General features: G+C 61.6%; 54 protein-coding genes (1 of these 54 running past the window's edge). 36 read left to right on the top strand and 18 right to left on the bottom strand.

The genetic code is table 11. The features are described 5' to 3' along the window. The first annotated feature begins 132 nt into the window (after positions 1-132). From CVS30_RS10360 to CVS30_RS17800, 3 genes are all read left to right on the top strand, one after another. Positions 133-1,506, top strand: a complete 1,374-nt coding sequence (locus CVS30_RS10360) for an IS256 family transposase (protein WP_110485258.1) — start codon at positions 133-135, stop codon at positions 1,504-1,506. A 34-nt stretch (positions 1,507-1,540) separates the two neighbouring features. Next, complete coding sequence (locus CVS30_RS10355; protein WP_220033907.1) at positions 1,541-1,891, top strand: hypothetical protein; 351 nt, start codon at positions 1,541-1,543, stop codon at positions 1,889-1,891. A gap of 152 nt (positions 1,892-2,043) precedes the next feature. Next, positions 2,044-2,310 (top strand): hypothetical protein, encoded by a 267-nt coding sequence (locus CVS30_RS17800; protein WP_146233384.1) that lies wholly within the window; start codon positions 2,044-2,046, stop codon positions 2,308-2,310. 25 nt (positions 2,311-2,335) lie between these two features. Here CVS30_RS17800 and CVS30_RS10350 read toward each other — a convergent pair whose 3' ends face one another. Beyond that, positions 2,336-2,758: a pyridoxamine 5'-phosphate oxidase family protein gene (locus CVS30_RS10350; RefSeq protein WP_110485257.1), complete on the bottom strand. Its 423-nt coding sequence runs from the start codon at positions 2,756-2,758 to the stop codon at positions 2,336-2,338. A 14-nt stretch (positions 2,759-2,772) separates the two neighbouring features. Then, positions 2,773-3,849: a LacI family DNA-binding transcriptional regulator gene (locus CVS30_RS10345; protein WP_110485256.1), complete on the bottom strand. Its 1,077-nt coding sequence runs from the start codon at positions 3,847-3,849 to the stop codon at positions 2,773-2,775. Positions 3,850-4,108: 259 nt separating this feature from the next. Between CVS30_RS10345 and CVS30_RS10340 the strand changes: the two genes are divergently transcribed. The 3 genes from CVS30_RS10340 to CVS30_RS10330 are packed head-to-tail and all read left to right on the top strand — an operon-like array spanning position 4,109 to position 7,379. After that, entirely contained in the window at positions 4,109-5,242 is a 1,134-nt protein-coding gene (locus tag CVS30_RS10340; RefSeq protein WP_110485271.1) for a Gfo/Idh/MocA family protein, read from the top strand. 2 nt (positions 5,243-5,244) lie between these two features. Then, entirely contained in the window at positions 5,245-6,474 is a 1,230-nt protein-coding gene (locus CVS30_RS10335; RefSeq protein WP_110485255.1) for a dihydrodipicolinate synthase family protein, read from the top strand. Continuing rightward, positions 6,471-7,379 (top strand): sugar phosphate isomerase/epimerase family protein, encoded by a 909-nt coding sequence (locus CVS30_RS10330; protein WP_110485254.1) that lies wholly within the window; start codon positions 6,471-6,473, stop codon positions 7,377-7,379. The genes CVS30_RS10335 and CVS30_RS10330 overlap by 4 nt, the downstream gene beginning before the upstream one ends. Here the strand turns inward: CVS30_RS10330 and CVS30_RS10325 are convergent. From CVS30_RS10325 to CVS30_RS10315, 3 genes are all read right to left on the bottom strand, one after another. Next, positions 7,369-8,475, bottom strand: a complete 1,107-nt coding sequence (locus CVS30_RS10325; RefSeq protein WP_110485253.1) for a PQQ-dependent sugar dehydrogenase — start codon at positions 8,473-8,475, stop codon at positions 7,369-7,371. The genes CVS30_RS10330 and CVS30_RS10325 overlap by 11 nt on opposite strands. A 125-nt stretch (positions 8,476-8,600) precedes the next feature. Further along, positions 8,601-9,236: a uracil-DNA glycosylase family protein gene (locus tag CVS30_RS10320; RefSeq protein WP_110485252.1), complete on the bottom strand. Its 636-nt coding sequence runs from the start codon at positions 9,234-9,236 to the stop codon at positions 8,601-8,603. Positions 9,237-9,417: 181 nt separating this feature from the next. Continuing rightward, entirely contained in the window at positions 9,418-10,935 is a 1,518-nt protein-coding gene (locus CVS30_RS10315; RefSeq protein ID WP_110485251.1) for a SulP family inorganic anion transporter, read from the bottom strand. A gap of 178 nt (positions 10,936-11,113) precedes the next feature. Between CVS30_RS10315 and CVS30_RS10310 the strand changes: the two genes are divergently transcribed. From CVS30_RS10310 to CVS30_RS10300, 3 genes are all read left to right on the top strand, one after another. Continuing rightward, complete coding sequence (locus CVS30_RS10310; protein WP_110485270.1) at positions 11,114-12,832, top strand: long-chain-fatty-acid--CoA ligase; 1,719 nt, start codon at positions 11,114-11,116, stop codon at positions 12,830-12,832. Between the two features lie 86 nt (positions 12,833-12,918). Next, a complete protein-coding gene (locus CVS30_RS10305) occupies positions 12,919-14,163 on the top strand; it encodes a pyridoxal phosphate-dependent aminotransferase (protein WP_110485250.1) in 1,245 nt (414 codons plus the stop codon). A gap of 61 nt (positions 14,164-14,224) precedes the next feature. Then, positions 14,225-15,274: an LLM class flavin-dependent oxidoreductase gene (locus tag CVS30_RS10300; protein ID WP_370800801.1), complete on the top strand. Its 1,050-nt coding sequence runs from the start codon at positions 14,225-14,227 to the stop codon at positions 15,272-15,274. On the opposite strand, the gene CVS30_RS10295 is transcribed toward CVS30_RS10300, so the two are convergent. Further along, positions 15,261-16,259, bottom strand: coding sequence for a pirin family protein (locus CVS30_RS10295; protein WP_110485248.1), 999 nt, complete (start codon positions 16,257-16,259; stop codon positions 15,261-15,263). The genes CVS30_RS10300 and CVS30_RS10295 overlap by 14 nt on opposite strands. 299 nt (positions 16,260-16,558) lie before the next feature. On the opposite strand from CVS30_RS10295, the gene CVS30_RS10290 reads away from it, so the two are divergent. Together CVS30_RS10290 and CVS30_RS10285 are read left to right on the top strand one after the other, a co-directional pair. Further along, positions 16,559-17,998 (top strand): inorganic phosphate transporter, encoded by a 1,440-nt coding sequence (locus tag CVS30_RS10290; RefSeq protein WP_110485247.1) that lies wholly within the window; start codon positions 16,559-16,561, stop codon positions 17,996-17,998. Then, positions 17,995-18,249 carry a hypothetical protein gene (locus CVS30_RS10285; RefSeq protein ID WP_245934546.1) on the top strand — a complete coding sequence of 85 codons (255 nt, stop codon included), beginning with the start codon at positions 17,995-17,997 and terminating at the stop codon, positions 18,247-18,249. The genes CVS30_RS10290 and CVS30_RS10285 overlap by 4 nt, the downstream gene beginning before the upstream one ends. Positions 18,250-18,341: 92 nt before the next feature. Here the strand turns inward: CVS30_RS10285 and CVS30_RS10280 are convergent, their stop codons facing one another. After that, positions 18,342-18,800 carry a hotdog fold thioesterase gene (locus tag CVS30_RS10280; protein ID WP_110485246.1) on the bottom strand — a complete coding sequence of 153 codons (459 nt, stop codon included), beginning with the start codon at positions 18,798-18,800 and terminating at the stop codon, positions 18,342-18,344. Between the two features lies 1 nt (position 18,801). Here CVS30_RS10280 and polA point away from each other — a divergent pair, with 1 nt between their 5' ends. Next, a complete protein-coding gene (gene polA / locus CVS30_RS10275; protein ID WP_442319999.1) occupies positions 18,802-21,567 on the top strand; it encodes a DNA polymerase I in 2,766 nt (921 codons plus the stop codon). Positions 21,568-21,595: 28 nt separating this feature from the next. Continuing rightward, a complete protein-coding gene (locus CVS30_RS10270) occupies positions 21,596-22,933 on the top strand; it encodes a GNAT family N-acetyltransferase (RefSeq protein WP_110485244.1) in 1,338 nt (445 codons plus the stop codon). Between the two features lie 482 nt (positions 22,934-23,415). On the opposite strand, the gene CVS30_RS10265 is transcribed toward CVS30_RS10270, so the two are convergent. After that, positions 23,416-23,589, bottom strand: a complete 174-nt coding sequence (locus CVS30_RS10265; protein WP_220033906.1) for an ABC transporter permease — start codon at positions 23,587-23,589, stop codon at positions 23,416-23,418. A gap of 123 nt (positions 23,590-23,712) precedes the next feature. Then, entirely contained in the window at positions 23,713-24,126 is a 414-nt protein-coding gene (locus tag CVS30_RS10260; protein ID WP_181419767.1) for an ABC transporter permease, read from the bottom strand. Between the two features lie 248 nt (positions 24,127-24,374). On the opposite strand from CVS30_RS10260, the gene rpsA reads away from it, so the two are divergent. Next, positions 24,375-25,853 (top strand): 30S ribosomal protein S1, encoded by a 1,479-nt coding sequence (rpsA, locus tag CVS30_RS10255; protein ID WP_110485242.1) that lies wholly within the window; start codon positions 24,375-24,377, stop codon positions 25,851-25,853. Positions 25,854-26,005: 152 nt separating this feature from the next. Continuing rightward, on the top strand, positions 26,006-26,536 hold the full coding sequence (locus CVS30_RS10250; RefSeq protein WP_110485241.1) for a DUF805 domain-containing protein: 531 nt from the start codon (positions 26,006-26,008) through the stop codon (positions 26,534-26,536). Positions 26,537-26,555: 19 nt separating this feature from the next. On the opposite strand, the gene CVS30_RS10245 is transcribed toward CVS30_RS10250, so the two are convergent. The 4 genes from CVS30_RS10245 to CVS30_RS10230 all read right to left on the bottom strand — a co-directional run bounded on the left by CVS30_RS10245 (position 26,556) and on the right by CVS30_RS10230 (position 28,636). Beyond that, a complete protein-coding gene (locus CVS30_RS10245) occupies positions 26,556-27,263 on the bottom strand; it encodes an IMPACT family protein (protein WP_370800799.1) in 708 nt (235 codons plus the stop codon). A gap of 49 nt (positions 27,264-27,312) precedes the next feature. Further along, positions 27,313-27,915 (bottom strand): GNAT family N-acetyltransferase, encoded by a 603-nt coding sequence (locus CVS30_RS10240; protein WP_110485240.1) that lies wholly within the window; start codon positions 27,913-27,915, stop codon positions 27,313-27,315. Positions 27,916-27,979: 64 nt separating this feature from the next. Then, complete coding sequence (locus CVS30_RS10235) at positions 27,980-28,231, bottom strand: hypothetical protein (protein ID WP_110485239.1); 252 nt, start codon at positions 28,229-28,231, stop codon at positions 27,980-27,982. A gap of 9 nt (positions 28,232-28,240) precedes the next feature. Next, a complete protein-coding gene (locus tag CVS30_RS10230; RefSeq protein WP_110485238.1) occupies positions 28,241-28,636 on the bottom strand; it encodes a hypothetical protein in 396 nt (131 codons plus the stop codon). A 126-nt stretch (positions 28,637-28,762) separates the two neighbouring features. Here CVS30_RS10230 and CVS30_RS10225 point away from each other — a divergent pair, with 126 nt between their 5' ends. From CVS30_RS10225 to coaE, 3 genes are all read left to right on the top strand, one after another. Continuing rightward, on the top strand, positions 28,763-29,734 hold the full coding sequence (locus tag CVS30_RS10225; protein ID WP_110485237.1) for an alpha/beta fold hydrolase: 972 nt from the start codon (positions 28,763-28,765) through the stop codon (positions 29,732-29,734). Between the two features lie 50 nt (positions 29,735-29,784). Next, positions 29,785-30,027: a hypothetical protein gene (locus CVS30_RS10220; RefSeq protein ID WP_146233383.1), complete on the top strand. Its 243-nt coding sequence runs from the start codon at positions 29,785-29,787 to the stop codon at positions 30,025-30,027. Between the two features lie 90 nt (positions 30,028-30,117). Beyond that, a complete protein-coding gene (coaE, locus tag CVS30_RS10215) occupies positions 30,118-31,032 on the top strand; it encodes a dephospho-CoA kinase (protein WP_110485235.1) in 915 nt (304 codons plus the stop codon). Here the strand turns inward: coaE and CVS30_RS10210 are convergent. Then, on the bottom strand, positions 31,018-31,338 hold the full coding sequence (locus tag CVS30_RS10210) for a DUF4190 domain-containing protein (protein WP_110485234.1): 321 nt from the start codon (positions 31,336-31,338) through the stop codon (positions 31,018-31,020). The two genes, coaE and CVS30_RS10210, sit on opposite strands and share 15 nt — an antisense overlap. Positions 31,339-31,497: 159 nt before the next feature. On the opposite strand from CVS30_RS10210, the gene uvrB reads away from it, so the two are divergent. Next, the gene (uvrB, locus tag CVS30_RS10205; RefSeq protein WP_110485233.1) at positions 31,498-33,582 is read left to right on the top strand and encodes an excinuclease ABC subunit UvrB; all 2,085 of its coding nucleotides are present in this window, start codon (positions 31,498-31,500) and stop codon (positions 33,580-33,582) included. Between the two features lie 204 nt (positions 33,583-33,786). Here the strand turns inward: uvrB and CVS30_RS10200 are convergent, their stop codons facing one another. Genes CVS30_RS10200 through CVS30_RS10190 form a run of 3 tightly spaced genes read right to left on the bottom strand, consistent with a single transcriptional unit; the run spans position 33,787 to position 38,126 of the window. Then, a complete protein-coding gene (locus CVS30_RS10200; RefSeq protein ID WP_110485232.1) occupies positions 33,787-35,064 on the bottom strand; it encodes an alpha/beta fold hydrolase in 1,278 nt (425 codons plus the stop codon). After that, positions 35,061-35,567 (bottom strand): GNAT family N-acetyltransferase, encoded by a 507-nt coding sequence (locus CVS30_RS10195; RefSeq protein WP_110485231.1) that lies wholly within the window; start codon positions 35,565-35,567, stop codon positions 35,061-35,063. Before CVS30_RS10195 ends, CVS30_RS10200 begins: the two co-directional genes overlap by 4 nt. 21 nt (positions 35,568-35,588) lie before the next feature. After that, a complete protein-coding gene (locus tag CVS30_RS10190; protein ID WP_110485230.1) occupies positions 35,589-38,126 on the bottom strand; it encodes a DEAD/DEAH box helicase in 2,538 nt (845 codons plus the stop codon). A gap of 62 nt (positions 38,127-38,188) precedes the next feature. Here CVS30_RS10190 and CVS30_RS10185 point away from each other — a divergent pair, with 62 nt between their 5' ends. From CVS30_RS10185 to CVS30_RS10165, 5 genes are all read left to right on the top strand, one after another. After that, positions 38,189-38,968 (top strand): trans-aconitate 2-methyltransferase, encoded by a 780-nt coding sequence (locus CVS30_RS10185; protein ID WP_110485266.1) that lies wholly within the window; start codon positions 38,189-38,191, stop codon positions 38,966-38,968. Further along, on the top strand, positions 38,965-39,663 hold the full coding sequence (locus CVS30_RS10180; RefSeq protein ID WP_110485229.1) for a PIG-L deacetylase family protein: 699 nt from the start codon (positions 38,965-38,967) through the stop codon (positions 39,661-39,663). The genes CVS30_RS10185 and CVS30_RS10180 overlap by 4 nt, the downstream gene beginning before the upstream one ends. An 83-nt stretch (positions 39,664-39,746) precedes the next feature. Next, complete coding sequence (locus tag CVS30_RS10175; protein ID WP_110485228.1) at positions 39,747-40,943, top strand: Fic family protein; 1,197 nt, start codon at positions 39,747-39,749, stop codon at positions 40,941-40,943. A 60-nt stretch (positions 40,944-41,003) separates the two neighbouring features. Then, positions 41,004-41,384, top strand: coding sequence for a hypothetical protein (locus CVS30_RS10170; RefSeq protein WP_110485227.1), 381 nt, complete (start codon positions 41,004-41,006; stop codon positions 41,382-41,384). A 25-nt stretch (positions 41,385-41,409) separates the two neighbouring features. After that, positions 41,410-42,489 carry an NADH:flavin oxidoreductase gene (locus tag CVS30_RS10165; protein ID WP_110485226.1) on the top strand — a complete coding sequence of 360 codons (1,080 nt, stop codon included), beginning with the start codon at positions 41,410-41,412 and terminating at the stop codon, positions 42,487-42,489. 8 nt (positions 42,490-42,497) lie between these two features. Here CVS30_RS10165 and CVS30_RS10160 read toward each other — a convergent pair whose 3' ends face one another. Further along, positions 42,498-42,917, bottom strand: coding sequence for a VOC family protein (locus CVS30_RS10160; protein ID WP_110485225.1), 420 nt, complete (start codon positions 42,915-42,917; stop codon positions 42,498-42,500). Positions 42,918-43,052: 135 nt separating this feature from the next. Between CVS30_RS10160 and CVS30_RS10155 the strand changes: the two genes are divergently transcribed. From CVS30_RS10155 to tpiA, 12 genes are all read left to right on the top strand, one after another. Further along, a complete protein-coding gene (locus CVS30_RS10155) occupies positions 43,053-43,436 on the top strand; it encodes a GntR family transcriptional regulator (protein ID WP_245934544.1) in 384 nt (127 codons plus the stop codon). 132 nt (positions 43,437-43,568) lie between these two features. Next, complete coding sequence (gene uvrA / locus CVS30_RS10150; protein WP_110485224.1) at positions 43,569-46,457, top strand: excinuclease ABC subunit UvrA; 2,889 nt, start codon at positions 43,569-43,571, stop codon at positions 46,455-46,457. Positions 46,458-46,553: 96 nt separating this feature from the next. Continuing rightward, positions 46,554-47,351: an HAD hydrolase-like protein gene (locus CVS30_RS10145; RefSeq protein WP_245934543.1), complete on the top strand. Its 798-nt coding sequence runs from the start codon at positions 46,554-46,556 to the stop codon at positions 47,349-47,351. Next, the gene (locus CVS30_RS10140) at positions 47,338-48,006 is read left to right on the top strand and encodes a lysophospholipid acyltransferase family protein (protein ID WP_110485222.1); all 669 of its coding nucleotides are present in this window, start codon (positions 47,338-47,340) and stop codon (positions 48,004-48,006) included. Before CVS30_RS10145 ends, CVS30_RS10140 begins: the two co-directional genes overlap by 14 nt. 3 nt (positions 48,007-48,009) lie before the next feature. Continuing rightward, entirely contained in the window at positions 48,010-49,995 is a 1,986-nt protein-coding gene (uvrC, locus tag CVS30_RS10135; protein ID WP_110485221.1) for an excinuclease ABC subunit UvrC, read from the top strand. Between the two features lie 87 nt (positions 49,996-50,082). Next, positions 50,083-51,024: an RNase adapter RapZ gene (gene rapZ / locus CVS30_RS10130; protein ID WP_110485220.1), complete on the top strand. Its 942-nt coding sequence runs from the start codon at positions 50,083-50,085 to the stop codon at positions 51,022-51,024. Between the two features lie 2 nt (positions 51,025-51,026). Further along, complete coding sequence (locus tag CVS30_RS10125; protein WP_110485219.1) at positions 51,027-52,031, top strand: gluconeogenesis factor YvcK family protein; 1,005 nt, start codon at positions 51,027-51,029, stop codon at positions 52,029-52,031. 16 nt (positions 52,032-52,047) lie between these two features. After that, the gene (gene whiA, locus CVS30_RS10120; protein WP_110485218.1) at positions 52,048-53,028 is read left to right on the top strand and encodes a DNA-binding protein WhiA; all 981 of its coding nucleotides are present in this window, start codon (positions 52,048-52,050) and stop codon (positions 53,026-53,028) included. 124 nt (positions 53,029-53,152) lie between these two features. Continuing rightward, the gene (locus CVS30_RS10115; RefSeq protein WP_110485217.1) at positions 53,153-53,776 is read left to right on the top strand and encodes a superoxide dismutase; all 624 of its coding nucleotides are present in this window, start codon (positions 53,153-53,155) and stop codon (positions 53,774-53,776) included. 232 nt (positions 53,777-54,008) lie between these two features. Beyond that, positions 54,009-55,016, top strand: a complete 1,008-nt coding sequence (gene gap / locus CVS30_RS10110) for a type I glyceraldehyde-3-phosphate dehydrogenase (protein WP_110485216.1) — start codon at positions 54,009-54,011, stop codon at positions 55,014-55,016. 12 nt (positions 55,017-55,028) lie between these two features. Beyond that, positions 55,029-56,267, top strand: a complete 1,239-nt coding sequence (locus tag CVS30_RS10105) for a phosphoglycerate kinase (protein ID WP_110485215.1) — start codon at positions 55,029-55,031, stop codon at positions 56,265-56,267. 122 nt (positions 56,268-56,389) lie between these two features. Continuing rightward, a protein-coding gene (tpiA, locus tag CVS30_RS10100) for a triose-phosphate isomerase (RefSeq protein ID WP_110485264.1) crosses the window boundary here: on the top strand, positions 56,390-56,580 show its 5' portion. Its footprint extends 625 nt past the window's final position; only the first 191 of its 816 coding nucleotides appear in the window; its start codon is at positions 56,390-56,392; the stop codon falls past the right edge of the window.

The raw sequence follows: 56,580 nt of genomic DNA, 5'->3' as shown, positions 1-56,580 counted from the left end.
TCATGTGCAGGCGTTCGCTCAGGGTGGTTGGAGTGTGTTCGATAACCTGGAGCATCTGTGTCATCGCCACCACGTGTGGGGGTGTCTAATTAACTGTGTATTGGGGTTCCTGATTTGAGATGAGGAATTGTGATGACAACGCTGAAAGGACATGAGCAGGCCGGGGCTTCCTTTGGGGTTCCAGAGCCGGAACCGGAGTCTGCCCGATCGGTGATCAACGAGATGGTTGATGCCGGTTTGTTTGATGATTTGATGGCCCGGATTGATAAGGGCACGCTGCAGCTTACGGGCGAGGGCGGATTCTTGCCGGAGATGGTCAAGGCCGTTTTGGAACGTGGATTGCAGGCCGAAATGGCCGGCCATCTGGGCTACGAGAAAGGCGAACGCTCGGCGGCGTCGCCGAACAATTCCCGTAACGGTTCCACGCCGAAAACGGTCGCTTCGGAGATTGGTGACATCGCTTTGGTGACGCCTAGGGACAGGGATGGGTCCTTCCAACCGGCGCTGGTGCCCAAGGGTTCCCGTCGTATCGGCGGGCTTGATGAGATGATCATTTCCCTCTACGCCGGTGGGATGACGGTCCGTGATATCCAGCATCACCTGGCCCGGACTCTGGGCACGGAGCTGTCCCACGAGACGATCGCCAATGTCACCGACGCCGTGTTGGAGGAGGTCCTGGCGTGGCAGAACCGGCCGTTGGAGGAGATCTATCCGGTTCTCTACCTCGATGCTTTGGTGGTGAAGGTCCTGGATGGGCATCATGTGATGAACCGTTCCGCCTACATTGCTGTGGGTATTGATCTGGAGGGTATCAAGCATGTGCTGGGGATTTGGGTGCAGGCCAGCGAAGGGGCGAAGTTCTGGGCCGGGGTCTGCGCCGAGCTCGCCAACCGCGGCGTGAAGGACGTGTTGATCGTGTGCTGTGACGGGCTCACCGGTTTCCCCGAGGCGATCGAGGCGACTTGGCCCCACACCACGGTGCAAACCTGTGTAGTTCACTTGATCCGCAATGCCATGAAGTTCGTGGCCTACGGTGACCGGAAGAAGGTCGCCGCTGCGATGCGTCCGGTCTACACCGCTCCGAGCGCCGACGCCGCCCGGGTGGAGTTGGATGCCTTTACTGGCTCCGAGTTGGGCCGTAAGTATCCGGCCGCGGTCAGTGTGTGGGAACGTTCCTGGGAGCGGTTCATCCCCTTCCTTGCCTTCCCGGCGGCTGTTCGGCGGATCATCTACACCACGAACGCGATCGAGTCGTTGAACTACCAGCTGCGCAAAATCATCAAGAACCGCGGTCATTTCCCCAACGATGCCGCGGTCGTGAAGCTGCTCTGGTTGGCGATCCGCGATATCGAGGACAAGCGCGCTAGGGAACGCGCCAAGGACCGCAAAACCGACCGCGCTTCCGACGGTAACCACCTCATTGAGGGGGCTGCCAGCCTGGGCTGGAACGGCGCGCTGGGAGCCCTGGCCCTGGCCTACCCGGACCGGATCAACGGCTACCTGTAAGGGTGCCGGGATGCTTTGATGAGGAGATCAGGACATGGATGAGCGCAATGACCCCGACAGCTACCAAGACAGCGGCGGCGCCCTCCAAGACGGTCTGAACCCGGCAAGTGACGATGACAGTTACGCCGTCATCGACGACGCCCTGGCAGCCCTTGCCGCCCGCCGACACAGTAATCTCGGCGACGACATCGAGACTATCGGCCTGCTCGCTTCCTTGATTGACCAGGCAGAACGTTTCTTGCCCGAACTCGTCACCAACTCCCGCGAGAACGGGGCCTCCTGGCGCCGCATCGCCCAGACTCTGGGCACCAGCCCCGACGAAGCCCGGCTGCGCTTCGCACCCGATTCACCCATCGCTGATACCCGATGGCCCTACAACTTCTAAAAACCAACAAAAGAAAACGAACTACTTACACAGAAATATTGACAAGCTCCCACGTGTTGAAGCATTTCAAAGACGATAGGACGAAACAGGGTGAGTTTCGTACGGATCAAAGCCCGGACCGGGAACAAGTACGACTTCGGGGCTGGACGCCCTTGAAGACAGAAACTGGTATTGCCTGGACGTCACCGACCGGCAGGTATTACCCGCCTGAACCTCCCGATACCCAGCCACCGGTCTATCCGCAATGGCTCAAAGACAGCATTACCGGGGATGCTGATGATTCCTTCGACAGGCCACACACTATGACCGAACCGGCCTACCTCGCTGAAGAAGACCAGGAACTCAAGAACAACCACGACTACCAAGAAACACTCGACCGCGAATACGAGCACTACGCCCTCACCCACCCCAACGAATAACCCCCAGTCTCGGGGCTAGGAATTGTCAATAGCGTTCGGGTTCCGTTCCTAGCTTGAACCGAAGGCCACGCACACTGTTAGGGGTAATTTCTACAAAGGTGTACTTGAGAGTTTGCAGCCACGGAAATAGCGGCAACTCGCTGAGTTGTTCAATCTCCGTCTGAGATTCAACAACCCGAGCAGTTCCCCTGAGCACGACGCTCCACGCCTCGTTTTCCGTTAGGCCATCAATTTCAAAGGCCACGGATGAGTTGACGGTCAGGCTCGCGAGTTTGGTTCCGGGGTTCGTGCGAATCAACACCCTGCCATGGTGCGCCAGATAGTTGATCGGGAAAATATCTGGTGCATTGGCCACGCTGAGGGCCAGACGACCAAAGTGTGTGTGCTCGAGGAACTTCCATGCGTCGTCCTCGGACATGGCAATACCGGGCTGCTGATCACCGTTCATACTGTGATTATGCCCTAGTCAGCGGAAACCGTTGAGTGCCCAGCGCTTTCTCGCAAGACCACCGAGCCCGTGACGCTTGGTGGAGCTTTGGTCAGCGGCGTCAGGGCCAAGTGAGCGGCCATTCGACCAATGTCCTCGAGCGGGAGGCGGTAGGTTGTGAGCCCCGGGAAGTGGTCCCGCAGGGTGGGAATATCGTCAAAACCAGCAACCTGGGCGTCCTCCGGGATGCGTAGCCCACGGGAGCGCAGCGCCGTCATGGCACCGAGAGCCATGACGTCATTGGCGGCCAAGAAGCAGAGCGGGGAGTCGCCGTCGGCCGTCAAGGGAGACACGCCCGATGCGCCAGCTGTGCCCAGCGAGTCGAGAAATTCTAGTGTCGAGTCGAAGCCACCCTGGCTGTTGAAGGAACCCTGAACGACAGCGATCGGTTCCAGTTCATCTTGACGCAAACGCTCGAGGAAGCCCTCCACACGCACCCGGGCCGTGTTGCGCTCGTGAGGGCCGGCCAAGATGACGAAACGCTTGAGGCCCCGCCCGAGCAAGGTGCCCACGAGTTCGGCGGCCCCGTCGTGGTTCGCGACCGTCACGACGTGAGCCTCAGGGATGGAGGAAGTGCCAAGGGTGACGACCCGGCCACCGTTGTTGGTGTATTGCGTGAGGGCCTTGATGAGGCGAGGGTCTTCCTCGATGAGGCGTGAGGCCGCCAAGATTATGGCATCGGTCCGGTAAGAGATGAAGGCATTGACGGCTGCAAGTTCGGCATCTGCGGAGGTTCCGCCGTCGCCGGTCAGGTCCGTTCCGGCCAGAAGCACCTGATGGCGAGCGTCGAGTGCTACCTGCTGCACGCCGTGGGCGATGGCAGAAAAGTACGGATCGGCGATGTCGTGCACCACGAGGCCCATGAGCCCCGTGGTTGAGCGGGCCAGGGCCTGCGCTTGGGCGTTCGCCACGTAGCCAAGTTCCTCCGCCGCAGCCCTGACCCGGTCGGCAATAGCTGCTGCAGGCGTACGGCTGGAGCCGTTCAGCACACGGGAAGCAGTCGCCAACGACACGCCAGCTTGCCTAGCAACTTCGGTGAGTTTGACGGGCACGGAGGGCTCCTTTTGTAGAAATGAGTCCTAGCTAACATTTTGCTCTTGACCCGGTGGATACTTCAGCATATATTGGAAAGCGCTTTCCAAACTTCAGGCCACGCCGGTTTTTCTGGCATGTGCTTACTACTACCTCCGGGAGAACCCAGTGACTCTTACCGCCACCACCGAGCAGGCCACTGCAACAAGTGCAGAAACTGCTCCCGCCGTCAGCGCCGCCGGCACCCAGGCAAACGAACCCCGCGTGATTCGTATTGCCATGAACGGCATCACCGGACGTATGGGCTACCGCCAGCACCTGCTCCGCTCGATCTTGCCGTTACGGGATAGTGGCCTGACACTGGAAGACGGCACCAAGGTTGCCATCGAGCCCATCCTGATTGGCCGCAACGCCAAGAAGGTCCGCGAGCTGGCTGAGCTACACAACGTTGAGCACTGGTCCACCGACCTCGATGCCGTGATTGCAGATCCCACGGTCGACGTCGTCTTCGATGCCTCCATGACGAGCCTGCGGGCCGCCACCTTGAAGAAGGCCATGGCCAACGGCAAGCACATCTTCACCGAAAAGCCCACGGCTGAGACTCTGGAAGAAGCCATCGAGCTGGCTCAGATTGGCAAGGACGCCGGCATTACCGCAGGCGTCGTGCACGACAAGCTGTACCTGCCGGGCCTGGTCAAGCTTCGTCGCCTCGTGGACGAAGGCTTCTTCGGCCGCATCCTCTCGATCCGCGGCGAGTTTGGCTACTGGGTCTTCGAGGGTGAACACCAGGCAGCCCAGCGCCCCTCGTGGAACTACCGCAAGGAAGACGGCGGCGGCATGACCACCGACATGTTCTGCCACTGGAACTACGTGCTTGAGGGCATCATCGGCAAGGTCAAGAGTGTCAACGCCAAGACCGCCACGCACATCCCGGCCCGCTGGGACGAGCAGGGCAAGGAGTACAAGGCCACGGCAGACGATGCAGCATACGGCATCTTCGAATTGGAAACCCCGCAGGGCGACGCCGTGATCGGCCAGATCAACTCTTCCTGGGCCGTGCGCGTTTACCGTGATGAGCTCGTGGAATTCCAGATCGACGGAACCCATGGTTCGGCTGTTGCCGGCCTGAACAAATGTGTTGCTCAGCAGCGCGCCCACACGCCCAAGCCGGTCTGGAACCCGGACCTGCCCGTGACCGAATCCTTCCGCGCCCAGTGGCAGGAAGTCCCGGCCAACGCCGATCTGGACAATGGCTTCAAGTTGCAATGGGAAGAATTCCTACGCGACGCCATCGCCGGCCGCGAACACCGCTTCGGCCTGTTGTCGGCAGCTCGCGGCGTGCAGCTGGCTGAATTGGGCCTGCAGTCCTCGGCCGAGCGCCGCACCCTGGACATCCCGGAAATCGAGCTCTAACCATGACCACCTCAATCACTCTGCCCCTGCCGGACGGCAGCCTTGAGACCCTGGCACTGAACCCGACGGGGCCCTGGCGCAAGCCCACGGAACTGCTCCGCTCACGCAAGGTGTACGCGGCAGCGCACGTCACGCCCAAGGTTTTGGGTAACAACACCCCGGGTGCCCCGGCCGACATCGACTGGGATTCCACCTTGGCGTTCCGTCGCGAATTGTGGAGCTGGGGCGTGGGCATCGCCGACGCCATGGACACCGCCCAGCGCGGCATGGGCCTGGACTGGGCCGCGACCCAGGAACTCATCAGCCGCAGCGCCGCCGAAGCTGCCAATATTGCGACGCCGGAACGTACTGTCCGGGATCTTCTCGCCTGTGGTGCCGGAACTGACCAGCTGGATCCTGCCACGGTTGAGGCCGGTGAGGCTGGTCTGGCCGCTGTGTTGGCTGCCTACCGGGAGCAGATTGCCGCGGTTGAAGCCTCCGGGGCCAAGGTCATCATCATGGCATCGCGCGCCCTCGCCAAGGTCGCCGCGGGTCCCGAGGACTACCTGGCGCTCTACGGAACGCTGCTGAGCGAGGTCAAGGAGCCCGTGGTGCTGCATTGGCTCGGTACCATGTTCGATCCAGCACTGGCAGGCTACTGGGGAAGCGATGACGTGGCAGCCGCGACGGCAACGTTCCAGCAGCTCATCGCCACGCACGCCGCAAAGGTCGACGGCGTGAAGGTGTCCCTGCTCGACGCCGGACACGAAGTAGCGCTGCGAGCCAGCCTCCCAGCCGGCGTGCGTTTGTACACGGGCGATGACTTTAACTATCCCGAGCTCATCGACGGAGACGGCGAAAACTACTCCGACGCCTTGCTTGGCATCTTTGCCGCCATCGCCCCCGCCGCGTCGGCTGCATTGCAGGAGTACGACGCGGGCCGCCCCGCCGAGGCACGCGCCATCCTGGATTCCACCCGGGATCTGGGATTGCACATCTTCGAAGCGCCCACGTACTACTACAAGACCGGTGTGGCGTTCCTGGCCTGGCTCAATGGTTTCCAGCCCGGTTTCCAGATGATTGGTGGCCTGCACTCGGGGCGCGACATCAACCACCTCGTCAAGCTCTTCCGTCTGGCCAACACAGCCGGGCTGTTGCTGCAGCCTGAGCTGGCGGCCTCGCGCATGGCTGGTTTCTTGAACGCTGCCGGCATTCCCTCCCGCATCTCGAGTCTGGAAGAGGTCAGCGCATGAGCGCCTTTGACAAGCTGTCGATCAACACGGCCACGATTAAGAAAGCCACCCTCGCCGAGGCGCTCGAGCTCAGTGTCGCCGCTGGCCTTTCCCACATTGGCCTGTGGCGTGACAAGGTGGCCGAGGTTGGCCTGGACACGGCCGTCGAGATGGTGCGGGCCTCCGGCTTGCAGGTCTCGAGTCTGTGCCGAGGCGGCTTCCTGACGGCAGCCGATCCGGCCGGTCAGGCCGCCGCGCTGGAGGATAACAAGGCGGCGATCCTGGAAGCGAAGGCCTTGGGGACCACCGAGATCGTCATGGTGGTTGGTGGCCTGCCCGATTTCAGTGTCTCGCCCGGCGCCGTTGACGGGGGAGGTGCGGCAAGCGCCGTCGTGGGTGGCAAGGATCTGGTCCTAGCCCGGCAGCGGGTGGCCGACCGCCTGGCCGAGCTCGTGCCGTTCGCCTTAGAACATGGCGTCCGACTCGTTCTCGAGGCGCTGCATCCCATGTACGCTGCGGATCGTGCCGTGCTCTCGACCCTGGGCCAGGCCCTTGATCTGGCGGCACCGCACCCCATTGAGGCGGTGGGGGTGGTCGTTGACACCTTCCATGTGTGGTGGGATCCGGCGCTGCGGGAGCAGATTGCCCGGGCCGGCGCCGAGGGGCGGATCGCGGGCTACCAGGTCTGCGATTTCAACCTTCCCATCGCCGCCGACGCGCTGCTGTCGCGCGGCTTTATGGGCGACGGCGTGATCGACTTTGCCTCGATCGGCCAGTGGGTTGCCGAGGCCGGATATGACGGCGTTGTTGAGGTGGAAATCTTCAACGAGGACATCTGGAACCAGCCGTTTGCGCAGGTCATCGACACCGTCAAGGCCCGTTACGCCGAGCTGGTGGCCCCGCACCTGGCCACGGTCAGCGTGTAATCTCCACGACTCGATCATCGCCCGGTTTCGGGCTGCCACGGCCGTCTGTGTTGTTCGTGAGAACAAGCAGGCGGCCGTTGGGCGTTAAGGCCACATCGCGCAATCGGCCCAGTTGACCCACAAGGCTCGCCTCGGCCGATGGTGTGTCGGAGAGTTCGACGTGCCACAGCCGTTCGCCGCGCAGCGACGCCATGTAGAGGGTGGTGCCGGCAATGGCGATGCCGCTGGGGCTAGCCTCGGAGGTGGGCCACGTCAGCACGGGGTTCGTGAATCCGGCAGCCGCGTCCGTGTCGGCATCCTTGCCTTCCATGAGCGGCCAGCCGTAGTTGTGGCCGGGCTGGATCTGGTTTAGCTCATCCCAGGTATTTTGCCCAAATTCGGAGGCCCACAGGCGGCCGCTGGCATCCCAGGCGAGTCCCTGAACATTGCGATGGCCCAGACTCCAGACGTAGCTGTTGGGGAAGGGATTGCTCGGGGGTACTTCGCCCTCGGGTGTCATACGCAGGATCTTGCCGCCCAAGGAGGCGGTGTCCTGGGCATTGCCGCGATCACCCGCATCGCCTGTCCCAATGTAGAGCATACTGTCGGGACCAAAGGCGATCCGACCGCCATTGTGGTTGCTGCCCCGCGGGATGCCCGTGATGATGGCGCTGGCCCGGCCGAGGGTCCGAGCGCCAGATTCGCCCAGCAACGGCATCCGCACCACACGGTTGTCCTCGGCCGTGCTCAGGTAGGCGTAGACGCTCAGGCAGCCCGTCGCGGGATCTGGTGTGGGATGTTCGCTGCAGCCGCCCCGTCGCGTGGCTAGTCCCAGCAATCCGCCCTCGCCCTGATGCACTGCGCCGGGCACCTCGCCCACCTGATGGTCAATGCCCGACGGCGAGACCTCCACGATCTGCCCCGAGTCCCTTTCGCTCAACAATAGGGAGTCATCGGCCAGCGGGATGAGCGACCACGGTGCCTCGAGGTTCGTGGCCAGATCCTGGGTGGGGAGTGGGCTGGATATCGGATCCGGCGTGCTGGCCTGACAGGCGGAGAGCATCACGCCAAGGCCTACAAGTGCCACCGTCGTGCGCCACCGCCCGTCTCTACTCATAAGCCCAGCGTAAGCGACGAGGGGCGCGGAGGGGAGGGTCGGCGTCGTTCTTCAAAGAAGAAGAGTTAAACAGTTGTGGCGCATCAGTTTCCTGATGCGCCACAACGAATGAACAGAAAGGGTGGTTACCGGCCCTTGACCGGGATACCGTTGCGGGTCATCGACTCGGCGTAGGCCTTAGCCGATTCCAGCAGCCACTGCTCCTGGCGCTCGGGGGAGCCGGCGAAGCTGCGGCCCGAGAGTGAACGGACCTTGTAAATGCCAAAGCCGCGCTTGTAGAGCATGGGGCCCTGAGCCTTGAGGAGCTGATCGGCCAGGCGGTGAGCCTCGGTGCCGTGAGCCACCAGGGCGGAGGCGCGGGGGACCGCGTTCACGAACTTCACGAGGGGACGCAAACCCTGCTCGATCTGCGGGGCGGTCAGGCGGCCGTTGGGCTGACCCGGGGTGAACCACGGGTGGACGTTCCAGGGCATGACGTAGCTGGGGCGCAGGCCAATCTGCCAGTGAATGCCCAGCAGGCGGGTGGCAGCCTGATCGTCACCGGCGGTGATGAAGCCCGAGGGATCCATCTCGCCAACGTTGGAGAACAAGCTGATGATCCTGCACTCATCTACATCGTGAACGGGGTCCACGTAGGCCACCTGCTGCTCGGGCCGGGCTTCCGCCAGGGAGTCGCACAACTCGGTGATGGGAGCAATGTTCTCGTCGTAACGGCGATTCCAAAGCTGGTCACGCAGTGATTCAGTGGCCACGGATGTCATTGAGGGCTGATGCTCCTTAGAGGGAATAAGAATAGGGATTGGCGTTCTTCCCGACGAAGGGAATTGCCCAGCTCTCTAGCTTAGCAATCTTCCTCGGTCTTGGGGTCTTCCGAGGTTGTGCTAAGGGAGTGCGGAAAGTTGTATTTGTGAGAAACACAACAGGGAAAAAAGGGGAGTGAGACTAGCCGCCGAGCTTACCCGCCAGGCGGGTGTGCATTTCTGCGCTAGCCTCATTGAGCCCCGTGATGCTCACGTTTTTCCCGAGTCGGCGGTACTTTTCCTGCACGGCGTCGAGGGTGGCAATCGTGGAGGCGTCCCACAGATGCGAGCGGTGCATATCGATGACAATGTGGGCCGGATCGAGCGTGTAGTCAAACTGGGTGTAGAGATCGTTGGACGAGGCGAAGAACAATTCGCCGTCCACGAGATAGCTGGCCGTCTCCTGTCCGTCGATCTCGCTGACGGAGCGCTCCACCGTGACAAAGTGCGCCACACGGCGCGCGAAGAGCGCCATGGCCACCAAGACGCCGGCAGCCACACCGATCGCCAGGTTGTGGGTTGCCACCACCACGATGACCGTGGCAACCATGACGAAGGTTTCACTCTTGGGCAGCATCTTCAACGTGGAGGGTCGGATGCTGTGCCATTCAAAGGTGGTCAGTGACACGAAGATCATGACGGCCACGAGGGCCGCCATGGGGATCAGGGCAACGATGTCGCCCAGTACCACGACGAAGATCACGAGGAAAACCCCCGCTAGGAAGGTGGAGATGCGGGTGCGGGCTCCCGAGGACCTCACATTGATCATGGTCTGGCCAATCATGGCGCAGCCACCCATGCCGCCAAAGAAGCCCGTGACGATGTTGGCAATGCCCTGGCCCATCGCCTCGCGGGTCTTGGAGGAACGGGTATCGGTGATGTCGTCCACCAATTTTGCCGTCATGAGCGATTCGAGAAGGCCAACGAAGGCCATGGCGAGGGAGAACGGGGCGATGATCTTAAATGTCTCCCACGTCAGCGGCACCGACGGGGAGAAGAGGGAGGGCAGGCTGTGGGGCAGTTCGCCCTGGTCTCCCACCGTGGGGACAACGACGGCGGCCAGCACGGTGAAGAGCGTCAAAGCAACAATCGCCACCAGCGGGGCCGGCACGGCCTTGGTGAGTTTGGGCAGGAAGAACATGATGAGCAACGCCGCGACGGCCAAGGGGTACACCATCCAGGGCACGCCGATTAGCTCCGGCACCTGGGCGATGACGATCAAGATCGAGAGCGCATTGACGAAGCCCACCATGACCGAGCGCGGGATGAAGCGCATGAGTTTTGCCACGCCGCCTAGCCCCAGCAGGATCTGAAAAACACCGGCCAGGATGACGGCCGCGATGAGGTAGTCGAGCCCGTGGCTCCTCATGAGCGGGGCAATGACCAGGGCCACGGCGCCGGTCGCGGCCGAGATCATGGCGGGTCGACCGCCCACAAAGGAAATCGTGACGGCCATCGTGAAGGCCGCGAAGAGGCCCACGCGCGGGTCAACACCGGCAATGATGGAGAACGCCAACGCCTCTGGAATCAAGGCCAGGGCCACCACGAGCCCGCCGAGCACCTCGGTCTTGAGCCGACGCGGGGACCGCAACGTGCCCCAGACGGATTGCAACTCGCGCGGGGTCAGGGGCGCGAGTGTGGGGGTGGTGGGTGTGGCCATAACTGTTTCCTTTGTCCTGCGGAGATGTCCGACGGCGACATTTCTCACGTTCCGAGGGGCGCCTATAACCCTAATGCACGGGGGCTCGCGTGGGCGGGGTCTCCCGCGATTCATTCGACACCGCCGTCGTCCTAGCGGCAAAATGGAAACCATGCCGAACTCTGAGCGCACCGACGCCATGCAGTCCCCGAACACTCCCGCCGCCGATTCACCCTCCGCCTTGATCCGGCCCTGGGTGAAGAACTATCAGCCGGGCGTGCCCGCCGAGATTGAACTGCCCACCGAATCGCTCGTGTCAATGTTCGAGCGCTCCGTGGCCGAGGCTGGCGATGCTCCGGCCACGGAATTCTTTGGCCGCCGCACGAGCTACCGGGAGTTGGGGGAGCAGGTGAGCCGCGCGGCCGAGGGGCTGCGTCGCCTCGGCGTACGCGCGGGGGATCGGGTGGCCTTGATTCTGCCTAACTGCCCGCAACACGTGGTGGCCTTTTATGCTGTGCTGCGCCTGGGTGCCGTGGTGGTGGAACACAACCCGCTGTACACCTCGCGGGAATTGCGTCACCAATTTGAAGATCACCAGGCGCGCGTCGTCATCGCGTGGGACAAGGTGGTGGAGACCATCGAGGAATTCCCCTCCGATGTGGGTGTTGAGCACGTCATTGCCGTCAATATGCTCGCCGCGTTCCCCACACTCAAACGTGCGGCCCTGAACCTGCCGCTCAAGAAGTTGCGCGAGAGCCGTGCCGCCCTGAGCGCGCCGGCACCTCGGGCGATGAGCTGGAAGAGTCTGCTCTCCAGTGGCAGCCTCGACGCGGCCCATCCGCGCCCCAGTGTCAACGACCTGGCCGTCATTGGGTACACCTCCGGCACCACGGGACGTCCCAAGGGCGCCATGCTCACGCACCTGAACTTGTACGCCAATGCCTTGCAGGGTGAGGCCTGGATGCACGGGGCGCAGACCGGTAAGGAAATCTTGTACGCCGTGCTGCCCATGTTCCACGCCTTCGGTATGACCCTCTACCTAACCTTTGGTATCCGCAAGCAGGGGCTACTGGTCTTATTCCCCAAGTTCGACACGGACCTGGTCTTAGGCGCCATGAAAAAGTCGCCCGCCACCGTCTACTGCGCCGTGCCGCCCATCTACGAGCGCACCGCCATGGCCGCGAAGGACCGCGGCATCTCGCTGCGGTCGTGCAAGTTCTGCATCTCTGGCGCCATGAACCTACCGGACCATGTCGTGGAGCTGTGGGAATCCGTCTCGGGTGGCCTTTTGGTTGAGGGCTACGGCATGACGGAATCCTCACCGGTGGCCTTGGGCAATCCCTTCCACCCCACGCGTCAGGCCGGCACGATTGGTGTGCCGTTCCCCTCTACAGACATGAAGGTGGTCGACGTCGACGATCCCAGCAAGGAGGTGACCCAGGGGGACCCGGGTGAGTTGCTCCTCAAGGGCCCGCAGGTGTTCCAGGGCTATTGGAACAACGCGGCGGAGACCGCCAAGTCGCTGACCGAGGATGGCTGGCTGCGGACGGGCGACATTGTCACCGTGAGCGCCGAGGGCTTCACCAAGATTGTTGACCGCGCCAAGGAACTCGTCATCACGGGAGGTTTTAATGTCTCGCCCTCCGAGGTGGAAAATGTGCTGCGCCAGCACCCCACTGTGGCCGACGCGGCCGTTTTTGGTAAGCCGCTAGAACGTGGCGGGGAGATGGTCGTGGCCGCCGTCCAGATGGAAAGCGGAAGCGAGCTCGATGAAGCCGAGCTGCGGGCCTTCTGCAAGGAACGCATGGCCCGTTACAAGGTGCCTGTGCGCATTGTGGGCATCGATGACATGCCGCGCTCGATGCTCGGCAAGATTTTGCGCAAGCAGGTCAAGGAACAATCGCTGCCCCGGCTTTAACCATCCCGCACGGGGTGCCCGAAACCTTGGATCAAAATGTGGACGAAGCGGGCACCTCAGGGCGCTGGTATGTGAAGATGGAGGGTATGCGCCCCATGCAACATTCCAGTAAATTAGCCAATGTACGGTACGAACTTCGCGGACCAATCCTCCACGCAGCGCAAAAGATGGAGGCCGAGGGACACCGAATTTTACGGATGAATCTCGGCGATACGGCACCCTTTGGTTTGGAAGCGCCGGAGTCCATCGTGGTCGACATGATCCACCACCTGCGTGGGGCACAAGGCTATAGCGATTCCAAGGGCATCTTCTCCGCGCGCACAGCGATCTCGCAGTACTACCAAACCAAGGGCCTGATGAAGATCGGCGTCGATGATATCTTCGTTGGCAACGGCGTCAGTGAGCTCATCTCCATGACGTTGCAGGCGTTTTTGGAAAACGGCGACGAGGTCTTGATCCCCGCCCCGGACTACCCGCTGTGGACCGCCTCCGTCACGCTGACCGGCGGCGTCCCCGTGCACTATCTTTGCGACGAGGACCAGCAGTGGTGGCCGAATATGGCCGACGTCGAGGCCAAGATCACCCCGCAAACCCGGGCCATCGTCATCATCAACCCCAACAACCCCACGGGTGCCGTCTACCCGCGCGAGATCCTCGAACAGTTCGTGGATCTGGCGCGCAAGCACGATCTGGTCCTGTTCGCGGATGAGATTTACGAGAAGATCCTCTACGACGGCAATACGCACATTCATATGGCCTCGCTCGCGGAGGATGTCTGCGTCCTGACCTTTAGTGGACTCTCCAAGGCCTACCGTATGCCGGGTTACCGTGCCGGCTGGGTGGCGCTCTCGGGCCCACGGGCCGCCATGGCCGATTTCAAGGAATCACTCGAGCTTCTGGCGTCCTTGCGCCTGTGTGCCAATGTGCCGGCGCAGCATGCGATTCAAACATCCCTGGGCGGTTACCAAAGCATCAACGATCTCACGAAGCCCGGTGGCAGGCTCCGGGAACAGCGGGACCGGGCCTCGTCCCTGCTCAACGCCTTGCCCGGTGTCTCCTGTGTTCCGGCGGCCGGTGCCATGTACCTCTTCGTCAAACTCGATCCGCAGATGTACCCCATCGACTCCGATGAGAAATTTGTGATTGACCTCCTGCAGGACCAAAAGATCCTGGTCTCGCACGGCACGGCCTTCCACTGGCCCACGCCCGATCATTTCCGCTTCGTGATCCTGCCCTCCGTCGGTGATATTGAGGAAGCTGTACGCCGGATCTCCTCCTTCCTGGCGGTGTATCGGAGCAAGGCGGCCCTGATGGCTCCCGCGCGGGAATAGTTTCCAGTGCCACGAGGTTCCCCATATAGATGCAAACGCATATTCTTTGGAAAAGGATGGAATCCCCGTGGCAGATGGACACTTTGAACTAGGACTCGACACCTTTGGCGATGTCACCCTCGACGCGGACGGCACACCGAAGTCGGCCGCGCAGGTCATTCGTGACGTCGTAGAGCAGGCCGTGCTGGCCGACAAGCTGGGCCTTGACTACTTTGGTGTGGGCGAGCACCACCGTGATGATTTTGCGGTTTCGGCACCCGATATGGTGCTGGCCGCGATTGCCACGCAGACGAAACGCATTCGTCTCGGCTCTGCCGTCACGGTGCTGAGCTCGGATGATCCCGTGCGGGTCTTCCAGCGTTTTTCCACGCTCGACGCCGTCTCCCACGGCCGCGCGGAGGTCACCTTGGGCCGAGGTTCCTTCACGGAATCCTTCCCGCTCTTTGGCTTCGATATGGCCAACTACGAGGAATTGTTCGAGGAAAAGCTTGAACTCTTCTCCGAATTGCTCAAGGAAAAGCCTGTGAGCTGGAGCGGCAACACCCGCCCCGCGCTGTCCCAGCAGATGGTCTACCCGCACACCGAGTCGGGAACCCTCAAGTCCTGGGTCGCCGTCGGCGGCAGTCCGCAGTCGGTCGTGCGCGCCGCACACTACGGCATGCCCCTGATGCTGGCCATCATCGGTGGGGAGCCTTTGCAGTTCGCGCCGTTCGCCGAGCTATACCACCGGGCCCTGAAGGAATTTGGGCAGCCGGAACAGCCTATCGGCGTGCATTCGCCTGGTCATATTGCCGAGACGGATCAGCAGGCACAGGATGAGCTGTGGCCGCACTACGCAGCCATGCACAGCCGGATTGGCCGCGACCGGGGTTGGCCGCCGCTGACCCGTGCCGAGTTTGACCTCACGGCTGGTCCGCGTGGTGCGCTCATGGTGGGATCACCGGAAACGGTGGCGGCCAAGATCACGACGGTGGCCAAGGCTTTGGGGCTGTCCCGCTTCGATTTGAAGTTCAGCCACGGAACCCTGCCGCACGAGGCCATGATGAAGAGCATCGAGCTCTACGCGACCGAGGTGGCTCCTCGCGTCCGGGCTAATCTCACGAAGGATTAGAGCGCGCGCGAAGCCTGACGGTGGGCAGCACGGGTGCCGGCAACGGCGCATCGTGCTGCCCCGTCGGCAGGCTAAAGGGATTCTCGACTGACGGGCTCCCACCCTCTAGGCCGATGGCATGCTGCCAGGCGGCCCGGAACTCCACGATCTCCTCGTGACTGCGGCCCACGAAGTTCCACCACATGACGATGGATTCGTTGAGCGGCTCGCCCCCGATCAACATCAGGCGCACGGGTGTTGCCCCGGCCCGCAATTCAACAGCGCCATGCCCAGTGCCCAGATACGCCAGTTCACCTTCGGCGGTGTCCGTTCCGGCAACGACCAGTGAACCGGAATCCACGAGAAAACCATGCTCGAAGTCGTCGGCGAGGTCCAGCACGAGCGTGGCCCCGGCATCGAGCAGGATTTCGGCACCGACCATAGGGGAAAAGGTCTTTACGGGTGAACTTTCCCCGGCCACGGTGCCCATAAAAACACTTAAAGTTGCGCCAGACACGCGGAAGGGCGTGGGGCTAAAGTGCTCAAATCCCGGATCCGTGAAGCGTGCCTGATCCGGAAGTGCCGCCCAGAGCTGCACGCCGTGCAGCACCGTGGTGTCGGCCGTGGAGTACTCGGAATGGCTGATTCCGCGCCCCGCCGTCATGAGGTTGAGCTGCCCCGGACGCACCATGGCGTGATTTCCAGCACTATCTGCATGCTGAATTTCGCCCGTGAAGAGCCAACTGATGGTTTGCAAACCTGTGTGCGGATGAGGTGGGACGGCCATTCCCTCCGCTTGGCTCACATCCTCGGGACCGTAGTGGTCCAGGAAGCACCACGCGCCGATGAGGGACCGCTCGCGTTGCGGCAGTGTGCGCCGCACCAGCATGGCGCGCGGCCCACCCAGGGGGACGAGTCGCGGCGCAAGGACCTCGGCGCCAGTGCCGCAGGACTCCGGCGTGCTGGGGCAGACTAATTCCTGCGGGCTGCTTTCAACGTTACTCATGGGGTCCTTGTCAGTTTTGGTGCAGTATTGCTGCTCCGTGGTGCAGCAAACATTACCCACTGCGCCACACGATCTCCACGCTTTCGCTCAGGAGAGAAGCCACTCTTAACCCTCAAGGGCACCATCCTTTCACCCTGAGATTCACCTTGTCACAAAAAAGTGGTTACGAGAAAGCAAACTTGAGGCAAACGAATGGTGCAAAATCGTCGTAGGATCGTAGCGGTTGGATTCCTTCGTTCTGCGAATCCTCCTCGACTTCTTCACCGTCTTGTTTTTGCCCTCTTTAGATTGGATCGCGGGTGGATCTCACCTTTATGGTCGTGCTTGTCATAGCACTGGCCCTTTTCTTTGACTTTACGAATGGCTTTCACGACACAGCCAACGCAATGGCAACCCCTATCGCCACGGGAGCCATCAAGCCCAAGACGGCCGTTGCGTTAGCCGCGGTCCTGAACCTCGTCGGTGCGTTTCTGTCCACCGAGGTGGCCAAGACGATTTCCGGAGGCATCATCAATGAGGGTGGGCCCAACGGGGTCGCCATCACTCCAGAGATGATCTTTGCCGGCCTCATGGGTGCCGTGCTGTGGAATCTGCTGACCTGGCTCCTTGGCCTGCCATCGAGTTCCTCCCATGCACTCTTTGGTGGTTTGATCGGTGCGGCCATTGTGGGCACCTGGTCCCTCGGCGCCATCAACTTCATGGTTCTGGTCTCCAAGGTCCTTTTGCCGGCCGTTCTCGCGCCAACCATCGCCGGGCTCGTGGCTTTGCTGTGCACCAAGCTCGCCTACGGCATCACCCGCCGATCCGATCCCGATTCGGGTGACAAGCTGACGCAGAAGCGCGGTGGCTTCCGTCGCGGTCAGGTCTTCAGCTCCTCGCTGGTGGCTCTGGCTCACGGAACCAACGATGCCCAGAAGACCATGGGTGTTATCACCCTGGTTCTGGTCGCCTCGGGCATGCAAACCGCAGGAACCGGCCCGCACATCTGGGTCATCACTGCGTGTGCCATTGCGATCGCCGGTGGTACCTACGCCGGCGGCTGGCGCATCATCCGCACCCTCGGCTCCGGCCTGACAGACGTCAAGCCTGCTCAGGGCTTCGCTGCCGAAACCAGCACCGCGGCCGCCATCCTCGCCTCCAGCCACCTGGGCTTTGCCCTCTCCACCACACACGTGGCCTCCGGCTCCGTGATTGGTTCGGGCCTGGGCCGCAAGGGCTCCACGGTCCGCTGGGGCGCCATCGGCAAGATCGGTATTGCCTGGCTCCTGACCCTCCCGGCCGCCGCCATCGTTGGTGGCCTGGCCGCCCTGCTGATCCGCACCGGCGTCGTGGGCATCGTCATTGTCGCCGTCCTCGGTCTGAGTTCCATCTTGTTCATGTTCGTCCTCTCGCAGCGCGAGACGGTCGATCACAGCAACGCCATTAGCGACGTTGACGCCGTCGGCGAGGCGCTGCACATTCCTAGTAAGAAGGAGCGGGAGAAGCTGGCTGCCAAGGCTCGCGCCGCGCAGAAGATTGCCGACAAGGCCGCCAAGCGTGCCGCCGAAACCGACGCTGCTCGGGCTCTGGCTCAGACAGCTTTGGACCGTGCCGACACCGCCGTGCTCAAGGCCATGACAAAGGCCGCCGAGAACGCTCAGGCGCCGAAGAAGGCCTCCAAAGCACCCAAGCCCGCCGCTGAAAAGCCGATCGCAACCCCGGCAGCTACGCCGGCCGACACCGAGCAGGAGAACTCATGATTAACTGGATGTCCTTTGTCGCGGTGGCTGGCACGACGCTTCTCGGTGCCGGATTTGTTGTCACGATGTACTCGTTGGGCGTGCGCTTCACGGCCGTCAGCGGCGACGACGACGGCCGCGTCAACCATGCCGCCCGTTGGGGTTCCTACATTTGCTTCGGCTTCTGTGTCCTGGCCGTGGTCATGGCGATCGTCTTGATCGTGCCGTTCCTTAGCGATAACTTCTTCGAACTTTTGAACCACCTGTTCTAGCGTTTCGTTAACGTACGACGCCGGGCACTTTCCTTCCGCTATTTCGGAAGGACAGTGCCCGGCGTCGTTGGTTAACGTCTCTACGGGGCGAGTTAGCGGTCCAGGATCATGTTGGTGATGCGGCAGGTGGAGAGGCGGCGACCGGCCGGATCGCGCATCACGACCTCGTGGGTTGTGAGGGTGCGGCCCAGGTGGATCGGCGTGGCCGTCCCCGTCACAAGGCCCTCGGCAATGCCGCGGTGATGTGTGGCATTGATCTCAATGCCGACGACTTTTCTGCCCGCGCCAGCATGAAAAGCGGCCGCAAAGGAGCCCAGGGTCTCGGCCAACACCACGTGGGCGCCGCCGTGCAGCAGGCCCGTCACCTGGGTGTTGGACTCGACGGGCATCGTAGCAACCATTGATTCGATGCTCATCTGCGTGAACACAATGCCCATCTTGCTCACGAGGGTGCCCACCCCGTGCGGGCTCATGAGGGGGTGCAGCTCGACGGGGACTCCGGCGGCTAAAAGTTCGGCGGCCAAAGGATGCGGTGTGAATTTATCGCTCATGATGACTAGGCTGGCACTTGTGAGTGAATCTGCCAAAACGGCCCCCCAGTCCAGCGCTAGCCCCAGCCCCCTTGCAAGTCCCGTCTTCGGACTCCAGGAAGGCGCAACGCCGCGCCTGCTTGTCTTGGATGGGCACTCCATGGCCTTCCGCGCGTTTTACGCCATGCCCGTGGATAAGTTTGTGACGCAGGCGGGCCAGTACACGAATGCCGTCCATGGCTTTACGGCCATGTTGTTGACCATGATCCGCCAGCAAAAGCCCACCCACGTGGTGGTCGCCTTTGACCTGGACACACCCACCTTCCGCTCGCTGGATTACACCGAGTACAAGGGCGGGCGAAATAAGACGCCCGAGGAGTTTTACGGCCAGATCGATTTGATCATCAAGGTCATGGAAGCCATGCGGATCCCCACGATCTCGGTGGATGGTTTTGAGGCGGACGACATTATCGCCACGCTGTCCACCCAGGGTGAGACAGCCGGCTGGGACGTTGTGGTGGTCTCGGGGGACCGTGACGCCTTCCAGCTCATCACCGACAAGGTCTCGGTGTTGTACCCCAAAAAGGGCATCTCCGACATCCCGCCCATGGATGCGGCAGCCGTTGAGGCCAAGTACTTTGTCTCTCCGGCCCGCTATTCGGATCTGGCAGCCCTCGTGGGTGAAACCGCCGATAACCTCCCTGGTGTTCCGGGCGTAGGACCCAAGACGGCCGCCAAGTGGATCAACCTGTACGGGGGACTCGAGGGCATCTTTGAGAACATCGACGCCATCGGCGGCAAGGTCGGCGATTCCCTGCGGGCCCACATCGAGGACGTCAAGCGCAACCGCCGCCTGAACCACCTGTTGCGCGACATGGAGCTTCCGGTGGCCCTCGAGGACACCGTGCTGCAGTCCCCAGATCGGGACGCCGTCGAGGAACTCTTCGATGCCCTCGAATTCAACCAGCTCCGCAAGCGCCTCTTCGATTTGTTCGGCGAGGAGGAAGCCCTGGATGCTGGCGCCACCCACGAGGTGCCCGCCCACCAGCTCGTGAGCGACGCCGCCGCCCTGAACGCCTGGGTGGAGGCCACCACAGGGCTCGTTGCCGTGGACGTGGTCTCCGAAAAGGTGGGGCTGGCGCACGAGGCGACCGCGGTCGCGCTGGTAGGTCAGGAATCCGCCGTCGTGGTTGATCTAGGAACGGCAGACGCCGCCCTGGACTCGGCGCTGGCGGCGTGGCTGCTCTCGGACGCGCCCAAGGTCGTCCACGAGTACAAGGAAGCGCTCAAGGCGCTGTCCGTGCGTGGCCTGAGTCTGGGCGGCGTAGTCGATGACACCTCGCTGTCCGGCTATTTGATTCAGCCCGACCGTCGCAGCTACGAGCTGGCCGAATTGAGCCAGGTTCACCTCAAGGTCAGCTTTGAGGCCGAGGCCACAGCCGACGCCGGCCAGCTGGATCTGGGGCTCGAAAGCGAGAAGAAGTACGACGAGGCCGTGCAGCGTGGCTATGTGGCGCTGTTGTTGAGCGAATACTTTGCCCCGCTGCTGCAAGAGCGCAGTGCCGCCGTGTTGCTGCGCGAGCTCGAGCTTCCGCTGGCTGCGATCCTGGCCCGCATGGAGCTGACGGGCATCGATGTGTCGCAGGAGCGCCTCGCCGTGCTGCTGGATGACTTCACGACCGCCATGAACGCGGCCAAGGAGGCTGCGTACGCCGCGATTGGGCACGAGGTCAACCTCGGCTCGCCCAAGCAGCTGCAGGAAGTCTTGTTTGAGGAATTGGCGCTGCCCAAGACTAAGAAGATCAAGACCGGGTTCACCACGGATGCCGCCTCACTCAAGTGGCTGCTGGAAAAGACCGGGCATGAATTCCTCGCCCAGCTCATGGCGCACCGTGAGGCATCCAAGCTCAAGCAAATGGTGGAGACCCTCAAGAAGTCGCTCGCCGAGGATGGCCGGATCCACACGACTTACGCGCAAAATGTTGCCGCGACGGGCCGTTTATCCTCCAACAATCCGAATCTGCAAAACATCCCGATCCGTACGGAAGAGGGCCGGCGGGTCCGCGATATCTTCGTCGTCAGCGAGGGCTATGAATGCTTGCTGGCTGCCGACTACTCGCAGATTGAAATGCGCATTATGGCGCACCTTTCCGGTGACGCCGGCCTGATTCAGGCCTATGCCGAGGGTGAGGACCTGCACCGTTATGTGGGTTCCCACGTGTTTGGTGTGGCTCCGGAAGATGTCACCTCGGCCATGCGCTCCAAGGTCAAGGCCATGTCGTACGGCCTGGCCTACGGTCTGACGAGCTTTGGCCTGTCCAAGCAGCTGGAGATTTCCGTGGACGAGGCTCGCACGCTCGTCAAGGACTACTTCGACCGCTTTGGTGGCGTGCGTGATTACCTGCGTGGCGTCGTCGAACAGGCCCGTAAGGACGGCTTCACCTCCACGATCGAGGGACGCCGCCGCTACCTGCCGGACCTCTCCAGCTCGGATCGCCAGCTGCGGGAACTGGCCGAGCGCATCGCCCTGAACTCACCCATTCAGGGTTCGGCCGCCGACATCATCAAGCACGCCATGCTCGGAGTGGCCGCTCAATTGCAGGCTCAGGAACTCAAATCCCGGATGCTGCTGCAGGTCCATGATGAATTGATCCTGGAAATCTGGCCCGGTGAGCTCGAGACCGTCAAGGCTCTTGTCATCGCGCAGATGGGAGCAGCTGCGGACCTTCTGGTGCCCCTGGAGGTCCAGGTCGGCGTCGGCTCCAGCTGGAACGACGCCGGACACTAATCCACGCACGACCAAGCAAAGGAACGCCATGAGCCAAGCGCGTGACACCTCCACCCGACAGCAACGATCATTTCCCTACGAATTGCGCTCCTTCCCCGTCCGAACGGTGGACGGGGAGGTGCCCGGGGACATCGATCATTGGATGAAGGCCGTGTCGCTGGGCTTCTACGGCAACGCGCCCACCCCGGAGATTGCGCGGCGCCTGGTGGAAAGCCAGGAGGTGGATGGGCGCGTCGTGACCGGGGCGTATTTGAGCGACACGGAGGCTCCCGTTGGTGCCTGGGGTGTCGAGTATCCGGTCGCAACGTATTCCTATCACCGCAAGACGCTCAACATTGGCCGGGGAACGCTCCTGCCCGTGCACCAAATCACCGCGGTGACGGTCCGGCCCAGCCACCGGCGTCGGGGCTTATTGCGAGCCATGATGAGCTCCGATCTGGCCCAGGCCAAGGCGGCAGGTTTGCCGATCGCGGCGCTGACCGCGTCCGAGGCCACGATCTATGGCCGTTTCGGCTTTGGTGTGGCCACGCATGAGTGCGCCATTGAGGTCTCCGTCAAGGGCGGAATCGTCTTCCATAACCCGGCTGCGGCGGCGCGGGGCACGGTCGAGGTTGCCGAGGCGAGCACGATTCTGCAGCAGCACAATGAGGTCTTCGCGCAGGTGCATGCCTCCCGCTTTGGCTCGATTGGGCGGCAGGACTGGTACCGGTTCACGGCCTCGGGGCAGGGCAATTTCGAGTCCCTCGATGCCGTGAAGAACATTCGGGCCGCGCTGCATTACAACGCGGCCGGCGTGGTCGACGGCTATGTCAGCTACAAGCCCGTCACGGATCCCAACCGTTCTGCCATCGAGATTGTGGACCTGCTGGCGGCCACCGAGGATGCGTACCTGGCGCTGTGGAATTTCCTGGGCTCCCTGGACCTGATCGACGCCATCACCTGGGCGCACGCTCCCGAGGTGGATCCGCTCGAGTGGGCCATGGCCGCCAAACGCGACTACAAGCGGATCCGGCAGGAGGATTTGCTGTGGCTGCGCATTCTGGATGTTCCGGCCGCCCTAGCCGCCCGGCATTACGAGGGCGACGGCGAGATCACGCTCCATGTGGGTGACCCTCTGGGACATGCCTCGGGTGTCTTCCGGTTGATGGTCGACGGCGGATCAGCCAAGGTCACGCGTCTCGCCGACACCGTGGACGCCGAGCTAAACCTTGGGGTGGCCGAGCTATCGAGCCTCTACCTGGGCGGGGTGTCAACTCAGACCCTGATGGCTGCCGGCCGGGTGCAGGAGAATGTTCCGGAAGCCGCCGCACGTCTGGACTCGCTCCTGCGTCCAACGCACTCGCCCCACTGCCTCACGCATTTCTAACGTTCCACGGTCGCCGGCCTGGTCACCGCCGTGAGGGGCCTCGGCGGCAAGAAATCCTCCACCAGTGGTGAATGCCTGGCCGCTATCCATAATCGGCGCTCGTGGCGATCCCTGGGCCGCGCGAGGCCCGGCCGTGGCGTGTGCTCGCATACAAGCGCCGCGCGACTACAAGGATTGCGAACGTGGGGCTGTGGGCCCAAGGTTCACATCACGCGCAGTTATGCGCCTATCGGCTCATCCTGGAGTTTGACGGCTGGGGAAATACTTTGACTATCGCCCCACGCGGAAGCGATAGCGCAGGAACGGCAGCGTGAAAAGGACCTCATGAGTTGAGCGATCCCTCAGCCCTTGGGCTGCGTATTCGAGGCGCCTTGCTTCGTGCGGGCGCCAAGCTTCCACCCGTGCGAACGTCCATTATCGTCTAACTGCACCTTTACTGCTTTAGGGTGGATATCAGTTCCTTATCCGCGAAAAAGGTGCGGTTAGGCGCTGACCCTGGCCGGACGGTCCCACGTCTGGCGGCAACCAAGCCAGGGTGTTGCCGCGGCCGCCAGAGCATTCACGAGCAGCAGCGAAATGAGCACGAGCAATTGGATCAGCCCGGCGTCGAGGGGAGCAGCGCCACCGAGGATCATGCCCACGAAGGCGCCGGGCAACGCCGGCCAGCGACTTTGCCGCCATCAGCCGTGATGTTGGCCACGTAAAGCCCAATGCCACCGCTGCCTCTACCTCGCCATTGCGGAGTAATAACTCATCGCGCACCCGTCGTCCGGCCAGCGTCACGACCGACATGACCCACCGATCTGCTGTCCCAAGACGGCAATGATGGCCAGCGCGGTGAAGGGTAGAACGCCAGCGACAAACATGAGTGCGGCGACGGGTACGACAGCAATCGCAATGCGGATGACGGCGATCCGCCAGCGCCCCGTGGAAGCCACCCGATGGCCCGAAATCCATACAGCCACGGCAAACATGAGGGCTAGGAAGGCAAATGCCCAGCCGGCGCGGTTGCTGAGCCAGGCAATGACGAGCGCGACGGCGGCCAGCTGAATTGGGGCGTGCAGCCCGGCGATCAGCATCTCCCGTGGCGAACGACCCAGGGCAGCACGCCACAGGAGAACGGCCATCATCAGCATGATGGCCAGTAGGATCCACGTCTGCGAACCCAGAATTAGACGGGTCGAGTTCTCCACTTTTGACATTGTGGCAAGCTACCGGTGAACTTTTGCGCTCCTTGTTCCAAACAACTAGACTGAATAGGCATGTAATGCGTGAAGTGACTCGACCTGGTCGGGGCATGAGAACGCGGAGCGTGTGTCAATATCTCTGCAGGAACCCCTGCAACCATAATAATTCCGGACTCATTTCGGTCATACAGCGGTCAATCGCGGCATGGCTCGGGTTCGGCGAAACCAACTATCCACATCGGAGCCCCTACTACATGACCATCACGACCCCCGAGAAGACGAGTACCCCCGTTGTTGCAATCAACGACATCGGTACTGCTGAAGAATTCCTCGCCGCAGTGGACGCAACCATCAAGTACTTCAACGACGGCGACCTCGTCGAAGGTGTAGTTGTCAAGGTTGACCGCGACGAAGTTCTGCTCGACATCGGTTACAAGACCGAAGGTGTCATCCCCTCCCGCGAGCTGTCCATCAAGCACGATGTTGATCCCGGAGACGTTGTTTCCGTTGGCGATCAGGTCGAAGCTTTGGTCCTCACGAAGGAAGATAAAGAAGGCCGCCTGATTCTCTCCAAGAAGCGCGCTCAGTACGAGCGTGCCTGGGGCGACATCGAGAAGGTCAAGGAAGAAGATGGTGTCGTTACCGGTACCGTCATCGAGGTGGTCAAGGGTGGTCTTATCCTCGACATCGGCCTGCGCGGCTTCCTGCCGGCATCGCTCGTCGAAATGCGCCGTGTGCGCGACCTGGCTCCTTACATCGGTCAGCAGATCGAAGCCAAGATCATCGAGCTCGACAAGAACCGCAACAACGTTGTTCTGTCTCGCCGTGCATGGCTCGAGCAGACCCAGTCCGAGGTTCGCTCCACGTTCCTCAACAAGCTGGAAAAGGGCCAGGTTCGTCCCGGCGTTGTTTCCTCCATCGTTAACTTCGGTGCATTCGTGGACCTTGGCGGCGTAGACGGTCTCGTTCACGTTTCCGAGCTGTCCTGGAAGCACATCGACCACCCGTCCGAGGTTGTCGAAGTTGGCCAGGAAGTCACCGTCGAGGTTCTCGAAGTGGATCTGGACCGCGAGCGTGTATCGCTCTCGCTCAAGGCTACGCAGGAAGACCCGTGGCAGACCTTCGCCCGCACCCACGCCCTCGGGCAGGTTGTTCCGGGTAAGGTCACCAAGCTGGTTCCGTTCGGTGCGTTCGTTCGCGTTGAAGACGGCATCGAAGGCCTCGTTCACATCTCCGAGCTGGCCGTGCGCCACGTTGAGCTGGCCGAGCAGGTTGTCTCCGTTGGTGACGAACTGTTCGTCAAGGTCATCGACATCGACCTGGAACGCCGCCGCATCTCGCTGTCCCTCAAGCAGGCCAACGAGGGTGTTGACGTCGACTCCACCGAGTTCGATCCCGCACTCTACGGCATGGTTGCTGAGTACGACGAAGAAGGCAACTACAAGTACCCGGAGGGCTTCGATTCCGAGTCCAACGAGTGGCTTGAAGGCTACGAGACCCAGCGCGCCGTTTGGGAGCAGCAGTACGCTGACGCTCAGACTCGCTGGGAAGCTCACAAGAAGCAGGTTGCCGAGCACGCCGCAGAAGATGCAGCTGCCGACAACGCCGCAGAAGGTGGCGAGTCCGCAGGGACTTCCTACTCCTCTGAGCCTGCTGTTGCTGAAGCCGGTGCCGGTACCTTGGCATCCGACGAGGCACTTGCTGCACTGCGCGAAAAGCTGACCGGAAACTAATTTCCGCTAGGTAATTCACCGCATCAAGCGTTGAACGGGTCCTTCACCTTCGGGTGGGGGACCCGTTCTGCGTTAACGGTGTGCCCTGCTGCCCGGGCTGTCATTTCAACGGATATGATGGGGGAAATTGCCCAGCCAAGGAGTAAGCCCGCATGTCGAATCCGGAGTACCAGTCGCAAGAGCCCAAGGTTTTGCCTGGCTATTTCAGCCCCGCAGCACCTCCGCCGCAGGCGCCCGCCCAGCAGTCCGCTCCACACATGCCGTCTCCCGTGCGGCCCTATGCGGCGCCGCAACTGCAGCTCAACCCCACATTGGGTACCCAGCCGATCAGGGGAGCGACATTTATGCAGGCACTCGGTCGTTTTTACAGTCAATACGCGGTCTTCAACGGTCGGTCCAGCCGCAGTGAGTACTGGTGGATCGCCGGAGCCACGACAGGCCTCTTCGTCGTTTCTGCCATCCTGTCAGATATCACGGGGGGCGACTGGATCTTAGGTCTCTGGGCCATTTTCATGCTGGCCAGTTTGATTCCCAGCGTTGCCGTGACGGTCCGTCGCCTGCATGACGTGAATCTGAGTGGCGCTCTGGCATGCCTGTGGCTTGTGCCTTACGTAGGATTCATCGCCGTTTGGGTCTTGGCGTTCCTGCCGGAAAAGGCTCAAGGTGCCCGCTTCGATAAGTAGTACCAACGCGAGATGCGAATTAGCGCAGGGGAGTGTCGACCCAGTCGCTCCCGGCGCTGGTGAGCGTGCATCGCCCCGCGCTGAGCGAGGCAAGACGTTCCATGGCCGCGGAAATGACGCCGGCGTCGTCGGGCATGGTCAGACCAATATGGGTGTCGACGGCGTCATAGTCATTACCCGTCATGAGGTAGCCTGCGCTACGCAGCTCATTTTCCAGGCGCCCGGCCTCGTTGTGGGGAACGGCGACGGTGAACAGTTTGAGTCGTTCGCGCCGAACGAGCGGCACCAACGCCAGACTCGTGCTGACGGATTCCGAGTACGCGCGCACAAGCCCGCCAGCCCCGAGTAAGATGCCCCCAAAATACCGGACCACGACGGCGCACACGTCACTAAGATCAGCGGCGGCTTCTCCGGGCTGTGGATCGAGACGGGTCACACGCTTGACCAGGGCATCCAACATGGGTGTGCCTGCCGTGCCGGAGGGTTCGCCGTCGTCGTTGGAACGCTGCAGGCTGCGGTCGGCCCCAATGACGAAAGCCGAACAATGGTGCCGGGCGTCGTAAAATTCGCGGCGCAGCTCGGCAACGAGCTCGCGGGCGGAGGATTCTTCCTCAACGCGGCGCAGCACGGTAATGAAGCGGGAACGTTTGATGGAAATTTCATGGCGGAAATCCGGGCCCGATGCCAGAGTTGTGTAGCTGTTGGGGCCTGCGCCCGCCTGAGAAATTGTCACGCAGCCATCTTAGCCCTGACCCTCAAGAACCGCCGATTCCCGGCTAGGACTGCTGCTCGTGAATGCCAAGGCGCTCGAGGAGTCCAAACTTCACGGTGGGCCATTCACCGTCAATAATAGAAAACACCACGGTGTCGCGGACCGTGCCGTTCTCGAAGATCGTGTGATGACGGAGCACCCCGTCTTGCTTGGCGCCCAGCCGTTCGATGGCACGCCGAGACTGTAGATTGTGCCAGTGCGCACGAAACTCCACGGCCAGGCAGTCCAGTTCCTCAAAGGCTCGTTGCAGCAGGAGCAACTTGGCCGCGGCGTTGATGCCCGTTCCCTGGGCCGTCGAGCTAAGCCATGTAGAACCGATCTCCACACGACGATTGCCCGGGTCTAGGTTCAGATATGAGGTCATGCCCACCGCGCGAGAGCTCGCTGGATCGATGACCGCCCAGGCAACCATACGACCCTCAGCCTGCAAGGCGCGCCGCCGAATGATGTCCGCTGCCATCGTGTCGGGACCGGGAATATGTGTGTACCACGTGCGCCACAGATCGTTGATCTTGACTGCGGCAACAAGGTCATCGTGGTGCGCCTGACACAGCGGTTCAAGCCGAACGAACGGGTTCTCCAGGGCAATAGCATCACTAAAATTCACACCCTGAGTCTAATGGGGTGATTGAGTCATAGTGGGGAGGCGGATGAGACCGTCGTGCCCGGGACTAGTAGCCGACGGCAGCTTTTTGTTCGATGTAATTGATGATCAGATAGCCATCGAACGGCACCAGTTCAACGTACCAACGGCTTGCCGTGGCCAGTCCTGACCAGCCGTCGGGATCGGTGGGGCTACCAGGTGCTGGATGATAGATCGCATCAAATTTCAGAAAGGTGCCATGGTCGGTGGCGCTCGATGAGATGTCCTTGAGGAGCGCAAAGCGTCCTTGATTCTCCGGTGCCGCAGCCCCGGAAGCCATGAGATTTCGTCATGACTGGGACGTCAGCTGCTTTTGCCCGTCATAGTAGTGCTGCCACGCAAGGTCCGTGTGGGTGACAAAAATTGTTTGAGAATAAGCAAGGCTGCCTTGTTCTGCCAGCCCGTCGATGCAGACCTCAGGTATCTGTCTTGAGGTCTCGAGCCAGCCAGTGAGGATGTCGCTTCCAGCGCTCATCCAGGCACTATAGGCAGCTAGGACGCTGTCGATGGCTTCGGCGGGGGTGCCCGGGGGGATCCTGAGCGCCTCAATGGTATCGGGGGCTAGGACCGGGCAGCTGGGGTCAAGGACTGAAACCGGAGTCTGTGCCGGAGTGGGCTCAGGCTGCGGAGGCGTACAGCCGCCTCGTCCGCCTATCAAGGCGAGGCCCAGGCCCGTCGTCGTCAATGTCTTGAGATAGCAACGTAAAACTTACCCCCAAAATGTGTCAGCCTTCCTGGCAGACGCCACCAAGTCTAATAGCCTCAAGAGGACGACCATTACGCATAGCCGAGGGGAAATAGTGTGTCAGGGATGAAGGAAATGCCACGCTTTCAGGGTCTGCTCGACGTTGGTGAGGGGCAGAGTATTTACTGGGAAGAGTGGGGTGCGCCCCATGGTGTACCGGCGCTGTACCTGCACGGTGGTCCGGGCGGCACGCTGGGGACAAGCGGGTATCGGAAACGCTTTGAGCTGTCGCAGAGCCGTGTCATTGGATTTGAACAGCGCGGTTGTGGCCGGTCGACTCCTCATGCCTCGGATCCAGAGACGTCGATGCGGAGCAACACCACGGCGCATCTCATCGCCGATATCGAGGCACTTCGCAAGGCGCGGGGTGTGGATTCCTGGATTCTCAATGGTGTCTCGTGGGGTTCGACGCTGGCTCTCGCCTACGCTCAAGCCCACCCCGAGCGCGTGAACGGCATCGTCCTGTTCGCCGTCACGACAACAGGTCGGCAAGAGGTGGAATGGATCACCGAGGGCGTCGGGATGATCTTTCCGGAGGCCTGGGACCGGTTCGCCTCATATGCCGAAGCCGGCGGAGTTGGATACAGGCGTGGGGTGGGTCGGCTCGTGGCCGCTTATGCGCAACTTCTGAGTTCCCCAGACCCGGCGGTCCGAGACGCAGCCTCACGTGAATGGGCGCTCTGGGAAGACACGCACATTTCCCTCGGCGCTGGCGGGCTCGTCCGCGATCCCCAGTGGGAGGACTCTAGATACCGGTTGGCCTTCGCCCGTCTCACCTCGCACTATTGGACGCATCTGGGCTTTAGCGAGGTGCCGCTACTAGAGGGCATGGTACGCATCGGTCATATTCCGGGGACCCTCCTTCACGGTCGGCGCGATATTTCCGGGCCCGCGATCACCGCATGGGAGCTGCATCGTCGCTGGCCTGCATCAACGCTCATCATCGACGAAGGAGAAGGCCACGGCGGTCCCAGCATGGTTAACTCGTGGAGTCAGGCCAATGCTCAACTTGTCGCCAGGCAGTGCGGGCAAGCTTGAGCGTGTAGGGTCGCCTACAAACATCCTGAGGCTTGGGGGGAACGATGCGGATGACTATTGTAGCCATAGCGGCGTGGGTGCTGACGGGGTTGATCCTGCTCCTGGGAATCAACGTCGGACGGGCTTTTTGGTTCTATATGGAGCCGGTGGTCGATACGGTTCCTGTCCCAGCGAGCTACACGATTGCTGCCGTTGCGGGAATCTTGGCGTTATTCCTGAGTCTCTTTGTCAGTGTGGGTGCGACGCTTCAGGCCGTGCGCCCGAGTGCCACGACAACGAGCAAGAGCTCCTGACGGCGGGAACCTTCTCGGCTGGACGCAGCACAAGAGGCTTCCCCGAACGCCTACAACCATCTGGGTGACCCGGCTGGATAAGATGGAGTCATGCTTTCCTTGGGACTGACCGGTGGCATCGCCGCCGGCAAATCACTGCTTGCCAACCGCTTTCGTGAGCTGGGCGCCGTCGTCATTGACGCCGACCAGCTAGCTAGGGACGTCGTGGCCCTGGGCACGCCCGGGTTGGCGGCCATCGTGGAACGCTTTGGGTCAGAGATTCTCTTAGCCGATGGGACGCTCAACCGCCCGGTGTTAGGTTCGCTCGTCTTTGCCGACGGCGAGGCGCTCCAGACTCTCAACGCCATAGTTCACCCTCGGGTGCGGGCGGCCGCCGCTGAAATCAAGCGAGGGGCCGACCCCGATGCCATCGTCGTTCAAGACATTCCGCTGCTGGTCGAATCGGGGCAAGGCGCCAATTTTCACCTCGTCGTGGTGGTGCAGGCGCCGCTGGAAACACGGGTGAGCCGCATGGTGAGCCATCGGGGCATGAGCCGGGATGAAGCCCTGTCCCGGATCTCAGCGCAGGCGAGTGACGCCGAACGCGCCGCCGTTGCTGACGTGCTCATCATCAACGATGGCGTGGCCGAGCAGGCGATGGCGGAGCTCGATGTGCTGTGGCATGAGCGACTGCTGCCATTTGCTGTCAATCTCAGGGCACAACAAGCCGCGACAGAGCATGACGAGCTTTCGCTGCCCGGTGCGGCCAGCGTGGCAGCGGGGGAGCGGCTGGCCCGACGCCTTGGCAAGGTGGTAGAGCCGTTCGACGTGACGCTGAGCCAGCTTGCCGGGGATGCAGCACCTCTGGAGTATCAGCTGAGCCTGAAAAATGGACGCGACAGGGCCGCGATCATGCAGGCTTTAGGCACTGCCGGATGGTTCCCCCGGTCTTCAGGACCAGCCATGCTGTTGGCATCAGCCGATCCGGCAGTGCAAGCCACCGTGACGCTTCTAGAGGTCAGTTGAGCTTGACCCAACAAGCACCACGATGAAGATGACGTATCCGACCAGGCCAAGGAAGCCAAGAATGGTGAAGATCCAGCCGAGGATGACACCAATCTTGGCAGGCGTGTTGTCCATGAAGCCGGCCTCTTCGGACTTCTTCTTAGCGATGATCGAGATGATGAGCCCCGCCAACGACACGACAAAGCACATCACTAAACCGATGATGCCTAGCGTCTTGCCGGGGTCTTCCTGCGGTGGAGCCGACATGGCGCCATACGGTGTGCCGTAGGTGGGCTGGACGTAGGGTTGCTCGGGATTCTGGGACATGATTTCCTCTCGTACCGTGAAAACGAAGGGTCCTAAGAAATGCTGATTCCTATACTCACATAGAAATGGTCCCCCGTACGGAATATCTTTCGAGAGATTGACCCATGCTTGTGGCGGACAGAGCTTGCAGCGGTGCCGGAGGGATGTAGCGTTAATGCCATGAGTCTTGCCCAAGAAATTAACCGCGTCGTTGCCCCTTTTGAAGTCATCAGCGAATTCAAGCCTGCCGGTGATCAGCCCACGGCGATCAAGGAGCTGACGGAACGGATTAACAACAGTGAAAAGGACGTTGTACTCCTAGGCGCCACCGGCACGGGAAAGTCCGCGACCACGGCCTGGTTGATTGAACAGGTGCAGCGTCCCACCTTGGTGTTGGTGCAAAACAAGACCCTGGCCGCGCAGCTGGCCAATGAGTTCAGGGAGTTACTACCCAACAATGCTGTTGAGTACTTCGTTTCCTACTACGACTACTACCAGCCTGAGGCGTATGTACCCCAGTCGGACACCTTCATTGAAAAAGACTCCTCGGTCAATGAGGAAGTTGAACGGCTGCGTCACTCCGCCACGAATGCGCTGCTGACCCGCCGTGACGTCATCGTCGTCGCCACGGTGTCCTGCATTTATGGCTTGGGTACTCCGGAGGAATACGTCGCCGGCATGGTGACGCTGACCCGTGGGGATCAGATGAACCGCGATGATCTGCTGCGCAAATTCGTCAGCATGCAATACACCCGCAATGACATTGACTTCCATCGCGGGACGTTCCGCGTCCGCGGCGACACCGTGGAGATCATCCCCATGTACGAAGAGCAGGCCATCCGCGTCGAGTTCTTCGGCGATGAAATTGAGAACATCTACACCCTGCATCCGCTCACGGGCGAGATCATCCGGGAAGAAAACGAGATGTACGTCTTCCCGGCGTCGCACTATGTTGCCGGACCCGAGCGGATGTCCCGAGCCGTCAAGCAGATTGAGGACGAGCTTGCCACTCGAACCAAGGAACTTGAAAGCCAGAACAAGCTCCTCGAAGCCCAGCGACTGCGCATGCGCACCACCTATGACCTGGAAATGATGGAGCAGATGGGCTTCTGCAACGGCATCGAGAACTATTCCAGGCACATCGATGGCCGTGACCAAGGAAGTGCCCCGCACTGTCTCATCGACTACTTCCCGGACGACTTCCTGCTGGTGATCGACGAGTCTCACGTGACGGTTCCTCAGATCGGTGCCATGTATGAGGGCGATATGTCCCGCAAGCGCACCCTCGTCGACCACGGCTTCCGGCTGCCATCAGCCATGGACAACCGCCCCCTGAAATGGGATGAATTCCTGGAGCGCATTGGCCAGACGGTGTACCTTTCGGCCACGCCGGGCAAGTACGAGCTGGGTGTCTCTGATGGGTACGTGCAGCAGATTATTCGCCCCACGGGCCTGATCGATCCCGAGATCATCGTCAAGCCCTCGCAAGACCAGATCAACGACCTGTTGGTTGAGATCCGCAAGCGTACAGCCAAGAATGAACGTGTTCTCGTGACAACCCTGACGAAGCGCATGTCCGAGGATCTGACCAACTACCTGTTGGGCAACAACATCAAGGTCGAGTACCTACACTCCGACGTCGATACCCTGCGCCGTGTGGAATTGCTGCGTGAGTTGCGCATGGGTGTCTTCGATGTCTTGGTCGGTATTAACCTGCTTCGTGAAGGCCTTGACCTGCCAGAAGTCTCGCTCGTGAGTATCCTCGACGCCGACAAGGAAGGCTTCCTGCGGTCCTCCACCTCGCTCATTCAAACGATCGGTCGTGCGGCACGTAACGTCTCCGGCGAGGTGCACATGTATGCCGATCGCATCACGGCATCCATGGAGTTCGCGATCGAGGAGACGAATCGCCGCCGAGAAATCCAGGTCAGCTACAACAAGAAGCACGGCATCGACCCGCAGCCCCTGCGCAAGAAGATCGCCGACATCACCGATCAGTTGGCCCGCGAGGATGCCGACACCGCGGCCCTGCTTGAGGAAGCTCGCTTGAAGCGTGAAGGCTCCAGTAAGGGCGGCAAGAAAAAGACGTCCGACGGCGGGGCGTCCCGTCCCGCTGCTGAGCTCATCTCCCTCATTGAGGAACTCACCGCCCAGATGCACGGTGCCGCCGCCGACCTCCACTTCGAGCTGGCCGCCCGCCTGCGTGATGAGGTGGGCGATCTGAAGAAGGAACTACGTCAGATGCGAGAAGCCGGCCACGCCTAGTCGGACGAACCGGCAGTCGTTGGCGGAGAACCCTGACGGAAAGTCCCGGCTCGGCGCCTGGGTGGGTTCTCGGCGTCGAACGTGACTTACTCCGTGTTGACTCGCCACGTGACGCCCCTCTGAACGAGGTTTAGGGGCGTCATGTGACGGGTCAACGGGCGCAAGCGGGTGCTAAGCTCCCGCAGGCTACGCGGGAGCTTAGCGCTAGGCGCGGACCAGGCGAAGTAGGCGCGCGAAGATCCCTTCGCCGTCGTCGGCAATACCGTCGTGGTGGAAATCAGCACTTTCCCACACATGGAGGCCCTTGACGGCGGCCGCCGTGGCGAGTGAGATCTCACGGTCCACGAAAATGTCGTCGGAGTACACGGCAGCCGCGACGGGAACCGTATTGCGGGCCAGCTGTTCAAGGTCGTAGAGCGCACCCCAGCCTTCCGTGCGGGCAGCCAAAACATCGGCCAACTCGCGCAGCGGAAGCAGTGCCGGATCCTGTTCGAAGTACCAGGGATAGATGGCCTCGCCGGTCAGCAGCGGTTCGGCAGCGTCGGGGCGGAAATCCGGATTGGCCGCCAAAACTCGTGCGGCGGCCCAGTTGCTGGCGGCTCCCTGAACGTAAATGGACTCGTGCATCAAGGCGTACAGCGGATTGGCGGCGCGTCCCACATAGCTGGCCACGGTGGCCAGGAAGTTGTCGGAGAGGCGGGCGCCGTCGAGCGTGTCAAGGAAAACGTCCTCGAAGACAAAGTGCAGGGCATCAAACCGGGTGTTGCCACCGAGATAGTTACCCAACATCTGCACGCGCTCGGGGGTCAGCTGTTCGCCTGTTGGAAGGAATTCGGGGACGTCGGAGACGTGGCGCATCAGCTGGGTCAGCAGCTCGCGATCGGCCGGGTACTTGGCAAAGTATTCGGCATTGCGGCGACGCAGGCGCTCAAAGGTGGCCTGATAGACCTGATCTGCCGGGCCGGACAGCGGGCCGAGGCCACCGGTGATGAGGACCTCCTTCAAGCCTTCCGGGGCAAAGGACAGGTACGTCAGGGCGCAGAAGCCGCCGTAGCTCTGGCCGAAAATGCTCCATGGACCGGACCCCAGTTCGGCGCGGATGAGCTCGGCATCGGCCACAATGTCCGAGGCGCGGAAGTGCGAGAGGTAGTCGGCCTGAGCCGCCAGGTTGCCGACCCGGGGCAGAGTTTGGCGATTGACCGGGGTGGACAATCCGGTGCCTCGCTGGTCGAGCATCAGGATCCGGAAAGACTTGGCCGCCTCGGCAAGCCAACCGTTGAGACCTGTGGGACGGTTGCCCTTACCGCCGGGGCCACCCTGCAGGAACAGCAACCACGGCAAATCCTTGCCCTCGGGGTCGCTCAATTCCCGGGCAAAAAGGGTGATCGAGGGTCCCTCGGGATGAGCATGATCGAGGGGTGCCGTGAAGCGGTGGTCCTGCACGCGCAGGCCCCGGACGAGGTACGACTCCGCGGCGCTCATGCCGTGACCTCCGCTGCCGTTGCGCTTCCGAAGGCGGTCAGTTCGGCGCCGTCGAGGCGGAAGACATGCCAACCATCCATGGGGTTGGCGCCCAGCGCCTTGTAGAAGTTGATCGACGGCTCGTTCCAGTCGAGCACGCTCCACTCAACGCGGGCATAACCGCGCTCCACGGCGATCCTGGCCAATTCGCGCAACAGCATCTTGCCATAGCCGCCGCCGCGAGCCTCGGGGCGCACATAGAGATCCTCGAGGTGGATTCCGTGGGTTCCCTCCCACGTGGAGTAGTTCAGGAACCACAGCGCGAAGCCCACGATGGGCTCGCCCGCAGTGGGCGAGTCCACCACGTGGGCAAACACCTGAGGGTTGTCGCCGAAGAGGCTGGCATTCAGCATGTCAGCGGTGTTTTTTACGGCATCCGGCTCCTTTTCATAAACAGCCAGATCCTGGATCATGCCAAGAATTGCGGGGACATCGGCGGGCACAGCGGTGCGAAGAAGACTCATAGAACGAGCTTATCGCGCACCTCACATTCGGCTGAATTCCTTGAAATGCACGACGGCGGCACCCGCCTCATTCGACGCGTCCAGATCCACTGTGGCTCGCATAAACCAGTCGTGGTTGCCTTCCGGGTCAACGATGGTTTGGCGCACATCCCAGGTGTCCTCCGCCGTGGTGATGGTCAAGAGCGCCGGGCCACGAGCGGCCGCGCCGGACTCGATGAACTCGTGTTCGTCCCAGTACTCATCCAAAGCATCGGCCCAACGATCGGCATCCCAGCCGTGGTCGCCGTCGAGCGCTGCAAGAGCCTCAAAGTCGTCGTCGGCCGCGAGCTCCACGCGGCGGAACATCTCATTGCGGACCATGACCCGGAAGGCCCTGGCATTGTCGGTGAGGCGCGGCGGGGCCGGGGGAAGAGCCGTTTCCTCCACAACGTCCGAGCTCTCGCCGTTCGTCATCTTTTCCCACTCGTCGAGCAGGCTGGAATCGACCTGGCGGACCAGCTCGCCGAGCCAGGAGATGATGTCCTCAAGGTCCTCGCGGAGCGCATCCTGGGGTACGGTCTGGCGCAGCGCCTTGTACGCGTCCGTCAGGTATCGCAGCACGATGCCCTCGGAACGGGCCAGCGAGTAGTACTGGACATATTCGCCAAAGTTCATGGCGCGCTCGTACATATCGCGAATGATGGACTTGGGCGTCAGCTCAAAGTCACCCATCCACGGCGACGCCTTACGGTAGACCTCGAAGGCGCCAAACAGCAGCTCCGAGAGCGGCATGGGGTAGGTGACCTCGTCGAGGATCGCCATGCGTTCGTCGTACTCGATGCCCTCGCTCTTCATGGCCGCAACCTTTTCGGTGCGTTCGCGCTTGAGTTGGGCGGACAGGATCTGGCGCGGCTTCTCCAGCGTTGACTCGATGACGGAGATGACGTCGAGGGCGTAGCTGGGGGACTCTTGATCCAACAGATCCAGGGCGGCCAACGCGAAGGGGGAGAGCGGCTGGTTGAGCGCAAAGTTCATCTGCAGGTGGACCGTCAGGCGTACCGTGCGACCATCGGCTTCGAGCTCGTCCTCGGGAATGCGTTCGACCACGCCGGCGCCGAGCAATTCTCGGTACATGCCGATGGCCTTGCGCATGAGGACGCGCTGCTTCGACGGCGACTCATGGTTCTGAGTGAGCAAGGTCTTGGCGGCCTGGAAGGGATCGCCCGGGCGCTCCAAGAGGTTCAGCAGCATGGCGTGCGTGATGGTGAAGCTGGAGGTCAAAGGTTCCGGAACGGATTCTGCCAGACGGGTGAACGTGGGCTCGCCCCAGCTGACAAAGCCCTGCTGCGGCTTCTTCTTGACCACCTGGCGGAGCTTCTTTTGATCGTCGCCAAACTTCGCGACGGCCTTCGCCATGGACTTGGCGTTTTCAATGACGTGCTCGGGAGCCTGCACAATGACGGTTCCGGCCGTGTCATAACCGGCGCGGCCCGCACGGCCCGCGATCTGTTGGAACTCTCGCACTTGCAAGACGCGAGTGCGGACGCCGTCGTACTTGCTCAGCGCCGTCAACAAAACCGTACGGATGGGCACATTGATGCCAACGCCCAAGGTGTCGGTGCCGCAGATGACCTTCAGCAGGCCAGCTTGGGCCAACTGCTCCACGAGGCGACGGTACTTGGGCAGCATGCCGGCGTGGTGTACACCAATGCCGTGGCGGACCAGACGGTTGAGCGTCTTGCCGAAGCCGGCGGAGAAACGGAAGCCCGCCATGAGCTCGCCAATCTTGTCCTTTTCCTCGCGGGTGCAGACGTTGATGCTCATCAGGTTCTGGGCGCGGTCGATCGCCTCGGCCTGGCTAAAATGCACCACATAGACCGGGACCTGCTTGGTGGCGAGCAGCTCCTCGAGGGATTCGTGCACGCCGGTCTGGACATAGTAGTAATGCAGCGGGATGGGGCGTTCGCCAGAAGAGACCGTGGTGGTGGTGCGGTTGGTCAGCTCTGTCAGCTCGCGCTCGAAACGGCTGACGTCACCGAGCGTTGCGCTCATGAGCAGGAACTGCGACTGCGGCAATTCCAGGAGGGGCAGCTGCCAGGCCCAGCCACGCTGCGGGTCAGAGTAGTAATGGAACTCATCCATGATGACAACGCCGACGTCGGCATTCTCACCTTCGCGCAGCGCAATGTTCGCCAGGATTTCCGCCGTGCAGCAGATGATGGGCGCGTCCTGGTTGACGGAGGAGTCGCCGGTGATCATGCCGACGTTTTCTGCGCCAAAGATCTCGCACAGGGCAAAGAACTTTTCCGACACGAGCGCCTTGATGGGAGCCGTGTAGTAGCTCGCGGCACCACGAGCCATGGCGTTGAAGTGGGCGGCGATGGCCACCATGGACTTACCCGAACCCGTGGGGGTGGACAGGATGACGTTGTTTCCGCTGACCAGCTCGAGCGCGGCTTCCTCCTGAGCGGGGTACAGCTCCAAGCCCTTTTCAAGTGTCCACTCCAAAAACGCGTCCAGAACGTCGTCATCGGTTGAGGTTTGCGGATTCAGGGTGGCAAGCTGTTCAAGAAGATTCATGGTTCTCCCAGCTTAGGCGCTTAGTGCTGCCGCGGAGTAACGGTATGTGGCAGGATGGCGCCATGAGCGAACAAGCATTTCTCTGGGAACCGGCAAAATACGTACAGTTCAGTGATTTTCGTGACAGACCATTCTTTGATCTGACCTCTCGTATCGCTGCGCAGAACCCTTCGCAGGTGGTAGACCTCGGCTGTGGTCCGGGAAATCTCACCGCCACCCTGGCGCTGCGGTGGCCCGAGGCTACCGTGCTGGGAATCGACAGCTCCGAGGCGATGATCACGACCGCCCGTCCCGCCCCAGGCTTGCACTTTGAATTGGGCGATATTGCCCAGTGGTCACCGGCTGAGGACACCGACGTGGTGGTCTCCAATGCCGCGCTGCAGTGGGTGCCGGGGCATCGTGAACTGATGTCTGGCTGGTTGGCGGCTCTGCGCCCGGGTGCGTGGCTGGGTGTCCAGGTGCCCGGGAACTTCGGGGCGCCGTCGCACGTCCTCATGCGCGAGCTCGCGGAAAGCGCGACGTGGCGAGATCGGCTGGAGGGCGTGTTGCGCCACGATGACGCGGTGGGGGAGCCCAGCGAATATCACGAGCTCTTCATCCGCGGCGGGGCGCAGGTGGACGTGTGGGAAACCACGTATAGCCAGCTACTCACGGGCGAAAATCCCGTGCTCGAGTGGGTGCGCGGCACCGGCCTGCGACCCGTTCTGGCGGCTTTGGGTCCCGCTGATAGCGTGGACTTCGAACGTGACTATGCGGCGCTGCTTGCGGAAGCCTATCCGGCCGGCGAATTTGGCACGGTCTTTCCGTTCCGTCGCATCTTTATGGTGGGAGAGAAACAATGACCGAGCTCCTGGAATTTCCGCAGGACTGGCAGAGGGCGTTGGTCATTGTGGCTCACCCTGACGATCCCGAATATGGCATGGCTGCCGCGGTGGCCGAGTGGATCGCCGCCGGGAAACACATCAGCTATGTTCTCGCCACGCGGGGCGAGGCCGGAATTGCGGGCCTGGCTCCCGAGGAATCTGCGCCGTTGCGCAGTATGGAACAGGAAAATGCCTGCGCTCGGGTGGGCGTGACGGATTTGGTGTTTCTTGACCATCCCGATGGTCGCATCGAAGAAGGCTTGGCGCTGCGTCGGGATTTTGCTCGCGAGATCAGGCGGGCGCGCCCCGATCTGGTCCTGACGTTGAACCACCGGGACGAATGGGGTCCTGGGCAGTGGAACACGGCCGACCACCGTGCCGTGGGACGGGCAGTTCTCGACGCCGTCGGAGATGCCGACAACGAATGGATCTTTCCCGAACTGCTGGCCGAGAGGCTGCCACGCCACAAGGCCCGCTGGGTTGCCGTCATGTCCCCGGCGCCGACACATGCCCAAAAAGTCTCACAGTCAAGCATCGACAAGGCCGTGGCCTCTCTTGCCGAACATCAACAGTATTTGATGGCTCTCAGTGACGAATCTGTCGTAGATCAGGCGCGTCAACAAACCGAACGCGCCACGGTTGGAGGGGTCGTGGGATTCGAGCTCTATGGCTAGCCAGGGCCAAAATATCGCGATATCCAGCCATAAAAGAATTCCATAGCAATGGATAATTAGCTAAGCATTGATATGATTAGGCTATGGCAACGGTTGAGAACAATTTGGGATGGCCACCGCTGAGCTTCGAAGAGCGGCCCTGGCGGTCTGATCAGGATAGCTATGGCTCGCGCACAGAGAAGCGACGTGTGGCCGGCCCGTATCTGGCCGCCGTGCCGCCCGCCATTGCTGCCCTGGACGTTCACCTCGAGGGTGAGCTGCAGGCATTGAGTGAAGAAGCCGCCACGGAACTGGCCCGTTTTGATGCCGAGGTGGGACAAATTGCAGCACCCTTCGCCGCGATCTTGCTGCGGACCGAAAGTGCCTCAAGTTCTGAAATTGAAAACCTCAGCAGCGGTGCTCGGCAGATTGCCCTCGCAGAACTCGGTGCCCATGCCTCGAAAAATGCGCAGCTAATCGTGGGCAATGTGCGCGCCATGCAGGCTGCCTTGGCTTTGTCGGAGTCCATCGATGGACAGGCCATCATCGAGATGCATCGGGCCTTACTGGAAGAGAGCAACCCCGAGATCGTGGGTCGCTGGCGCGATCAGCAGGTGTGGATCGGTGGCGGCAGCCTAGGACCCCACACGGCACAGTTTGTTCCTCCGCATCATGACCGGGTGCCGGTGCTCATGGACGATCTTGCGGTGTTCGCGAATCGCTTAGATCTGCCGGTTCTGGTGCAGACCGCCCTTGCTCACGCGCAATTTGAAACCATCCACCCTTTCCCTGACGGTAATGGTCGAGTCGGTCGCGCCTTGATTCAAGCGATGTTACGAGGTGGACAGCTCACCCGAAATGTTGCCGTTCCGGTGTCTGCCGGGTTGTTGCATGACACCGCAAGTTATTTCGAGGCGCTTGGCGCTTACCGGGCGGGGGATATCTCCCCGATCGTTCGCGCTATCGCCGATGCGGCATTTGCCGCAGTGCACAACGGGCGCATTCTGGTGGCGGATCTTGAAACCGTGCGACTGGGGTGGCGTGAGCGAGTGAAGGCACGTCGTGACTCTTCTGCGTATCGACTCGTGGATGTGTTGCTGCGCCAGCCCGTCATTGACAGTGTCACGGCTGCAGCGCAGCTGGGGATTTCCAGCGTCAACGCGCAGCAGGCCATCAATCGCTTGGTCGACGCCGACGTGTTGGCACAAATTTCCACAGGCAAACGGAATCGGCTGTGGCTGGCGAAGGACGTCGTGCGTGTCCTGGACGAGTTCGGCGCCCGGGCCAAACGGCGTCGCTAGCTGTCATTGACGGGCAACACGCAATCTCAAATTTCAGGGAAAACAGTAGGGGAACTCGCCATGGTCACACTGTCCAGATTCGTCAGCATTGTTGAGGCTAACGAGAGCTCCCACTCTCCAAGTCTCTCTGTCTCGGTGTCCCTCTTTGCCGAACTAAAAGATGGGCGACTCATATTAGTGCTGGATGATCGTGGTTGGAATTCCAATCAGCGATGGGCTGAGGCTACGTCCGCGGAGATTGAACAGACAGCGCGCGATGTTGTGGGCCCCGATGAACCGTATGGCGAGCAAACCATGGAGGAAGCAATTGCGGCCCACTGGGAATACCTGCGGAAGATTCTGGCCGCCCAGGGCGTTGACACGGATTCAGGGGTTCTCAAGACAGCGCCGCATGATGTGGTTCTGAGTGAGAGCGTTGTGACGCGATTGAACCTTGACTAACAGACTTTCATCTCCGAGGAGCCATATGACTTTCCTGTCAGATCCGCTGCCGCTACGCCACGGCCGGGCCCTACCCAATCGATTGGTCCTCGCGCCCATGACCAATCAGCAGAGTCACCCGGACGGCACGTTGTCGGAGGACGAGCTTGCCTGGCTGATCGCCCGCGCTGACGGCGGGTTTGGCCTCTTGCAGACAGCGGCCGCGTATGTGCATCCAGCGGGACAAGTCTGGCCCGGCCAATTGGGGATCTCATCCGATGCCCACCTCCCCGGGCTGGAGCGTCTGGCTGTGGCCATCGCCGCTGCCGGTGGCAGGTCCTCGGTGCAGCTGCATCATGGTGGCGTGCGGGCGGAGAAAAACTTATCTGGTCAGGACGTCGTGGGTCCCTGGGACGATGCACAGACCGGAGTTAGAGCCATGACAACCACCGAGGTTCAGCAAGCAGTCGAAGATTTCGCCGCGGCCGCGGCACGAGCTGAACAAGCCGGCATCGACGGCATCGAGGTGCACGGCGGACATGGTTACCTCGTCGGCCAATTCCTCGACGCCTCCAACAACCTCCGAGACGACGGCTACGGCAGTGACCCCGTTGGGCGGAGTCGTTTCGTCAAAGAAGTCGTCGCCGCGATCCGGGAACGAACCGGACCGGATTTTCATGTTGGGCTCCGCCTGTCCGTTGAACGCTACGGTCTGGTTCTGGAGGACATGGTTGCGCTTGTTGGCGAGCTCATGGCTAGCGGGACCATCGACATCCTCGACCTCTCACTCTGGGATGTCGATAAGCTTCCGGCGCATGCCCTCGAGGGAAGTCGAACCCTCCTCGAGCACTTCGTGGACGTGCCGCGCCACGGAACCGTTCTTGGCGTCGCGGGGCAAATCACCAGCGCCGAGGACGTGCAGCAGGTGCTCGATCGGGGCGCTGACCTGGCCTACATTGGCAAGGCCGCCATCGCCGACCATGCATTCGCCCACCAAGCCATGACTGACCCTAGCTATCGCGCGCCATCCTTCCCCGTGACACGGGAGCACCTCCGGGCGGAGAAATTATCGGAGCAATTCATCACGTACTTCGCGAGCAACTGGCCTCAACTGGTGGACGGCTAAGGCACGCATCACGAGGACTCGGAGCCGGCCTCCGCGACGAGCTCAACTTCGAAGCCATCGGAATTGACCAGATACGCGGCGTAGTGATCGTCGCCGCCAGCGTGCGGATACTTCTCGGCGAAGAGCTGCTTCCAGCCATGCGCCATTGCGGCCACGACCAAGGCATCAACCCTTTCTCTCGATCCGGCATGGAACGCGAGATGATTGAGCCCGGGAGCTGTCCGCTCATGCTGGTGAGCGCTCATAGCGGGAGATTCCTCGGTGACTAGATAGCTGCTGCCCCGACGCCAGCTAGCTCCCTTGCCCCAATTTTGATCGAGTGAGTATCCCAGAGTTGTCAGCATCCAGCCCCACTCAACCGTGGCGCGTTCTATGCTTGGTACCCATAGCTCAATATGATGCAGGGCTCCCGCTACGTTCTCGTCCATTCGGTAAGTGTCACATATCTAGCGGCAGAAGAAGTGATTTCAGCCATGACTAACTGTTGGCTCGCGGTGCTTTCAATTACGATCAGTAACTAGCCACCATTTGGTGGCGCCAATGGTGGAAGAGGCGAGCCCGGTATGAATGCCATGGATGTCATGATGCGACGTTGGCGCCTCGATACGGAATCGAGCGTTCCACCCTTTGAGCAGATCAAGTTGCGAATCCTCGATCTGGCCTCATCAGGGGAATTTGCCGTGGGAACCAAGCTGCCCTCGGTCCGTTCCCTGGCCACAGATCTTGGCGTTGCCGCCAACACGGTGGCCCGCGCCTATCGCGAGTTAGAGCAGACCGGAGTGGTCATCACGGCGGGTCGCAGCGGAACCGCTGTTGCCTCCGGTGGTGACATGATTGCCGCCCAGGTGGCGAGTGCCGCGGACGCGTTTGCCGCCGTCGTGCGTGATTTGGGGATGCCAACAAGCCAAGCCCTCAAGATCGTGACGGCGGCCCTGGAACGCAGTTAGCCGCACGAGAAAAATCAGCATGCGTTCGAACGAACTTTCGATTACACTCAATATTGTTTGCACTGCACGGCGCCAAAGCGGCCGTGCCCTTGTCACGCCGGCGTCGTGGCAGTCAGCGATGTGAAGGAAATAATGGCCCAGTCTGAAACCCCCGAAATTGCTTTAACTCGCCCGGACCTATCCCGTCTGGTGGTCAAGGGAGCGCGTGAGAATAACCTTCGCAACGTCGATCTTGACCTGCCCCGCGACTCCATGATCGTCTTCACCGGCCTGTCCGGATCAGGCAAGTCCTCCCTGGCCTTCGATACGATCTTCGCCGAGGGACAGCGCCGCTATGTCGAGTCGCTCTCGGCCTACGCCCGCCAATTCCTGGGCCAGGTGGACAAGCCCGACGTCGATTTCATCGAGGGCCTGTCCCCGGCGGTGTCCATCGATCAAAAGTCGACGTCCAAAAACCCGCGCTCTACCGTCGGTACCATTACCGAGATTTACGACTACATGCGCCTGCTCTGGGCCCGTGTGGGAACGCCGCACTGTCCCGTCTGTGGTGAGCCGATCGCCAAGCAGACGCCGCAGCAAATTGTCGACCAGCTGCTGGAGATGCCCGAGGGCACCCGCTTCCAGATCCTGGCCCCCGTGGTCCGCGACCGCAAGGGCGAGTTCGTGGAGCTTTTCAAGGAGCTCACGGCAAAGGGTTATTCACGAGCCAAGGTCGACGGCGAACAACTCCAGTTAAGCGATGCTCCGAAGCTCAAGAAGACCTTCAAGCACACCATCGAGGTAGTGATTGACCGTCTGGTCGTCAAGGACGGCATCCAGCAACGCCTCACCGACTCGGTAGAAACGGCGCTGGGCCTGGCCGAAGGACGCGTCCTTGTGGAACTCGTGGACCTGGCCGAGGGGGATGCCGGACGCATCCGCTCCTTCTCGGAAAACCTGGCCTGCCCCAACGAGCACCCGTTGGCGATCGATGAGATCGAGCCGCGCTCCTTCTCCTTCAACAACCCCTTTGGTGCGTGCAGCGCCTGTAGCGGTATCGGCACGAAGCTGGAGGTGGACGAGGAGCTCGTCGTCCCCAATCCGTTCCTGTCACTGCGCGAAGGTGCCATCGCCCCGTGGTCGTTGGGTACCGCCACGACCGAATATTGGAACCGCCTGCTCGAGGGGCTCTCATCCGAGCTCGACTTTGAGTTGGACACACCTTGGAACAAGCTCGAGGACGCCGCCCGCACCGCCATTTTGTACGGCAAGGACCACAAAGTCGTGGTGCAGTACAAGAACCGTTTTGGCCGGGAACGCAAATACAGCACCGGCTTTGAGGGTGCCATTCAGTACATCCATCGCAAGCACACCGAAACCGAATCAGATTCGGCCAGGGACCGCTACGAAGAGTACATGCGCCAGATTCCGTGCCCGGCCTGTGGCGGCGCACGCCTGAATCCGGCCTCACTCTCGGTCTTGATCAACGGCAAATCCATCGCCGAGGTCTGTGCGCTCTCCATGCGCGATTGCTTCAACTTCCTCTCCAACCTGGTCCTGACGGGCCGCGAGGCGCAGATCGCCAGCCAGGTTCTGAAGGAAATCCAGGCGCGCCTGAAGTTCCTGCTCGATGTGGGTCTGGAATACCTCAATCTGGAACGTGCTTCGGCCACGCTCTCCGGTGGCGAGGCTCAGCGGATCCGGCTGGCCACACAGATTGGCTCCGGCCTGGTGGGCGTGTTGTACGTCCTGGATGAGCCGTCCATCGGTCTGCATCAGCGCGATAACCGCCGCCTCATTGAAACCCTGACCCGGCTGCGGGATCTGGGCAACACCTTGATCGTCGTGGAGCACGACGAGGACACCATCAAGGAAGCCGACTGGATTGTGGACATTGGCCCCGGCGCCGGTGAGCACGGTGGCGAAGTGGTGCACTCTGGTTCCTTGCCGGATCTGCTGGCCAATACCCGCTCCCTCACGGGCGACTACTTGTCCGGGCGCAAGAGCATTGCCCTGCCGCAGAAGCGTCGCAAGTACGACAAAAAGCGTGAGCTCGCGGTGATCGGTGCCCGCGAAAACAACCTCCTGAATATCGACGTGAAGTTCCCGCTCGGCGTCCTGACGGCCGTAACAGGCGTCAGCGGCTCGGGTAAGTCCACGCTCGTCAACGAGATTCTGTACAAGGTGTTGGCGAACAAGCTCAACGGAGCCAAGCAGGTGGCCGGTCGTCACCTGCGCGTGGACGGTCTAGAACACCTGGACAAGGTGGTGCACGTTGATCAGAGCCCCATCGGCCGCACCCCGCGCTCCAACCCGGCCACCTACACGGGCGTCTTTGACAACATCCGCAAGCTTTTCGCCGAGACGAACGAATCCAAGATGCGCGGCTACCAGCCGGGCCGCTTCTCCTTCAACGTCAAGGGCGGCCGTTGTGAGGCCTGCACGGGTGATGGAACACTCAAGATCGAGATGAACTTCCTGCCCGACGTGTACGTGCCTTGCGAGGTGTGCCACGGCGCCCGATACAACCGCGAAACCCTCGAGGTGCACTACAAGGGCAAGTCCATCGCCGACGTATTGAACATGCCCATCGAGGAAGGTGCCGAGTTCTTCGCCGCCTTCACCCCGATTGCCCGGCACCTGCGTACTCTGGTGGACGTCGGACTGGGGTACGTGAGGTTGGGACAGGCCTCCACGACCCTCTCCGGAGGTGAGGCGCAGCGCGTCAAGCTGGCCGCGGAACTCCAGAAGCGCTCCAACGGCCGCAGCATTTACGTGCTCGACGAACCCACCACGGGCCTGCACTTCGAGGACATTCGCAAGTTGTTGCTGGTGCTGCAGGGTCTCGTCGACAAGGGCAACACCGTGATCGTCATCGAACATAACCTCGATGTCATCAAGAGCTCCGACTGGATCGTTGACCTGGGCCCCGACGGTGGCACCGGCGGCGGACGCGTCATTGCCTCGGGTACCCCAGAAAAGGTCGCCAAGAGCAACGACAGCTACACGGCCACGTTCCTGCGCGAGGTCCTGGACGTCTAGCTTGGGAGGGAGGGGCCGGTGTTCAGAGACGGCTGAGATATGCCGTCTCTGGTATGGATGCGGGAGGGTGCGGCTCGGCCGTGAGAAACTATGGACGTGACTACTGCTTCTTCTGCCCTCAATCGTGATGCCCTGAACCGTTCGGGCCCGGATTCTGGAGGGCCCCGCACGGCTGTCCTCTTCGACCTCGACGGAACCCTCGTTGACCCTGCCGGAGGCATCACGGGCGGCATTGCCCGCGCCCTGAGCGCCCTCGAGCTGCCGGTTCCCGAGCCCGAGGTCCTGCAGTCCATGATCGGTCCCAAGCTGGCCGACGCTCTCATGACGATCCTGGACGTGCCCGCCGACAAGGTCGATGAGGTCATCGCCGTGTACCGCCAGTGGTACACGAGCGAGGGCATGGCCATGTCGCGGGTGTACCCGGGCATCCCGGAGCTGCTGGGCCAGTTAAAGTCCGACGGCGTCGCCCTGGCAGTTGCCACGCAAAAGCCTGAGCCGCTCGCCAAGAAACTCTTGGCCCACCACGGTCTCGACGGGTACTTCCACATCATCCGAGGCTCGCACGCCGATGAGACCCTCAAGCCGGGTCATCCTGATTACCGTGCGGGCAAGGCCGAGATCATTGCCGCGGCTCTGCGCGATCTGGCCGCCGAGTCCTTCGATGTCTCCGCCCCCATCATGGTGGGGGACCGCCATCAAGATGTTCACGGGGCCAGGAGTAACGAGCTAGACTGCATCGGCGTCGCCTGGGGTTTCGCTCCGGAAGGTGAGCTGGCAGCGGCAGGAGTGTCCGCCGTCGTGCTTTCAACACAAGAACTTGCTATCGAACTCGCTGGGACGGGGCTCTCGCTCGACGCCGCAGCATCCGGAAAGGGAGCCCATGGCGCTCTATGATCTGACACGAGTCCTGACCAAGGGGACCATCAGTTCGCTGTGCCGGCCAACCATCGAGGGCCTGGAGAATGTGCCCACCGATGGGCCGTTTATTGTGGCACCCAATCACCTGTCATTTTTTGACTCCGTGATTGTTCAGGCGCTCACGCCGCGGCCGGTGTCGTTCTTCGCGAAGGCCGAATATTTCACGGGCAAGGGCGTCAAGGGCAAGCTCATGAAGACGTTCTTTGAATCCGTGCACTCCATTCCCGTGGAACGTGGCGAGCAGGCCGCCAGCGTGCAGGCGCTGAAGACCCTGTTGGAAATTTTGGGCCGCAACGAGGGCGTGGGCATCTACCCGGAGGGCACACGCTCCCGCGACGGGATCTTGTACCGTGGCCGGACCGGCGTGGGCTGGCTGGCGCTGACCACCGGTGCGCCCGTGGTCCCCGTGGGCGTGATCGGCACCGAGAAGCTGCAGCCCGCCGGCTCCAAGGGATTTAAACCGGCCAAGTTCACGTTGCGTTTCGGTAAGCCGCTGTACTTTGAGAAGACCGGTCCGGATCATTCCCTGCCGGCCCGACGGCACGTGACCGACACGATCATGGATGCCATCGCAGAATTGACCGGTCAGGAACGAAGCCCCAAGTACAACCAAAGCCCCAACATCGAGTGAGTCATGGCCGATCCAGCTTCCTATAGACCCAAAACGGGCGAGATTCCCACCGACCCGGGTGTCTACCGTTTTCGCGACGAGCACGGGCGCATTATTTATGTGGGCAAGGCGAAGAACCTGCGGTCGCGCCTCAACAGCTATTTTGCGAACCCCGCGACCCTGCTGCCGAAAACTCATGCCATGGTGCACCACGCGGCCAGCGTGCAGTGGACCATTGTGGGCAGCGAGCTCGAGGCGCTGCAGCTGGAATTCACCTGGATCAAGGAATTTTCCCCGCGCTATAACCTAGCGTTCCGGGATGATAAGACGTACCCCTATCTCGCCGTGTCGATGAGCGAGAAATACCCGCGCGTGCAGGTCATGCGAGGCGAACGCCGCAAGGGAACCAAGTACTTTGGGCCCTACACGGCCGGTGCCATCCGCGAAACCATGGACACATTGCTGCGGGTCTTTCCCGTACGCAGCTGTTCCGCCGGTGTGCTGCGCCGTGCCGAGCGAAGCGGGCGGCCATGTCTGCTGGGCTACATCGACAAGTGTGCCGCCCCGTGCGTGGGCCGGATCAGCCCCGAGGAACACAAAGACCTCGCGCAGGACTTCTGCGATTTTATGGGCGGTGAGGCGAAGCGCTTCATCGGCACGCTGGAGAAAAAGATGGCCGACGCCGTCGCCGTGCTTGACTATGAGCAGGCCGCCCGGGTGCGCGATGACATCATTGCCCTTCGCAAGGTGTTTGAACGCAATGCCGTGGTACTCACGGAAGACACCAATGCCGACATTTTCGCCGTCGAACAAGACGATCTCGAGGCCGCCGTCCAGGTGTTTTATGTGCGCGGTGGCCGGATCCGTGGTCAACGCGGCTGGGTCGTGGAAAAGGTCGAGGACGCCTCCGACGCCGAGCTGTGGGAACACCTCATGCAGCAGGTGTATGGCAGCGAGGGCTCGCAACAAGACGCCATTCCGCGCCAGATTTTGCTCCCCGAACTGCCCGCCAACCACGAGTACCTCGCCGAATGGCTGGGCGAAATCCGACAGGGCAAGGTCTCCATCAAGGTGCCGCAGAGAGGCGAAAAGGCCGCGCTCATGGATACCGTGCAGGCCAATGCACGCCAGGCGATGATTCTGCACAAATCTCGCCGCGCGGGGGACCTCACCACACGTTCCCTGGCCCTGCAGGAGCTACAGGAGGCGCTCGATCTGCCCATGCCGCTGCTGCGCATCGAGTGCTATGACATCTCCCATGTCCAGGGCACGAATGTCGTGGCCTCCATGGTGGTGGTCGAGGACGGCATCGCGAAAAAGAGTGAATACCGCAAATTTGCCATCACAGGCGCCGCAGCCATTGACGACACCGCCTCGATGTATGACGTCATCACCCGGCGCTTCCGCAACTACCTCAGCGAAAAAGAAGAGCGCGCCCAGGCCGTCCACGCCTCCGGCAGTGTCGCCGCTGCCAGTCTCGAGGACGCCGCCGAGACGCCCAAGTCAAAGTTTGCCTACCCGCCCAACCTCGTCGTGGTCGACGGCGGTGTGCCCCAGGTCAACGCGGCCTCGCGGGCCCTCGCGGATCTAGGAATCAGCGACGTTGCCGTGGTGGGACTCGCCAAGCGCCTCGAGGAGGTGTGGGTGCCCGAGAGTGATTTCCCGGTCATCTTGCCGCGCTCCTCCGAGGGCCTGTACCTGCTCCAACGCATCCGAGATGAGGCCCACCGCTTCGCCATCACCTTCCACCGGGCCAAGCGTGGCAAGGCCATGGTGGCATCCGTATTGGATCAGGTTCCGGGCTTGGGTGCCGCCAAGCAAAAGGCCCTGCTGGCTCACTTTGGCTCGCTCAAGAAGGTGCGTGCCGCGAGCGTCGAGGAACTGGGCGAGGCCAAAGGGGTGGGGCCGGTCCTGGCTCAGGCGATTTACGCCGTCGTCCATGGTGACGGTGAGGCAGGAGCCGACGCGGCACCCGCCGTGAACATGACCACTGGTGAGGTTCTGGACTAGGCGCATGCGGGCGCTAGGCTTACACATAGACGCGGTGGGGCCTTGACATGTCCCCTTATCCAAGCCAGCAAGTGACAGGGAAGAGCAATGACAGAACTTCAAAACCCCTCCGATAGCGGAGCCGATGAGTCTGCCAGCACGGTAGACCTCACTCCGGTCAAGCCCGTTGAACCAGAATTGCTGGTGGTGACTGGCATGTCGGGCGCTGGCCGGAGCACCGCGGCGAACGCGCTGGAGGACCACGGCTGGTACGTGATTGAAAACCTCCCGCCGCAGATGTTGGGCACGCTGGCTGAGCTCGTCTCGCGCATGCCCGCGGCTCTGCCCAAGCTCGCCGTTGTGGTTGATGTCCGAGGCAAGGCGCTCTTTGCCGACATTCGTGAATCCCTCAACGCGCTCTCGGCTGCTGGTGTGAAATACCGGGTGCTGTTCCTCGACTCGAACGACGACACGCTCGTGCGACGTTTCGAACAGGGCCGACGCCCGCACCCGCTGCAGAAGGACGGGCGCATCCTCGACGGCATCGCCGCGGAACGTGTGCTGCTCGCCGAGATGAAGAGCCAGGCCGAAATGGTCCTGGACACCTCTGATCTCAACGTGCACCAGCTGGGCACCGCCGTCACAGAACTCTTCTCCGAATCCGGTCCGGTCGTCCTGAGCCTGACCGTCATGAGCTTTGGCTTTAAATACGGCCTGCCCGTTGATGCCAACTACGTCGCCGATGTGCGTTTCATCCCGAACCCGCATTGGATTCCGCAGCTGCGCCCGCTCACGGGTCAGGACGAGGCTGTCAGCAACTTCGTGCTCAAGGACAACGGCGCAGCGGACTTCGTTGACCGCTTCGTGCACATGCTGGAACCCGTTCTTGAAGGATACCGCCGAGAAAATAAGCACTACGCCACGATTGCCGTCGGCTGCACCGGAGGCAAGCACCGCTCCGTGGCCGTCGCCATCGAACTGGCCAAGCGCCTCGGACAGCTGCCGCGCGTCACGACCGGCATCCGCCACCGCGACCTCGGCCGGGAGTAATAATGCACACAGGGATTTTGCCGATTATCCCCTCGGCCTCGAAACTCTCCAGCCCGGAGACAGGCGTCAAGGTCGCCGCATTGGGCGGTGGGCACGGACTCTACGCCTCGCTCTCGGCCCTGCGCCTGGTGACCGGCCAGGTCACCGCCGTTGTGACCGTGGCCGACGACGGAGGCTCCTCAGGTCGCCTGCGTGAAGAACTGGACGTGCTGCCTCCCGGCGACCTCCGCATGGCGCTGTCGGCCCTGTGCGATGACACCGACTGGGGGAGAACCTGGCGTGATGTCATGCAACACCGCTTCTCCTCGCGGGACGGTGTGAAGGGCTCGCTCGACAACCATGCAATGGGCAACTTGCTGATCGTCACCCTGTGGGAGCTCCTCGGCGATACCGTGGCCGGGCTCCGATGGGCCGGCGCCCTGCTGGGTGCCCGTGGCGAGGTGCTGCCCATGGCAAGCGTCCCCTTGACCATCGAGGCGCGCGTCAACCGGGATGGTGAACCAGACCAGCTGGTCCAAGGTCAATCCGTTTTGGCTAAGGCCGGTCAGCTGGAAGATGTCCGGCTCCTGCCCGAGAACGCCCCGGCCTGCACCGAGGCTGTCATGGCCATCCACGATGCCGACTGGGTCGTCTTGGGTCCCGGTTCCTGGTACACCTCGGTTCTGCCGCACCTGCTGTTGCCGGAAATGCGGGAGGCGTTGTGCACCACGAAGGCCAAACGCCTGCTCACCATGAACCTGGACGTCAACGACCTCGAGGCCACGGGCATGAACGCCGCTGATCATTTGCACGTCATCGCCCGCTATGCACCCGAATTTCGGATCGACGTCGTCATGGCGGATCCGGACTCGGTGGGTGATGTTGCCGAATTCACAGACGCGGCCGCAATGATTGGTGCCACGGTGGTTTTCGGTAAGGTAGGAAGTTCCGGCGCGAAAGCTGTTCACGACCCACTGCGGTTGGCAGCGGTCTATCGGGATATTTTTGGGGACCAAAAAGTAACGTGAAAGTGAAGGCTGAATCATGGCGCTGACCGCAGCTGTCAAAGAGGAACTGTCCCGGCTGGACGTAAAAAAGTCCTCGGTGCGCAAGGCGGAAGTGTCGGCCCTGCTGCGCTTTGCCGGGGGATTGCACATCATCTCCGGGCGCATCGTCATCGAGGCCGAGGTCGATACCGCCGCAACCGCACGGCGTCTGCGCGCGTCCATCGCCGAAATGTACGGGCACCAGAGTGAGATCGTTGTCGTCTCCGGTGGCGGATTGCGCCGCGGCAGCCGCTACGTGGTGCGTGTCGTGCGCGACGGCGAGGCTCTCGCCCGTCAGAGCGGCCTGCTCGATGGCCGTGGCCGCCCCGTTCGAGGGCTTCCCTCTGCGGTTGTCAACGGCTCGACGGCGGACGCCGAGGCCGTCTGGCGCGGCGCCTTCCTCGCGCACGGCTCCCTGACGGAACCGGGGCGGTCCTCTGCTCTGGAAGTGACCTGCCCGGGTCCCGAGGCGGCGTTGGCGCTCGTTGGTGCCGCGCGTCGCCTCGGAATTACGGCCAAGGCCCGCGACGTCCGGGGGATCGACCGGGTGGTCATCCGCGATGGCGACACGATCGGAGCCCTGCTGGTGCGCATGGGCGCCCATGACACCTTCCTCGTGTGGGAAGAACGACGCATGCGCAAGGAAGTGCGAGCCACAGCCAACCGTCTGGCGAACTTTGATGACGCTAATTTACGGCGCTCGGCACAGGCCGCGGTGGCCGCTGGTGCCCGCGTAGATCGGGCCCTGGAGATCCTTGGCGAGGACGTGCCCGAACATCTGCGATATGCCGGCGCATTGCGCGTTGCGCATAAACAAGCGAGCCTGGATGAGCTGGGCCGACTCGCCGACCCGCCCTTGACCAAGGACGCTATCGCCGGACGCATCAGGCGATTGCTGGCCATGGCCGATAAAAAGGCCAAGGATCTTGGCATTCCAGGGACTGAGTCCAACGTCACTTTTGACATGCTCGAGGGCTAACACGCCTAGTATGGAAGAGTAGAGACGAGGCGTGGTCAGCAATGACCGGCTTTGTACTGCCTGGTCTTTTCGAATGTGAAAAGCACCGACGGCAAAACCACAGAAGAATCGCAACGGAGGAACCGTGACTAAGTACACACTTCCAGAACTCAGCTATGACTATGCTGCCCTGGAGCCCAATATTTCCGCCCGCATCATGGAACTGCACCACAGTAAGCACCACGCTGCTTACGTAGCTGGCGCCAACTTGGCCCTTGAGCAGCTTGCCGAAGCCCGTGAAAGCAACAACTTCGCCAATATCAACAGGTTCTCCAAGGACTTGGCATTCCACTTGGGTGGTCACACCAACCACTCCATCTTCTGGAACAACCTGTCTCCCGAAGGCGGCGACAAGCCTGAAGGCGAGCTCGCAGCAGCCATCGATGATGCTTTCGGCTCCTTCGATGCCTTCCGCGCCCACTTCTCGGCCGCAGCCATGGGCATCCAGGGCTCCGGCTGGGCGCTGCTGTCCTACGAAGGCCTCGGCGGCAACATGGTCATCGAGCAGCTCTTTGACCAGCAGGGCAACGTTCCCGTAGCTACCACCCCGCTGCTGATGCTGGACATGTGGGAGCACGCCTTCTACTTGGACTACGTCAACGTGAAGGCGGACTACGTCAAGGCTTTCTGGAACATCGTCAACTGGGCCGATGTCTCCATGCGCTTTGAAGCGGCTCGCAAGAACGCTAGCTCGCTGATCCTGCCGTAAGCTAGTTTCTAGCCTACGCAACCGCCGCAAGGCGGTATGTGTGACCAATATATGGACGCCCGCTCCGTTTGATTTACGGGGCGGGCCCCAAGGAACGTAATATAGATCACGGCGCGCTCTTGTCGATCCGCGCCATGAAAAATCTCTGCCCAACGTCGTGCGGGAAATAATGGCTGAAGGAGTCCTTCAGCCTGACTACGTGTGTTCGTACAGAACACCAAGGAGAGAATAAGTGACTACTCGTATTGGTATTAACGGGTTCGGCCGCATCGGCCGCAACTACTTCCGTGCAGCTTTGGCTCAGGGTGCAGACATTGAGATTGTTGCTGTCAACGACCTCACCAGCCCCGAGGCTCTTGCACACCTGCTCAAGTACGACTCCGTAAACGGCCGCCTGTCCGTTTCCGTTGAGGTCGTCGATGGCCACCTCGTTGTTGATGGCAAGACCATCACCGTCTTGGCCGAGCGCGATCCCGCAAACCTCCCCTGGGGCGAGCTGGGCGTTGACATTGTCATCGAATCAACCGGTTTCTTCACCAAGGCTGCTGCCGCTCAGAAGCACATTGATGCTGGCGCCAAGAAGGTTCTCATCTCCGCTCCGGCATCCGATGAAGACATCACGATCGTTTTGGGCGTCAACGACGACCTCTACGACCCGGCTGCGCACCACATCATCTCCAACGCTTCTTGCACCACCAACTGCCTCGGCCCGCTGGCCAAGGTCCTGAACGACAACTTCGGCCTGGAACGCGGTCTCATGACCACCGTTCACGCCTACACTGCCGATCAGAACCTGCAGGACGGCCCGCACAGCGACCTCCGCCGTGCCCGCGGTGCAGCCATCAACATGATCCCGACCTCCACAGGTGCTGCCAAGGCTATCGGCCTGGTTCTCCCGGAGCTCAAGGGCAAGCTCGATGGTTACGCCATCCGCGTACCCGTCCCCACCGGTTCAGCAACCGACCTCACCGCAACTGTGAGCCGCGAGGTCACCGTTGAAGAAGTCAACGCTGCCTACAAGGCTGCCGCTGCTGAAGGTAAGCTCGCCGGCTACCTGACCTACACCGAAGACCCGATCGTGTCCTCGGACATCGTCGGCGACCCGGCTTCCTCCATCTTTGACTCGGGCCTGACCAAGGTCATCGGCAACCAGGTCAAGGTTGTTTCCTGGTACGACAACGAGTGGGGCTACTCCAACCGCCTGGTCGACCTGACCGAACTCGTCGCTTCCAAGCTCTAAGGTAAAACGCGAATGACTCTTCACACCCTCAACGAACTCATCGATGAAGGTGTCCGCGGGCGGTACGTACTGGTCAGAAGTGACCTGAACGTGCCGCTCGACGGCTCTAACGTCAGTGATGATGGACGCATCAAGGCGTCGATCCCTGTTATCACGGCCCTGGCTAACGCCGGTGCCCGTGTTCTGGTCAGCGCCCACCTGGGCCGTCCCAAGGGTGCCCCCGAAGCAAAGTACTCCCTGGCTCCGGCCGTGGCACGCTTGGCTGAATTGGCTCCGGAACTCAACGCCACCTTGGCAGCCGACACGACCGGTCCAGCCGCTCAGGCTGCCGCCGCCGATTTGGCTGACGGTTCGGTTTTAGTTCTGGAAAACGTGCGCTTTGATGCTCGCGAAACCTCCAAGGACGACGGCGAACGCGCAGCTTTCGCTGCCGAGCTCGCCGCCCTGACGGGCACGAATGGCGCTTATGTTGACGACGCTTTCGGTGCCGTTCACCGCAAGCACGCCAGTGTCTACGACATTGCCAAGGTTTTGCCGTCCTACCAGGGTGATCTGGTCCGTACCGAGTTGGAGGTGCTGCGCAAGCTCACCACCGAGTCGGAACGTCCCTACGTCGTGGTTTTGGGTGGATCCAAGGTTTCGGACAAGTTGGCCGTGATCGATAACTTGATCGGCAAGGCTGATTCTATCCTGGTTGGTGGCGGCATGCTGTTCACCTTCCTGGCTGCTCAGGGCCACAAGGTTGGCGCCTCGCTGCTCGAAGTTGACCAGATCCCCGTTGTTCAGGACTACTTGGCACGCGCCGAGGCTGCCGGAACGACCTTCGTGTTGCCCAGCGACGTCGTCGTAGCCGCCGGCTTCGCTGCCGATGCCGCTCACGAAGTGGTTGCCGCCGATGCCATCGAAGGCAGCTCCTTCGGTGAGAAGGGTCTTGGCTTGGATATCGGCCCGGTCTCCGGAGCAGCGTTCGCCGAGGCTATTGCCGCTGCGAAGACGGTGTTCTGGAACGGACCCATGGGTGTGTTTGAGTTTGCTGCTTTTGCCGGCGGTACCCGTGCCGTCGCCCAGGCATTGAGCACTAACAGCAGCAATGGTGGCTTCACCGTTGTTGGTGGTGGCGACTCGGCCTCGGCCGTTCGCTCCTTGGGATTTGCCGATGATTCCTTCGGTCATATCTCCACTGGTGGTGGCGCAAGCCTGGAGTACCTTGAAGGTAAGGAACTCCCGGGCCTCTTGGCCCTGGACCGCTAGAGACTGAAGATGGCGGCAGGTCTTCCTGCCGCCATCTTTTTGTGCACGCAAACTTTTGCCAAAGACTCTTTGGCGCTGAATGACAATAGTTGTATTTAAGTTACGCAAGAATCGAGATGACGATGACAACTTCAACCAACGGTAATTTTGACCGGACGCCGCTGATCGCTGGCAACTGGAAGATGAACATGGACCACGTCCAGGGCATCACCTTGCTGCAAAAGCTCGCCTGGACCTTGTCCGATGCGCGCCACGACTTCAGCCGGGTGGAAGTTGCTGTCTTCCCGCCGTTCACCGACCTCCGCGGTGTCCA

The organism is Arthrobacter psychrolactophilus (assembly GCF_003219795.1).
GTDB classification, from domain to species: domain Bacteria; phylum Actinomycetota; class Actinomycetes; order Actinomycetales; family Micrococcaceae; genus Specibacter; species Specibacter psychrolactophilus.
The sequence above is the reverse complement of the archived record's forward strand: the minus strand, read 5'-3'. Positions and strand labels throughout refer to the sequence as shown.

Excerpts from the sequence above, each read along its gene's own strand:
- CVS30_RS10310 (WP_110485270.1), top strand. The coding sequence starts at position 11,114 with ATGCAGTCCCCGAACACTCCCGCCGCCGATTCACCCTCCGCCTTGATC.
- CVS30_RS10235 (WP_110485239.1), bottom strand. The coding sequence starts at position 28,231 with ATGGCTTCCGGGGCTGCGGCACCGGAGAATCAAGGACGCTTTGCGCTC.
- CVS30_RS10305 (WP_110485250.1), top strand. The coding sequence starts at position 12,919 with ATGCGCCCCATGCAACATTCCAGTAAATTAGCCAATGTACGGTACGAA.
- uvrA (WP_110485224.1), top strand. The coding sequence starts at position 43,569 with ATGGCCCAGTCTGAAACCCCCGAAATTGCTTTAACTCGCCCGGACCTA.
- CVS30_RS10175 (WP_110485228.1), top strand. The coding sequence starts at position 39,747 with ATGGCAACGGTTGAGAACAATTTGGGATGGCCACCGCTGAGCTTCGAA.
- CVS30_RS10165 (WP_110485226.1), top strand. The coding sequence starts at position 41,410 with ATGACTTTCCTGTCAGATCCGCTGCCGCTACGCCACGGCCGGGCCCTA.
- rapZ (WP_110485220.1), top strand. The coding sequence starts at position 50,083 with ATGACAGAACTTCAAAACCCCTCCGATAGCGGAGCCGATGAGTCTGCC.
- CVS30_RS10315 (WP_110485251.1), bottom strand. The coding sequence starts at position 10,935 with ATGGCCACACCCACCACCCCCACACTCGCGCCCCTGACCCCGCGCGAG.
- CVS30_RS10285 (WP_245934546.1), top strand. The coding sequence starts at position 17,995 with ATGATTAACTGGATGTCCTTTGTCGCGGTGGCTGGCACGACGCTTCTC.
- CVS30_RS10330 (WP_110485254.1), top strand. The coding sequence starts at position 6,471 with ATGAGCGCCTTTGACAAGCTGTCGATCAACACGGCCACGATTAAGAAA.
- CVS30_RS10320 (WP_110485252.1), bottom strand. The coding sequence starts at position 9,236 with ATGACATCCGTGGCCACTGAATCACTGCGTGACCAGCTTTGGAATCGC.
- CVS30_RS10200 (WP_110485232.1), bottom strand. The coding sequence starts at position 35,064 with ATGAGCGCCGCGGAGTCGTACCTCGTCCGGGGCCTGCGCGTGCAGGAC.
- CVS30_RS10225 (WP_110485237.1), top strand. The coding sequence starts at position 28,763 with ATGAAGGAAATGCCACGCTTTCAGGGTCTGCTCGACGTTGGTGAGGGG.
- CVS30_RS10185 (WP_110485266.1), top strand. The coding sequence starts at position 38,189 with ATGAGCGAACAAGCATTTCTCTGGGAACCGGCAAAATACGTACAGTTC.
- polA (WP_442319999.1), top strand. The coding sequence starts at position 18,802 with ATGACTAGGCTGGCACTTGTGAGTGAATCTGCCAAAACGGCCCCCCAG.
- CVS30_RS10125 (WP_110485219.1), top strand. The coding sequence starts at position 51,027 with ATGCACACAGGGATTTTGCCGATTATCCCCTCGGCCTCGAAACTCTCC.
- CVS30_RS10335 (WP_110485255.1), top strand. The coding sequence starts at position 5,245 with ATGACCACCTCAATCACTCTGCCCCTGCCGGACGGCAGCCTTGAGACC.
- CVS30_RS10210 (WP_110485234.1), bottom strand. The coding sequence starts at position 31,338 with ATGTCCCAGAATCCCGAGCAACCCTACGTCCAGCCCACCTACGGCACA.
- CVS30_RS10355 (WP_220033907.1), top strand. The coding sequence starts at position 1,541 with ATGGATGAGCGCAATGACCCCGACAGCTACCAAGACAGCGGCGGCGCC.
- CVS30_RS10180 (WP_110485229.1), top strand. The coding sequence starts at position 38,965 with ATGACCGAGCTCCTGGAATTTCCGCAGGACTGGCAGAGGGCGTTGGTC.
- CVS30_RS10340 (WP_110485271.1), top strand. The coding sequence starts at position 4,109 with ATGAACGGCATCACCGGACGTATGGGCTACCGCCAGCACCTGCTCCGC.
- coaE (WP_110485235.1), top strand. The coding sequence starts at position 30,118 with ATGCTTTCCTTGGGACTGACCGGTGGCATCGCCGCCGGCAAATCACTG.
- CVS30_RS10160 (WP_110485225.1), bottom strand. The coding sequence starts at position 42,917 with ATGGACGAGAACGTAGCGGGAGCCCTGCATCATATTGAGCTATGGGTA.
- CVS30_RS10140 (WP_110485222.1), top strand. The coding sequence starts at position 47,338 with ATGGCGCTCTATGATCTGACACGAGTCCTGACCAAGGGGACCATCAGT.
- CVS30_RS10155 (WP_245934544.1), top strand. The coding sequence starts at position 43,053 with ATGAATGCCATGGATGTCATGATGCGACGTTGGCGCCTCGATACGGAA.
- CVS30_RS10350 (WP_110485257.1), bottom strand. The coding sequence starts at position 2,758 with ATGAACGGTGATCAGCAGCCCGGTATTGCCATGTCCGAGGACGACGCA.
- CVS30_RS10280 (WP_110485246.1), bottom strand. The coding sequence starts at position 18,800 with ATGAGCGATAAATTCACACCGCATCCTTTGGCCGCCGAACTTTTAGCC.
- uvrB (WP_110485233.1), top strand. The coding sequence starts at position 31,498 with ATGAGTCTTGCCCAAGAAATTAACCGCGTCGTTGCCCCTTTTGAAGTC.
- whiA (WP_110485218.1), top strand. The coding sequence starts at position 52,048 with ATGGCGCTGACCGCAGCTGTCAAAGAGGAACTGTCCCGGCTGGACGTA.
- CVS30_RS10195 (WP_110485231.1), bottom strand. The coding sequence starts at position 35,567 with ATGAGTCTTCTTCGCACCGCTGTGCCCGCCGATGTCCCCGCAATTCTT.
- CVS30_RS10170 (WP_110485227.1), top strand. The coding sequence starts at position 41,004 with ATGGTCACACTGTCCAGATTCGTCAGCATTGTTGAGGCTAACGAGAGC.
- CVS30_RS10360 (WP_110485258.1), top strand. The coding sequence starts at position 133 with ATGACAACGCTGAAAGGACATGAGCAGGCCGGGGCTTCCTTTGGGGTT.
- CVS30_RS10325 (WP_110485253.1), bottom strand. The coding sequence starts at position 8,475 with ATGAGTAGAGACGGGCGGTGGCGCACGACGGTGGCACTTGTAGGCCTT.
- CVS30_RS10250 (WP_110485241.1), top strand. The coding sequence starts at position 26,006 with ATGTCGAATCCGGAGTACCAGTCGCAAGAGCCCAAGGTTTTGCCTGGC.
- CVS30_RS10295 (WP_110485248.1), bottom strand. The coding sequence starts at position 16,259 with ATGAGTAACGTTGAAAGCAGCCCGCAGGAATTAGTCTGCCCCAGCACG.
- CVS30_RS10220 (WP_146233383.1), top strand. The coding sequence starts at position 29,785 with ATGACTATTGTAGCCATAGCGGCGTGGGTGCTGACGGGGTTGATCCTG.
- rpsA (WP_110485242.1), top strand. The coding sequence starts at position 24,375 with ATGACCATCACGACCCCCGAGAAGACGAGTACCCCCGTTGTTGCAATC.
- CVS30_RS10190 (WP_110485230.1), bottom strand. The coding sequence starts at position 38,126 with ATGAATCTTCTTGAACAGCTTGCCACCCTGAATCCGCAAACCTCAACC.
- CVS30_RS10105 (WP_110485215.1), top strand. The coding sequence starts at position 55,029 with ATGACTCTTCACACCCTCAACGAACTCATCGATGAAGGTGTCCGCGGG.
- uvrC (WP_110485221.1), top strand. The coding sequence starts at position 48,010 with ATGGCCGATCCAGCTTCCTATAGACCCAAAACGGGCGAGATTCCCACC.
- CVS30_RS10270 (WP_110485244.1), top strand. The coding sequence starts at position 21,596 with ATGAGCCAAGCGCGTGACACCTCCACCCGACAGCAACGATCATTTCCC.